The sequence below is a fragment of the Flavobacterium sp. W20_MBD1_R3 genome, from assembly GCF_052119725.1.
GTDB lineage: Bacteria > Bacteroidota > Bacteroidia > Flavobacteriales > Flavobacteriaceae > Flavobacterium.
In genome coordinates, this window is the sequence record NZ_JBGQOR010000002.1 from 576,717 (window position 1) to 634,387 (window position 57,671).

The 57,671-nt window shown below is 35.4% G+C and carries 57 protein-coding genes and 1 pseudogene (2 of these 58 cut by a window edge); 34 read left to right on the plus strand and 24 right to left on the minus strand.

All coding sequences use genetic code 11. The features are described 5' to 3' along the window. Window positions 1-1,666, minus strand: the 5' portion of a protein-coding gene (locus ACEN2F_RS05585) for a M13 family metallopeptidase (RefSeq protein ID WP_441736746.1). Its footprint begins 398 nt before the window's first position; only the first 1,666 of its 2,064 coding nucleotides appear in the window; the start codon lies at window positions 1,664-1,666; the stop codon falls past the left edge of the window. Window positions 1,667-1,804: 138 nt separating this feature from the next. Between ACEN2F_RS05585 and ACEN2F_RS05590 the strand changes: the two genes are divergently transcribed. The 5 genes from ACEN2F_RS05590 to ACEN2F_RS05610 all read left to right on the plus strand — a co-directional run bounded on the left by ACEN2F_RS05590 (window position 1,805) and on the right by ACEN2F_RS05610 (window position 7,723). After that, window positions 1,805-2,470 (plus strand): SCO family protein, encoded by a 666-nt coding sequence (locus tag ACEN2F_RS05590; RefSeq protein ID WP_441736747.1) that lies wholly within the window; start codon window positions 1,805-1,807, stop codon window positions 2,468-2,470. 155 nt (window positions 2,471-2,625) lie between these two features. Continuing rightward, window positions 2,626-2,865: a FeoA family protein gene (locus ACEN2F_RS05595; RefSeq protein WP_441736748.1), complete on the plus strand. Its 240-nt coding sequence runs from the start codon at window positions 2,626-2,628 to the stop codon at window positions 2,863-2,865. Continuing rightward, entirely contained in the window at window positions 2,865-4,964 is a 2,100-nt protein-coding gene (gene feoB / locus ACEN2F_RS05600) for a ferrous iron transport protein B (protein WP_441736749.1), read from the plus strand. Before ACEN2F_RS05595 ends, feoB begins: the two co-directional genes overlap by 1 nt. A 335-nt stretch (window positions 4,965-5,299) precedes the next feature. Continuing rightward, on the plus strand, window positions 5,300-7,528 hold the full coding sequence (locus ACEN2F_RS05605) for a TonB-dependent receptor family protein (protein WP_441736750.1): 2,229 nt from the start codon (window positions 5,300-5,302) through the stop codon (window positions 7,526-7,528). A gap of 66 nt (window positions 7,529-7,594) precedes the next feature. Continuing rightward, complete coding sequence (locus ACEN2F_RS05610) at window positions 7,595-7,723, plus strand: FeoB-associated Cys-rich membrane protein (protein ID WP_441736751.1); 129 nt, start codon at window positions 7,595-7,597, stop codon at window positions 7,721-7,723. A gap of 2 nt (window positions 7,724-7,725) precedes the next feature. On the opposite strand, the gene ACEN2F_RS05615 is transcribed toward ACEN2F_RS05610, so the two are convergent. The 4 genes from ACEN2F_RS05615 to ACEN2F_RS05630 form a co-directional block, all read right to left on the minus strand. Beyond that, a complete protein-coding gene (locus tag ACEN2F_RS05615; protein ID WP_441736752.1) occupies window positions 7,726-8,142 on the minus strand; it encodes a hypothetical protein in 417 nt (138 codons plus the stop codon). Between the two features lie 307 nt (window positions 8,143-8,449). Next, window positions 8,450-9,268: a ZIP family metal transporter gene (locus ACEN2F_RS05620; protein ID WP_441736753.1), complete on the minus strand. Its 819-nt coding sequence runs from the start codon at window positions 9,266-9,268 to the stop codon at window positions 8,450-8,452. Window positions 9,269-9,270: 2 nt separating this feature from the next. Further along, entirely contained in the window at window positions 9,271-9,918 is a 648-nt protein-coding gene (locus ACEN2F_RS05625; protein WP_441736754.1) for a metal-dependent transcriptional regulator, read from the minus strand. Between the two features lie 138 nt (window positions 9,919-10,056). Next, on the minus strand, window positions 10,057-10,440 hold the full coding sequence (locus ACEN2F_RS05630) for a Fur family transcriptional regulator (protein ID WP_441736755.1): 384 nt from the start codon (window positions 10,438-10,440) through the stop codon (window positions 10,057-10,059). 89 nt (window positions 10,441-10,529) lie between these two features. Between ACEN2F_RS05630 and ACEN2F_RS05635 the strand changes: the two genes are divergently transcribed. The 6 genes from ACEN2F_RS05635 (at window position 10,530) to ACEN2F_RS05660 (ending at window position 16,809) form a co-directional block, all read left to right on the plus strand. Continuing rightward, window positions 10,530-10,883, plus strand: a complete 354-nt coding sequence (locus ACEN2F_RS05635; protein ID WP_441736756.1) for a MerC family mercury resistance protein — start codon at window positions 10,530-10,532, stop codon at window positions 10,881-10,883. Then, window positions 10,880-12,121: a GTP-binding protein gene (locus ACEN2F_RS05640; RefSeq protein ID WP_441736757.1), complete on the plus strand. Its 1,242-nt coding sequence runs from the start codon at window positions 10,880-10,882 to the stop codon at window positions 12,119-12,121. The genes ACEN2F_RS05635 and ACEN2F_RS05640 overlap by 4 nt, the downstream gene beginning before the upstream one ends. Window positions 12,122-12,378: 257 nt before the next feature. Continuing rightward, on the plus strand, window positions 12,379-14,655 hold the full coding sequence (locus ACEN2F_RS05645; protein ID WP_441736758.1) for a TonB-dependent receptor: 2,277 nt from the start codon (window positions 12,379-12,381) through the stop codon (window positions 14,653-14,655). Then, the gene (locus ACEN2F_RS05650; RefSeq protein ID WP_441736759.1) at window positions 14,655-15,122 is read left to right on the plus strand and encodes a thioredoxin family protein; all 468 of its coding nucleotides are present in this window, start codon (window positions 14,655-14,657) and stop codon (window positions 15,120-15,122) included. The genes ACEN2F_RS05645 and ACEN2F_RS05650 overlap by 1 nt, the downstream gene beginning before the upstream one ends. Window positions 15,123-15,143: 21 nt before the next feature. Continuing rightward, entirely contained in the window at window positions 15,144-16,313 is a 1,170-nt protein-coding gene (locus tag ACEN2F_RS05655; protein WP_441736760.1) for a lycopene cyclase family protein, read from the plus strand. Window positions 16,314-16,398: 85 nt separating this feature from the next. Beyond that, window positions 16,399-16,809 (plus strand): BrxA/BrxB family bacilliredoxin, encoded by a 411-nt coding sequence (locus ACEN2F_RS05660; RefSeq protein ID WP_441736761.1) that lies wholly within the window; start codon window positions 16,399-16,401, stop codon window positions 16,807-16,809. A gap of 81 nt (window positions 16,810-16,890) precedes the next feature. Here ACEN2F_RS05660 and ACEN2F_RS05665 read toward each other — a convergent pair whose 3' ends face one another. After that, window positions 16,891-17,502: a beta-class carbonic anhydrase gene (locus ACEN2F_RS05665; protein ID WP_441736762.1), complete on the minus strand. Its 612-nt coding sequence runs from the start codon at window positions 17,500-17,502 to the stop codon at window positions 16,891-16,893. Window positions 17,503-17,884: 382 nt separating this feature from the next. Here ACEN2F_RS05665 and ACEN2F_RS05670 point away from each other — a divergent pair, with 382 nt between their 5' ends. The 10 genes from ACEN2F_RS05670 (at window position 17,885) to ACEN2F_RS05715 (ending at window position 27,938) form a co-directional block, all read left to right on the plus strand. Then, complete coding sequence (locus tag ACEN2F_RS05670; protein ID WP_441736763.1) at window positions 17,885-18,352, plus strand: DUF1905 domain-containing protein; 468 nt, start codon at window positions 17,885-17,887, stop codon at window positions 18,350-18,352. Further along, window positions 18,345-19,022 carry a DUF2461 domain-containing protein gene (locus tag ACEN2F_RS05675; protein ID WP_441736764.1) on the plus strand — a complete coding sequence of 226 codons (678 nt, stop codon included), beginning with the start codon at window positions 18,345-18,347 and terminating at the stop codon, window positions 19,020-19,022. The genes ACEN2F_RS05670 and ACEN2F_RS05675 overlap by 8 nt, the downstream gene beginning before the upstream one ends. Before the next feature lie 274 nt (window positions 19,023-19,296). Then, on the plus strand, window positions 19,297-20,682 hold the full coding sequence (gene trhO, locus ACEN2F_RS05680) for an oxygen-dependent tRNA uridine(34) hydroxylase TrhO (RefSeq protein ID WP_441736765.1): 1,386 nt from the start codon (window positions 19,297-19,299) through the stop codon (window positions 20,680-20,682). 6 nt (window positions 20,683-20,688) lie between these two features. Next, on the plus strand, window positions 20,689-21,930 hold the full coding sequence (locus ACEN2F_RS05685) for a peptidase U32 family protein (RefSeq protein WP_441736766.1): 1,242 nt from the start codon (window positions 20,689-20,691) through the stop codon (window positions 21,928-21,930). Beyond that, complete coding sequence (locus ACEN2F_RS05690; RefSeq protein ID WP_441736767.1) at window positions 21,930-22,160, plus strand: ferredoxin; 231 nt, start codon at window positions 21,930-21,932, stop codon at window positions 22,158-22,160. The genes ACEN2F_RS05685 and ACEN2F_RS05690 overlap by 1 nt, the downstream gene beginning before the upstream one ends. A 185-nt stretch (window positions 22,161-22,345) precedes the next feature. Continuing rightward, window positions 22,346-23,602 carry a PSP1 domain-containing protein gene (locus tag ACEN2F_RS05695; protein ID WP_441736768.1) on the plus strand — a complete coding sequence of 419 codons (1,257 nt, stop codon included), beginning with the start codon at window positions 22,346-22,348 and terminating at the stop codon, window positions 23,600-23,602. Next, on the plus strand, window positions 23,586-24,065 hold the full coding sequence (locus ACEN2F_RS05700; protein ID WP_441736769.1) for a gliding motility lipoprotein GldH: 480 nt from the start codon (window positions 23,586-23,588) through the stop codon (window positions 24,063-24,065). Before ACEN2F_RS05695 ends, ACEN2F_RS05700 begins: the two co-directional genes overlap by 17 nt. Before the next feature lie 9 nt (window positions 24,066-24,074). Further along, window positions 24,075-26,384, plus strand: a complete 2,310-nt coding sequence (locus ACEN2F_RS05705) for a penicillin-binding protein 1A (protein ID WP_441736770.1) — start codon at window positions 24,075-24,077, stop codon at window positions 26,382-26,384. A gap of 190 nt (window positions 26,385-26,574) precedes the next feature. Beyond that, entirely contained in the window at window positions 26,575-27,276 is a 702-nt protein-coding gene (locus ACEN2F_RS05710) for a CoA transferase subunit A (protein WP_441736771.1), read from the plus strand. Between the two features lie 2 nt (window positions 27,277-27,278). Next, a complete protein-coding gene (locus ACEN2F_RS05715) occupies window positions 27,279-27,938 on the plus strand; it encodes a CoA transferase subunit B (protein ID WP_441736772.1) in 660 nt (219 codons plus the stop codon). A 93-nt stretch (window positions 27,939-28,031) separates the two neighbouring features. Here ACEN2F_RS05715 and ACEN2F_RS05720 read toward each other — a convergent pair whose 3' ends face one another. Beyond that, complete coding sequence (locus tag ACEN2F_RS05720) at window positions 28,032-28,853, minus strand: DUF5694 domain-containing protein (RefSeq protein WP_441736773.1); 822 nt, start codon at window positions 28,851-28,853, stop codon at window positions 28,032-28,034. A 167-nt stretch (window positions 28,854-29,020) separates the two neighbouring features. On the opposite strand from ACEN2F_RS05720, the gene ACEN2F_RS05725 reads away from it, so the two are divergent. The 3 genes and pseudogenes from ACEN2F_RS05725 to ACEN2F_RS05735 form a co-directional block, all read left to right on the plus strand. Beyond that, complete coding sequence (locus tag ACEN2F_RS05725; RefSeq protein WP_441736774.1) at window positions 29,021-30,034, plus strand: sensor histidine kinase; 1,014 nt, start codon at window positions 29,021-29,023, stop codon at window positions 30,032-30,034. Next, complete coding sequence (locus ACEN2F_RS05730; protein WP_441736775.1) at window positions 30,031-30,747, plus strand: LytR/AlgR family response regulator transcription factor; 717 nt, start codon at window positions 30,031-30,033, stop codon at window positions 30,745-30,747. Before ACEN2F_RS05725 ends, ACEN2F_RS05730 begins: the two co-directional genes overlap by 4 nt. Further along, window positions 30,744-30,911 (plus strand): annotated as a pseudogene (locus tag ACEN2F_RS05735) (succinyl-CoA--3-ketoacid-CoA transferase); the annotation flags it as partial. The gene ACEN2F_RS05730 and the pseudogene ACEN2F_RS05735, both read left to right, overlap by 4 nt. Before the next feature lie 80 nt (window positions 30,912-30,991). Here ACEN2F_RS05735 and ACEN2F_RS05740 read toward each other — a convergent pair. The 10 genes from ACEN2F_RS05740 to hemA form a co-directional block, all read right to left on the minus strand. After that, window positions 30,992-32,677: an ABC transporter ATP-binding protein gene (locus ACEN2F_RS05740; protein ID WP_441736776.1), complete on the minus strand. Its 1,686-nt coding sequence runs from the start codon at window positions 32,675-32,677 to the stop codon at window positions 30,992-30,994. A 70-nt stretch (window positions 32,678-32,747) separates the two neighbouring features. Next, window positions 32,748-33,461: a 3'-5' exonuclease gene (locus ACEN2F_RS05745; RefSeq protein WP_441736777.1), complete on the minus strand. Its 714-nt coding sequence runs from the start codon at window positions 33,459-33,461 to the stop codon at window positions 32,748-32,750. Window positions 33,462-33,591: 130 nt separating this feature from the next. Beyond that, on the minus strand, window positions 33,592-34,062 hold the full coding sequence (locus tag ACEN2F_RS05750; protein WP_441736778.1) for a methylated-DNA--[protein]-cysteine S-methyltransferase: 471 nt from the start codon (window positions 34,060-34,062) through the stop codon (window positions 33,592-33,594). Between the two features lie 219 nt (window positions 34,063-34,281). Then, window positions 34,282-34,680, minus strand: a complete 399-nt coding sequence (locus tag ACEN2F_RS05755) for a c-type cytochrome (protein ID WP_441736779.1) — start codon at window positions 34,678-34,680, stop codon at window positions 34,282-34,284. 89 nt (window positions 34,681-34,769) lie between these two features. Continuing rightward, complete coding sequence (gene hemB, locus ACEN2F_RS05760) at window positions 34,770-35,762, minus strand: porphobilinogen synthase (protein WP_441736780.1); 993 nt, start codon at window positions 35,760-35,762, stop codon at window positions 34,770-34,772. Window positions 35,763-35,880: 118 nt separating this feature from the next. Next, window positions 35,881-36,789: an oxygen-dependent coproporphyrinogen oxidase gene (gene hemF / locus ACEN2F_RS05765; RefSeq protein ID WP_441736781.1), complete on the minus strand. Its 909-nt coding sequence runs from the start codon at window positions 36,787-36,789 to the stop codon at window positions 35,881-35,883. A 68-nt stretch (window positions 36,790-36,857) separates the two neighbouring features. After that, the gene (gene hemE / locus ACEN2F_RS05770) at window positions 36,858-37,919 is read right to left on the minus strand and encodes a uroporphyrinogen decarboxylase (RefSeq protein WP_441736782.1); all 1,062 of its coding nucleotides are present in this window, start codon (window positions 37,917-37,919) and stop codon (window positions 36,858-36,860) included. A gap of 84 nt (window positions 37,920-38,003) precedes the next feature. Continuing rightward, window positions 38,004-38,681: a uroporphyrinogen-III synthase gene (locus tag ACEN2F_RS05775; protein WP_441736783.1), complete on the minus strand. Its 678-nt coding sequence runs from the start codon at window positions 38,679-38,681 to the stop codon at window positions 38,004-38,006. Beyond that, window positions 38,681-39,601 carry a hydroxymethylbilane synthase gene (hemC, locus tag ACEN2F_RS05780; RefSeq protein ID WP_441736784.1) on the minus strand — a complete coding sequence of 307 codons (921 nt, stop codon included), beginning with the start codon at window positions 39,599-39,601 and terminating at the stop codon, window positions 38,681-38,683. Before hemC ends, ACEN2F_RS05775 begins: the two co-directional genes overlap by 1 nt. A 160-nt stretch (window positions 39,602-39,761) precedes the next feature. Continuing rightward, the gene (gene hemA, locus ACEN2F_RS05785; RefSeq protein WP_441736785.1) at window positions 39,762-41,018 is read right to left on the minus strand and encodes a glutamyl-tRNA reductase; all 1,257 of its coding nucleotides are present in this window, start codon (window positions 41,016-41,018) and stop codon (window positions 39,762-39,764) included. Window positions 41,019-41,246: 228 nt separating this feature from the next. Between hemA and ACEN2F_RS05790 the strand changes: the two genes are divergently transcribed. The 7 genes from ACEN2F_RS05790 (at window position 41,247) to ACEN2F_RS05820 (ending at window position 47,983) form a co-directional block, all read left to right on the plus strand. Next, complete coding sequence (locus ACEN2F_RS05790; protein WP_441736786.1) at window positions 41,247-42,122, plus strand: helix-turn-helix transcriptional regulator; 876 nt, start codon at window positions 41,247-41,249, stop codon at window positions 42,120-42,122. A 160-nt stretch (window positions 42,123-42,282) separates the two neighbouring features. Next, window positions 42,283-43,344, plus strand: a complete 1,062-nt coding sequence (gene hemH / locus ACEN2F_RS05795; protein ID WP_441736787.1) for a ferrochelatase — start codon at window positions 42,283-42,285, stop codon at window positions 43,342-43,344. After that, window positions 43,345-44,700 (plus strand): MATE family efflux transporter, encoded by a 1,356-nt coding sequence (locus tag ACEN2F_RS05800; RefSeq protein ID WP_441736788.1) that lies wholly within the window; start codon window positions 43,345-43,347, stop codon window positions 44,698-44,700. Beyond that, window positions 44,687-45,241 (plus strand): CopD family protein, encoded by a 555-nt coding sequence (locus tag ACEN2F_RS05805; RefSeq protein ID WP_441736789.1) that lies wholly within the window; start codon window positions 44,687-44,689, stop codon window positions 45,239-45,241. Before ACEN2F_RS05800 ends, ACEN2F_RS05805 begins: the two co-directional genes overlap by 14 nt. A 59-nt stretch (window positions 45,242-45,300) precedes the next feature. After that, a complete protein-coding gene (locus ACEN2F_RS05810) occupies window positions 45,301-46,716 on the plus strand; it encodes a sensor histidine kinase (protein WP_441736851.1) in 1,416 nt (471 codons plus the stop codon). Window positions 46,717-46,727: 11 nt separating this feature from the next. After that, window positions 46,728-47,510 carry an enoyl-CoA hydratase/isomerase family protein gene (locus tag ACEN2F_RS05815; protein WP_441736790.1) on the plus strand — a complete coding sequence of 261 codons (783 nt, stop codon included), beginning with the start codon at window positions 46,728-46,730 and terminating at the stop codon, window positions 47,508-47,510. A 74-nt stretch (window positions 47,511-47,584) separates the two neighbouring features. Beyond that, the gene (locus ACEN2F_RS05820) at window positions 47,585-47,983 is read left to right on the plus strand and encodes a hypothetical protein (protein WP_441736791.1); all 399 of its coding nucleotides are present in this window, start codon (window positions 47,585-47,587) and stop codon (window positions 47,981-47,983) included. Between the two features lie 131 nt (window positions 47,984-48,114). Here ACEN2F_RS05820 and ACEN2F_RS05825 read toward each other — a convergent pair whose 3' ends face one another. From ACEN2F_RS05825 to ACEN2F_RS05835, 3 genes are all read right to left on the minus strand, one after another. Next, window positions 48,115-48,768, minus strand: a complete 654-nt coding sequence (locus tag ACEN2F_RS05825) for an HD domain-containing protein (protein WP_441736792.1) — start codon at window positions 48,766-48,768, stop codon at window positions 48,115-48,117. An 86-nt stretch (window positions 48,769-48,854) separates the two neighbouring features. Continuing rightward, the gene (locus tag ACEN2F_RS05830) at window positions 48,855-49,844 is read right to left on the minus strand and encodes an acyl-ACP desaturase (protein WP_441736793.1); all 990 of its coding nucleotides are present in this window, start codon (window positions 49,842-49,844) and stop codon (window positions 48,855-48,857) included. Between the two features lie 10 nt (window positions 49,845-49,854). Then, window positions 49,855-50,589, minus strand: a complete 735-nt coding sequence (locus ACEN2F_RS05835; protein WP_441736794.1) for a lysophospholipid acyltransferase family protein — start codon at window positions 50,587-50,589, stop codon at window positions 49,855-49,857. Between the two features lie 127 nt (window positions 50,590-50,716). On the opposite strand from ACEN2F_RS05835, the gene rnpA reads away from it, so the two are divergent. The 3 genes from rnpA (at window position 50,717) to ACEN2F_RS05850 (ending at window position 53,680) form a co-directional block, all read left to right on the plus strand. Further along, on the plus strand, window positions 50,717-51,127 hold the full coding sequence (gene rnpA / locus ACEN2F_RS05840; protein ID WP_441736796.1) for a ribonuclease P protein component: 411 nt from the start codon (window positions 50,717-50,719) through the stop codon (window positions 51,125-51,127). 109 nt (window positions 51,128-51,236) lie between these two features. Continuing rightward, window positions 51,237-52,871 (plus strand): S41 family peptidase, encoded by a 1,635-nt coding sequence (locus ACEN2F_RS05845; protein WP_441736798.1) that lies wholly within the window; start codon window positions 51,237-51,239, stop codon window positions 52,869-52,871. Beyond that, entirely contained in the window at window positions 52,871-53,680 is an 810-nt protein-coding gene (locus tag ACEN2F_RS05850) for an OmpA family protein (RefSeq protein WP_441736800.1), read from the plus strand. Before ACEN2F_RS05845 ends, ACEN2F_RS05850 begins: the two co-directional genes overlap by 1 nt. Here ACEN2F_RS05850 and ACEN2F_RS05855 read toward each other — a convergent pair. The 4 genes from ACEN2F_RS05855 to ACEN2F_RS05870 all read right to left on the minus strand — a co-directional run. After that, a complete protein-coding gene (locus tag ACEN2F_RS05855) occupies window positions 53,663-54,124 on the minus strand; it encodes a GNAT family N-acetyltransferase (RefSeq protein ID WP_441736802.1) in 462 nt (153 codons plus the stop codon). The genes ACEN2F_RS05850 and ACEN2F_RS05855 overlap by 18 nt on opposite strands. Before the next feature lie 45 nt (window positions 54,125-54,169). Further along, a complete protein-coding gene (locus ACEN2F_RS05860; RefSeq protein ID WP_441736804.1) occupies window positions 54,170-55,150 on the minus strand; it encodes a DUF4837 family protein in 981 nt (326 codons plus the stop codon). Window positions 55,151-55,198: 48 nt separating this feature from the next. Beyond that, a complete protein-coding gene (locus ACEN2F_RS05865) occupies window positions 55,199-57,220 on the minus strand; it encodes a LysM peptidoglycan-binding domain-containing protein (protein ID WP_441736806.1) in 2,022 nt (673 codons plus the stop codon). 297 nt (window positions 57,221-57,517) lie between these two features. Continuing rightward, on the minus strand, window positions 57,518-57,671 hold the 3' portion of the coding sequence (locus tag ACEN2F_RS05870; RefSeq protein ID WP_441736808.1) for a phosphoglycerate kinase. Its footprint extends 1,034 nt past the window's final position; the window shows 154 of its 1,188 coding nt (coding positions 1,035-1,188); its start codon lies off the right edge, out of view; its stop codon occupies window positions 57,518-57,520.

The following is a 57,671-nucleotide window of genomic DNA, read 5'->3' on the forward strand; positions in this document are numbered from 1 at the left end:
CGGAAAATTGTTTTAAATCTTCTGCGGTCCACCAGTCTACTAAATTTCCATCAGCATTATAACGTGATCCAGAATCATCAAAACCATGTGAAATTTCATGTCCGATAACAGCTCCAATTCCACCATAATTTACGGCTTCATCAGCTTGATAATTGTAAAAAGGCGGTTGCAAAATAGCCGCTGGAAATACAATTTCGTTATTAGATGGATTAAAATAGGCGTTGACTGTTTGCGGTGACATACCCCATTTCTCTTTATCGACAGGCTTGTTCAACTCAGCTATGTTTTCTTCAAAACGCCATTTTGCCAAGTTTTTAACATTTTCAAAATATGTTCCGCCTTCTTTAGGACTTTTAATAGTCAAGGCTGAGTAATCCTTCCATGTATCAGGATATCCAATTTTTATTCTTGATTTATGTAATTTAGCGACCGCACTTACTTTAGTTTCTGCAGACATCCAAGGCAAATCATTGATTCGGTTTTCGAAAGCAAGAAATATATTCTTGATCATCTTCTCCGCTTTAGCTTTGGCCTCAGCCGGAAACATTTTCTCTACATATAATTTTCCTAATGCTTCTCCCACGGTTCCATTTATAGTTTGAAGAGCTCTTTCGTCACGCGGTCTTTGACTTACAGCACCCGTCAGCGTTTTTCCGTAAAACTCCCAGTTAGCATTTTCAATAGTAGTTGACAATTGGCTAGAAGCTCTGTTTAACAAAGTCCAACGCATGTATGCTTTCCAGTCCTCTACTTTATTTTCTTTGAAAATAGTTTCTAAAGCCGTCATGTATTTAGGCTGCGACACGATCAAGGAATCCACTTTAGGCAATCCTATTTTTGTGAAATAATTATCCCAGTTAATTGTAGGTGTCAATTTTTGCAAATCACCTACCGTCATTGGATTGTATGATTTGCGACGGTCTCTTCTTTCTACTCGGTCCAATCTTGGTTTAGACATAGCAATTTCTAGGGCCAAAATTCTCTCGGCATTTGTTTTAGCTACTGCTGGTGTGTCCCCTAAATACTGTAACATTTTAGCAACATGAAGCACATATTTAGCTCGTTTCTCTTTAGAATCAGCATCCTCAGAAACATAATAATCTCTGTCTGGCAAACCTACGCTGCCCAAACCTACATTGATCACATTTCGATTGCTGTTTTTGGCATCGGTCCCTACACCGGCACCAATAAATCCAATACCGCCTATTGGCTCCATTTCAATTAACAAAGCCTCTAAATCTTTCGTGTTTTTGACTGCGTTTATTTTTGTTAAATACGGTTTCAAAGGCGCTATTCCTGCTTTATTTCTACCTACAGTATCTAGTATTGATTGATATAAATTAACGGCTTTCCCTTGATCTGTATTTGATTTGTAACTAGGATTTGTGGTAGCATCCTTCAAAATTGCCAAAGCATCTGCATCTGTCTTTTGACGCAATTCATCAAAACTTCCCCAACGAGTTCTATCGCTTGGTATAGCTGTATTATCCAACCAAGTTCCATTCACATAGCGAAAAAAATCATTATTGGGTTTTACACTTTTATCCATGTGATTAACATTGATTCCCGGTTCTTTTGCAACGCTAGTATTCTGGGCTTGACTAATCGTAAAACCCAAGATTGCAGGAATCACAAAAAGCAACTGCTTATTAATGTTCTTTTTCATTTTTAATATTTGTTTAGTTAGTTTCACAAAGCTATCGATAAAATTTTTAAATTCTTGCTAAATTTCGTCCGAATAAGATTGTGTTAATTTGAATTAAAAATAAATCTCATTTTTGTATTTTTGCATGAAAATAATATCATGTTACACATTTTAAAAAAATACCGAATCTTTTTTGGGGTCTTGATCGTTTTTTCAGCTATCGTTTTACCTTTATTCTATTCGGCTTTAAAGCCACAAAAAACACTTCCTATTTATAATCCTGCTGACGTAAATCCAGAATTAGTAGATAGTACTGTTCAATACAAAAGCAAATACCACACGATTGCTGACTTTTCCTTTACTAATCAAAACGGAAAAACCATTACCCAAAAAGACTACGAAGGAAAAATATATGTAGCTGATTTTTTCTTCACCACCTGCGGCACTATTTGTCCAAAGATGACCACTAATTTATCCGGTATCCAGCAAGCTTTTGCCAATGATCCAAAGGTGAAATTATTATCTTTTACTGTTTTTCCGGAAACCGACAGCGTTCCTGTTTTGAAGGCTTACGCCAAAAAATATAAGGTTGACGACTCAAAATGGAATTTAGTCACCGGTGATAAAAAAGAAATTTATACCATGGCCAGAAAATCGTATTTAGCCGTCAAACTGGGAGAACCAAGCCAATTATATGACATGGTTCATACAGAAAATTTTGTCTTAGTCGATGCTAAAAAAAGAGTTCGTGGTTTTTATGATGGCACCAATAAAGAAGATGTGAAACGATTAATCGATGATATTACTTTTTTGAGTAACGAGTAAAAGCTGTATTCAAAAAATTTCGAGTCTTTTTCTAATAAATGCGAATACCATTTGTACAACTGTTTTGCTTTAGTAACAGTACAAAAGTGACATTTATCATTTTTATTTATTTTAAAATGCGTATTTTTGCAATCTTAATTCAATCTAAATAAGGTTTGCAAACAACGATAAATTCTCTCAAAAAAGGCGAAAAGGCCATGATAAAAGACTTTGACATTGATACCGTACCATTAAAATTATTAGAAATGGGTTGCTTGCCGGGCAATCTGGTAGAATTGCTTCAAATTGCTCCTTTTGGTGATCCTTTATATTTAAACATCAATGGTTCGCACGTCGCTATCCGAGTGGAAACAGCGCGTGAAATTGAAGTTGAAATACTAAAAAACATTTTATAATGATCAATCAAAATATCAACGTTGCTTTAATTGGAAATCCTAATACAGGGAAAACCTCTGTTTTTAATCAGTTAACTGGTTTAAATCAACAGGTAGGAAATTATCCTGGAATTACCGTTGAAAAAAAGATAGGTTTTTGCAAATTACCCAATAATATAAAAGCTAATATTCTAGATCTACCCGGAACTTATAGCCTTAACGCAAGTTCGATTGATGAAAATGTAGTCATTGAATTATTATTAAACAAAAATGACAAATTATATCCTGACGTAGTGCTTGTGGTGGCAGATGTCGAGAATTTAAAAAGAAATTTACTTCTTTTTACCCAAATAAAAGACTTAGAAATTCCAACCATATTAGTTATCAATATGGCGGACAGAATGAAATTTAAGGGAATTACGTTAGATATTCCACTTCTTGAAAAAGAATTAAAAACCAGAATTGCACTGATTAGTTCAAGAAAAGGTTTGGGTATTGATGAACTAAAAAAACTCATTATCACCTACAAATCTCTTTCAACTGAACCATGCTTGAACGCATCGAGCATTGATCCAGATTATTTTAATACCTTAAGAAAAACATTCCCAAGTCAACTTTTGTATAAATTATGGCTGGTCATCACTCAAGATGTCAATTTCCTGAATTTAGACCGTAATGAAATCCCAAATTCATTGACTAAATCCCATTCGGATTTAAAGCGTTTACAACAAAAAGAAACCATAAAGCGCTATCAGTTTATCAATGACGTTTTAAAATCAGGGCTAAAAGTTGATGAAACACTAGCCAGAGATTTTCGCAGCAAACTGGATCGTGTCCTGACCCATAAAATTTGGGGATATGTGATTTTCTTCATGATTTTATTTGTCATTTTTCAATCCATTTTCGAATGGTCTAAAATCCCAATGGATTTCATTGACGGCACATTTGCTTCTTTGAGTGCTTTTGCTGCCGAAGAATTGCCAGCAGGAGTCCTGACTAACCTTATTTCGCAAGGAATCATTCCTGGAATTGGAGGAATCTTGATATTCATCCCTCAAATTGCCTTTCTATTTATGTTTATATCCATTCTCGAAGAAAGCGGTTATATGAGTCGCGTTGTTTTCCTAATGGATAAAATCATGCGTAAATTTGGGTTATCAGGAAAAAGTGTGGTTCCGCTTATTTCTGGTACTGCCTGTGCGATTCCTGCGATAATGGCAACACGAAATATCGAAAACTGGAAAGAAAGATTAATCACCATCCTAGTCACACCTTTTACAACTTGCTCCGCCAGACTACCTGTTTACGCAATAATTATTGCTCTTGTAATTCCAGATACTCGTGTTTTTGGATTTTTAAATATGCAAGGAATGACGTTAATGCTATTGTACCTTTTGGGTTTTGGAATGGCTATTCTTTCTGCTTATATTTTGAATAAAATCCTTAAAATAAATGGAAAAACATACTTCGTTGTAGAAATGCCTAACTATAAACTACCTCTTTTTAAGAACGTAGGTATTAATGTTATCGAAAAAACAAAAGCTTTTGTTTTTGGAGCCGGAAAAATAATTCTGGCTATTTCTATTGTTCTATGGTTTTTGGCATCATATGGACCTGGAGAAAAATTCAATAACGCACAAGCGATCGTGACCGAAAAAACTAAGAACAATCCGTTACCGGAAGCCGAATTTGATAATGCTGTGGCCTCCCAAAAACTGGAAAATTCTTATATAGGCATTATGGGAAAAACAATTGAACCCGCTATTTCCCCTTTGGGCTACGACTGGAAAATAGGAATTGCTATTATCAGTTCCTTTGCTGCGAGAGAAGTATTTGTAGGAACATTAGCTACTATTTACAGTGTTGGCGGTAGTGATAATGAAGTGACGATCAAGAATAAAATGGCCGCCGAAATCAATCCGGTTACGGGAAAGAAAATCTTTAATTTTGCATCTGGAATATCACTATTGCTGTTTTATGCTTTTGCACTGCAGTGCGTAAGTACCCTAGCAGTTACTAAAAAAGAAACCAATTCCTGGAAATGGCCCGCTGGACAATTAATATTTATGTCGGGATTTGCATATATTGTAGCGTTGCTTGCCTACCAAATTTTAAAGTAGTCCCAGCATCATGAATTTATAATCCATCGTTTGGGTTTAAGTTACTGGAGGCTAAAATTGAAAGATCGATTTTTGTCTTTTCCCCTCCAATTTGATTACTTATTATTAGCTATAAACTGGATCAAAAATTTGTGAACTAGCGGTAAAGATAGATTGAGAAGCTCCAGCAAAACAGGATAAATCACTTGGTTTTATCACCTTCTCAGACTAAAAAATTCAATCCCTTTATGACCGCCCTTCGTCCAAAACTGTTAAAATATAAATTTTATTATTTTTAATTTGTCTAAATAAGATTTAGAGTATACATTTGCAGTGTAGAATCAATTTAAATTAAAATGAGGAATATTATAATTACCGGCACTCTATTAATGACGTCTGTTTTATTTTCACAAGAAAAAGAACTTACAAAAACGCAACAAGATAGTATTGAAAGTTTAAACGAGGTTATTATTACCACCGATGCAATCGTAGGAAGTAAATTTAAAGCCAAAAACAAAGCCGGATCTACTTATTTTATTTCTCCAAAAGAACTAAAAACATTTAATTACGATGATGTTTCCCGAATTTTAAGAACCGTTCCCGGAATCAATATTCAGGAAGAAGAAGGCTTTGGACTCCGACCAAATATAGGTATGAGAGGAACCAGCCCGGATCGTTCCAGTAAAATAACACTTATGGAAGATGGTGTTCTAATTGCTCCCGCTCCTTATGCCGCTCCTGCTGCTTATTATTTCCCCACGGTAAATAGAATGCAGTCATTTGAAATCCTAAAAGGCGGAAGTCAAATACAATACGGACCTTATACTACCGGCGGTGCCATTAACATGGTTTCTACTCAAATCCCAAATCGTTTTACAGCTCGCGTTGTAGCTAGCATCGGAAGCTTTAATACTAAAAAGACTTATGTAAATATAGGAGACGACCGCGAGAATTTTGGTTACGTTTTAGAATATAATAATAGAAATTCAGATGGATTTAAAAAAATAGACAACAGCTCAAAAAACACTGGTTTCCAAGGCAATGATTATGTTGCTAAATTTAGAATTAATACGGATCTTGATGCCAAAGTATTTCAATCCTTGACCGCAAAAATCCAGTTTAGTGAAGATTTTGCTAATGAAACCTACCTTGGTTTAACAGAAGACGATTATAACAACAGTCCATACAGAAGATATGCTGGTTCGAATGAAGACTATATTGATTCGGAACACAAACAAATTATGTTGACTCATTTTATTCAACCGTCTAAAAATTTCAACATCACCACAAAAGCTTACAAAAATGATTTTGCCAGAAACTGGTACAAACTTGATGCATTAAAATTGGGAACTACAAAAGTGGGAATCAATTCTATATTAATTGACCCAACACGATATAATGCAGAATATTTAGCTTTAACAGGAGCTGACGACACCGCTGATAATGCTTTATTAGTTAAAGCAAATAATCGAATGTATGAAGCCAAAGGAATTCAATCCGTAGCAAACTATAATTTTGGAAATGGAGCCATAAAGCACGATCTTGATTTTGGTTTTCGTTACCACGAAGATTTTGAAGATCGATTCCAATGGGTTGACGGCTACGCCATGCAGAATGGTGTTATGAATAGAACTTCAAACGGAACGCCAGGCACAGATGCAAATAGAATTACAAAAGCAGAAGCAATTGCCGCTCATGTTCTATACACTATGACCTACGATAAATTTACGTTCTCACCTGGAATCCGATATGAAAATATAAATCTAGCGTCAGTGAATTACGGGAGCAACGATACCTCAAGAGCAGGAACCAGTGTAGTTAAAGTCAATAACAGATCTGACGTTTGGATTCCAGGAATGGGAATTCTGTATAAAATAAACGATGATTACAATGTGTTTACAAGTGTTCACAAAGGATTTTCACCTCCGGGAGCTCAGGTAGGCGAAGATGCAGAAAATAGTATCAACTCAGAATTGGGCTTTCGCTTTCGCAAAAATGCCTTTTATGGAGAGTTAATAGGATATTATAATGATTTTTCTAATTTACAAGGTTCAGATAACATGTCAGGCGGCGGAACTGGAACTGGAGATTTATTTAATGCCGGTGCAGCAATTGTCAAAGGAATTGAATTTTCGGCTACCTATGAAATCTTGAATAATTCAGAAAAAAAATATAAAATGCCACTTACTTTTATATACACATTAACTGACACCAAATTAAATAGTGACTTTAACAGTCCAATCTGGGGTACTGTGACACGTGGTGATGAGATTCCATACATTGCAAAAAATCAATTTGCTTTGACCGCTGCTTTCGAAACTGAAAAATTCAATGTTGCCATCAGCGGAAAATATGTAGACGCTTTTAGAACATTGGCTGGCACAGGAACAATTCCGGCGCTAAATAAAGTAAACAGTAATTTTATTGTTGATCTATCAGCTAAATATCACCTCAGCAAAAACGTGAGCCTGATGTCGAATATTATTAATTTAATGGATAAAAAGTATGCTGTATCAAGAGTTCCTGCTGGATTAAGACCCGGAATGCCTTTTAGCATCAACGTTGGAATTATGGCACAACTATAATAAATTTTGTCATTAGTTTAACTCAAAAAAGCAACCATTTAGGTTGCTTTTTCTTATTTTTACAGTATGGATATTCAAGAAATTTTAGCTTTTGTCGCACTCGGAATGGCCTTGTTTTTTTTGATAAAAAAATTTTTTTTCAAAAAGAAAAAATCTGATAAAGATTGCGGTGGTGGGGATTGCGGTTGCGGTTAATCTTATTTCAAATACCCTATTTTCAAGTAATACTCTTCACTACTGATGCGGCTTCCCTCTTTTGGATACGGAAAAACACGAATACTGATTATTTTCTTTTGCTTCTCAGGTAAATAAGCCGCAAACCATTTTTTATTATCTTCTTCCTTTTCTTTCGAAAACACCAAAGTGGCATCTTCAATTAGTTTAGAATCTTTGTAAACCGATACTACAGCGGTAACATCTCCGGCCCAAACACAAGTTACACCTTCAGGACACCGGGAATCCGCAGCAATCGCTTTCAAAACTAACTGAAATCCTTTTTGATTGGAACACACTTTTTGTTTTATTGTTATGAATTTGACTTTTTCAGACTTTGTGCTTTGCGCCAAAGCTAAACTGCAAATCATCATAAAAAGGAATGTTACTGATTTTTTCATAAGATCTACTTAAATAGAAAGCTGTTTTATATTTTATGACTATTCGTTACTAATACCATTGCGATTTATTTTGTCATTTCAACAAAGGAGAAATCACTTTAGTGGCCCTCGCTGTGTGATTTCTTTCGATGGTCGAAAGGACAAAAAAGCTAAATTTCATTCGTAAGATGTAGTTTGGCACAAGTAAAGAACACCCGTATACATTTATGCCTTATATGTTTAAAACATCCTTCCTTTTTAAACCATTTTAGAAACTTAAACTTAAAACTTATATGACCTTCAATGCCTTGTTTAAAACAAGAACTTCTTATCCCAAAGCCACATCCAGAACCATCATCACAATAAACCCTCCTACAAATCCAAGTGTGGCAATATCCGTATTTTTATCTTGTTGTGTTTCCGGAATCACTTCCTCAACCACTACAAAAATCATTGCGCCTGCGGCAAAAGCTAAAGCGTAAGGCAAAATTGGAGTGAAAAATGTCACAGCAAAAGCACCTAAAACAGCGGCAACTGGCTCTACTAATGCCGAAGATTGTCCGTACATAAAGCTTTTCCAGCGGCTCATTCCCATACGTCGCAATGGCATGGCAACGGCAATTCCTTCCGGGAAATTCTGAATTCCAATACCAACAGCTAATGTAACTGCTCCCGCAATTGAAGCTTCTGGTATTCCAGCAGCAACACCTCCAAAAAGAACTCCAACGGCCAATCCTTCCGGAATATTATGCAACGTAATGGCCGAAACAAGTAATGTAGTGCGTTGCCAAGGTGATTTAATTCCTTCAGTAACTTTAAAATTAATGTGCAAGTGCGGCAATACTTTGTCGATTCCAAAGATAAACAAAGCTCCAAGGAAGAAACCAAAAGCAGCAGGAATCACTTTTGCAAAACCTTCACCACCAGTCATTTCTATTGCTGGCGCTAAGAGACTCCAGAAACTGGCCGCAACCATAATTCCTCCCGTAAAACCAAGCATTCCGTCAAGAACCGTTCGATTCATTGTTTTGAACATAAAAACAAATGAAGCGCCCAAAGCGGTCAGAAACCACGTGAACAAACTAGCATACAAAGCGGCTAATATTGGGTCAATGCTCGTGAAATAATCTACTATAGATTGAAACATAATTATTTGATGTATAAATTACTGGCTATTTTATTTGAAATGGTTAATTCTTTGGTTCCAACACGGATTTTAAAAGAGGAATCGAAACTTTCCTTTTCGATAATTTCTATTTGAGAACCCAACGCAATTTCTTGTTTGTCTAAATATTTTAAAAAATCCGACGAAGTATCTTTGACACCAACACAAATGCCAACTTGGTTTTTCTCGAATTCAGAAAGCAATTGTTTTTCTACTTTTACAATTCTGCCGTTGGCATCAGGAATAGCATCTCCGTGTGGATCTTCAGTAGGATTACCTAAAAAATCATCCAATTTATTAATTAATTTTTCGGATTTGATGTGTTCTAATTGTTCCGCAAGATCATGTACTTCATCCCAAGAAAAATCTAATTTTTCAACTAAAAAAGTCTCCCAAAGCCGATGTTTTCTTACGATCATCTTCGCCGCTAATTGTCCTTTATCCGTAAGGGAAACTCCTTGGTACTTTATATAATTCACCAAATCCTTTTCGGCAAGTTTCTTGAGCATATCCGTCACAGATGATGCTTTTGTTTCTATTTTTTCAGCAATGGCATTGGTACTGATATCCGCATCTGATACTGCTGTGAGATGGTAAATAGTCTTGAGATAATTTTCTTCTGAAAAGGTCATGTTTTGTTTTTTTGAATGTTTTTTCCACATAACCTATCATGCAGAAAAAAATAATTGAAAACCAATTACAACAACAAATATAAGCAAAAAAGAATACCAAAAATAAATTTTTAGCCAAGTCTAAAATAAATCAGCAATTTATAAACAGTTCGGACACACACCAGACAGCGTAAAATTGACTTCTTTTACCAAATAGTTCGGCGGCAGTTTAAAGCTAGGCTCCACATTTTCCAGGCAAGTTACCAAGTGGCACTTCTCACAACTAAAATGAATGTGATTGTGGGAATACGCAGCAGTATCATGAAGGTGATGGCAACTCGCATATTTGATGGTTCCGTCTAAATTTACAATTTTATGAATCACATCTTCGGTTACCAAGCGGTCCAAAACCCTGTAAATCGTAACTCGGTCACAAATATTGTTACTTAACGCCTGAATTTCAGTGTGCGATAAAGCGACTTCAGAATTTTTTATAATTTCTAAAATAGTTGTTTTGGCCGTTGTGTTCCGAGTTGTTTTCATAATTCTATAAAAATTTAATGCAACAATGTTGCATTAATAAATATAATTCTATATTTGCAACAGAATTGCATTAAGCAAATATACAAGAAATGAAGAAAACAACACCATTTAGTATCGACATTTTAGGGATTACAAGTGCCGGCTTGTGCCTGATCCATTGTTTAGTTTTTCCATTACTAACAATCCTCCCTCTAGGATTATCACACAATCCCTATGTCGATTCATTCTTTGGACTAATAGGATTATTTGCAGTATTAAAAATCATAAAGAGTACCAATTTCGCAGTAGCGCTACTATTACTGGTCTCTGTAACACTGATTATAATAAGTGTATTGGTTGAAATATTTCTGGACTATCATTCTAATTTGTTATTTATTGGCGGCATAGGAATGATTATAGGGCATGTTCTAAATTATAAAACCCATAAAAATAAACACCTATGAGAAAATTACCCGTAACTGTACTATCAGGTTTCCTTGGAGCCGGAAAAACCACTTTGCTCAACCATATCCTGCACAATAAAGAAGGTTTGAAAGTAGCCGTAATCGTCAATGACATGAGTGAGGTCAATGTTGATGCGCAATTAGTAAAAAATGAAAATACGCTTTCCCGTACCCAAGAGCGATTAGTCGAAATGAGCAACGGCTGCATTTGTTGTACGCTGCGTGAAGATTTAATGGTGGAAGTGGAGAAATTAGCCAAAGAAAATCGTTTTGATTATCTGCTGATTGAAAGCTCCGGAATCAGTGAACCCATTCCTGTAGCACAGACTTTCTCATTTGTAAATGAAGAAGAAAACATTGATTTGTCCCGATTTAGTTATATTGATACAATGGTCACCGTGGTCGACGCCTTTAATTTCTTTAAAGATTTTGGCTCAGCCCAAACCCTTCAGGATCGAAAAGCATCAGATATCGAAAACGATAATCGGACAATTGTAAACCTGCTGGTCGATCAAGTAGAGTTTGCCAACGTTATTATTCTGAACAAAACCGATTTGGTTACCCAAAAAGAACTGGAAATTCTAAAAGCTTCCATTCAGAAACTGAATCCTGTGGCTAAAATAATCCCGTCGATTCTTGGAAAAGTAAATCTGAATGCAATCTTAAACACCGGATTATTCAACTACGAAGAAGCAGAATCCTCCGCCGGATGGATCCAGGAACTCGAAGGAATACATACGCCTGAAACCGAAGAATACGGAATCTCTTCCTTTGTTTTCAGAGATGAACGCCCGCTGCACCCACATCGTTTTTGGCAATTCATCACAAAGGATTTTCCGCAGAATATCATTAGAAGCAAAGGATTATGCTGGATTGCTTCTCGACCGGAACAAGCCATAAACTGGAGTCAGGCCGGCGGATCCATGAAAGCAGAAGGCGCTGGTGTCTGGTGGGCCAGCATGCCACTGGGTGAACGAATGACTTTTAGCAATTTTGTCGAATACCAAGACACTATTGAAGAACGATGGACGGCCAATTTTGGTGATCGCCTGAACGAAATCGTATTTATAGGCATTGCCTTAAATGAAATAGAAGTACGAAAGCAACTCGAGAAATGCCTTTGCAATGCCGATGAAATGATGGACCTACAAGATGGTTATTTCTCCAGCAAAGATCCTTTTCCTATTCCAAGGGCATATCACAACGATAAAGCTACAGCCGTCTTAAATGAAATATAATATTATAAATCCTGATCGTTTTGGTTAATTATTGGGTAATAAAACGATTCATCATCACTATGAGTCGTTTTTTTTTGTTTTTAAATTTGACTATCTAAAATTAATTTCCAGGTATTTGATTGTTTCATTTCGACAAAGCAGCACGATTATTTTATGAGATGAGGCTGAAAGCAACTAACGGATTACTAAATAAAATAAAATTATTTTCCATAAGTAAAATATAATTTTTAGCTTTGTCTAAATATTATTTAAGCACAATGAAAATATTACATACGTTTTTTATTCTTATACTGTTTCATTTTGGCTACAGCCAAGAAAAAACAAGTCTTTCTGGATTTATTTCATCAGAAAAAAAAGGAGTTATGCAGGCTCGTGTTTTTTTAATTGGAACAAAATATACCACTCAAACAGATAGTTTAGGCCAATATCAAATCAATGCAGTTCCAAAAGGAAATTATAAAATTCAGATTATTGCTGCTGGTTATCAAAGCATCAATAGAAATATCAACATCAGTCATAACGAGCACACCACTTTTGATTTTGAACTTTATACTACAGATAATTTACTCAACGAAGTCGTGATTTCAGGAACTTTAAAACCAGTAAAAAGACTGGAAAGCCCCGTTCCTGTAGAAGTATATTCTCCTACTTTTTTCAAAAAAAACCCAACTGCAAGTATTTATGAAGCTTTACAAAATGTAAATGGCGTACGACCACAACTCAATTGTGGTGTTTGCAACACAGGCGATATTCACATCAATGGACTAGAAGGTCCGTATACTTTAGTTTTAATTGACGGAATGCCCATTGTGAGCAGTTTATCTACGGTGTACGGATTATCCGGAATTCCAAACTCACTGGTAGAACGAATCGAAATAGTAAAAGGTCCCGCTTCCTCACTTTACGGCAGTGAAGCTGTGGGTGGTTTAATCAATATCATCACTAAGAATCCAACAAATGCTCCCCTATTCTCCGCTGATCTGTTTACTACTTCTTGGTTGGAAACCAATGTTGATTTAGGAGTAAAACTTAATGTTGGCAAGAAAGCCACAGCCTTATTGGGACTGAATTATTTTACCTTCAATCAAAAAATCGACAACGACAATGATAATTTTACCGATGTCACTCTTTCGAACCGAATTTCTCTTTTTCAAAAATGGACCTTTGACAGAAACGAAAATCGATTGTTTACCATTGCGGCGCGAGGGGTTTATGAAGACCGTTTTGGTGGGGATGTGCGTTGGGAGAAAAAACACCGTGGCGGTGACGAAATCTATGGCGAAAGTATTTATACCAAGCGAGCAGAATTGATTGGCAGTTACCAATTGCCTTTTCAGGAAAAACTGATGTTGTCCTTTTCAGGAAATGTGCATTTTCAAGACAGCCGATATGGAACTACAAGTTATATTGCGAATCAGAAAATTGGATTTCTCCAATTGACTTGGGACAAAAAAATAGGGAAAAATGATTTGCTTACCGGAATTGCCAGCCGTTATAATTATTACGATGACAACACGCCGGCAACTTTGAAACTAGGAAATAACAACCCGGAAAAAACGTGGCTTCCTGGGATTTTTGTTCAAGACGAAATCACCTTCACTGAAAAACACAAGCTATTGCTGGGAATGCGTTACGATTACAACTCGATTCACGGAAGTATTGTAACGCCTAGAATCGCTTATAAATGGAAATTAAACGACAATAATATCATTCGTTTGAATGCCGGAACCGGTTTTAGAGTCGTAAATCTATTTACCGAAGATCACGCTGCTTTGACTGGCGCCCGTGAAGTTATAATCGCAAGTAATCTGAAACCGGAACAATCCATAAATACCAATTTGAATTATATAAAGAAAATAAATTTCGACAACGGAACCTTTATTGGTATTGAAACTTCCTTATTTCATACCCGATTCAGCAATAAAATTGTTTCCGATTATGATACCAATCCCAACCAAATCATCTATGACAACATCAACGGCTACGCGATAAGTCAAGGAATAAGCACTAATATTGATTTCAATTTTCCAAATGGATTAAAGGTTATTGCTGGAGCTTCAATACTAGACAATAAAAACGTAGAAAATGGTCGAAAAGAAACACCAATCTTAACAGAAAAATTCACAGCAACTTGGAGCATTTCTTATAAAATTAGAACTATCGATTTGAATATTGATTACACTGGAAATCTATACAGCCCGATGCGACTTCCTCTTTTAAGCGATTTAGATCCTCGTGCTCCAGAATCTCCTTGGTACAGTTTGCAAAACATTCAATTCACGTATTCTGGTTTGCAACACTTTGAATTTTATGCCGGAATTAAAAACCTGATGAACTTTTTGCCCAAACAAAACAATCCGTTTTTGATTGCAAGAACCGATGATCCTTTTGATAAAAATGTCACCTACGATACAAACGGTCAAGTGCTGACAACACCTGAAAATCCTTACGGATTAACGTTTGACACTTCCTATGTGTATGGGCCTAACCAAGGAATCAGAAGCTTTTTCGGACTGCGCTATACCTTAAGATAATGAAGAAAAATATTTATTTACTGTTGTTTTTATGCTGTGCGATTCCTTCTGGATTTGCACAGTTGCATTCCCTTACATTCGAAGAAATTGACAGTTTACAAAGCCTTGAAAAGAGAAAAACGATAGTTTTCATTCAAACCGATTGGTGTCAATTTTGTCATGCAATGAAAAACACCACTTTCAAAAACGAGGAAATCATCAAGGAGCTTAACACTGGTTTCTATTTTGTTGATTTCAATGCCGAGGAAAAGCGAACGGTAATTTTCAACCAAACCACTTTTCAATTCAAACCCACAGGAAATAACTCCGGAACACATGAACTGACCATCGCACTCGGAACAATAAATAAGCAATTGAACTTTCCTGTTTTGTGTGTTTTAAATAGTGAAAATGAGATCATCTTTCAACACAGCGGCTACTTAAAACCAAAAGAATTAAAGCTGATTTTAGCCAAACTAAAAGAATAAAATTGTCTATTTTTGGAGGAAATGTCAAATTCCCAAATGAAACACTACGATTATATTTTTACCGGCGCAGGATTATCGGCTTTGATGACCGTATATAAAATGGTACAATCCGGTACATTTAAGGACAAGAGTATTTTATTATTGGACGAAAACACTAAAAAAACCAACGACAGAACCTGGTGTTTTTGGAAAACAAACGACTCACTTTGGGAACAATCTATTTCCAAGAAATGGGATTCGGCTTTGTTTGCCAATCAAGATTTTCGCAGGGATTTAAACTTAAAACCGTATCACTACAATATGGTGAAAGGGCTGGATTTTTATACGCAGGTATTTGAGTTGCTTTCAAAACAAGAAAACATCAAGTTCATCAACCAGAAAGTACTGGAAATCGAAGAATCTGAAACCATAATTCTGGTACAAACCGAAAATGAATCTTTTTCGTGTTCCAAATTATTCAACAGCATTTACAACAAACAAAAAGCAGCAAGTCAGACAATATACCCAGTTTTACAACAACATTTTATTGGTTGGTTTATCAAAAGTGAAAAAGCTGTTTTCAATTCAGAACAAGCGACTTTCATGGATTTTTCAGTAGAGCAAAAAGGAAATACGCGCTTTATGTATGTGTTGCCTACATCAAAAACTGAAGCTTTACTGGAATACACTTTGTTTTCACACCAACATTTAAAAAAGGAAGAATATGAAAACGAAATCAAAAAGTACCTCAAAAACCTTGGGATTACGAACTATGAAATCGTCGAAAAAGAGCAAGGCAGCATCCCAATGACCTGTTATCCTTTTTGGAAAGAAAACACTAAAAATACAATCAACATAGGGACTTCTGGTGGTTGGACGAAAGCAAGCACGGGTTATACTTTCAAAAATTCGGATAAAAAGTCAAGCGAATTAGTTGCCTTTCTGCAAAGGGAAACCGACTTCACCAAATTTCATAAAAAAACTAAATTCTGGTTTTATGATTTGCTTTTGTTAGACATTTTAGATCGAAAAAATGAATTGGGTTCCCACATCTTTTCTTCGATGTTTAGAAAAGGGAATTCAACTTTAATTTTTAAATTTCTAGACGAAGAAACTTCTTTTATTGAAGATATAAAGGTTATTCTAAAGTGTCCAAAAATGCTATTTATAAAAGCTATTTTTCATGTGGCTTCCAAAGCAATAAAACTATAACAAAACTTTATAATTCAGCGAATGGAGTTCCTTTTAAACTTCGTAACTTTGCTTATTGAAAATTAATATATAAAAACACAAAGATATGTATCCAGAAGAAATGGTAAAACCAATGCAAACGGAACTAACCGCTGCAGGTTTTCAAGATTTACATAGCGCAGAAGCGGTAGAAAACGCAATGAAACTAGAAGGAACAACGCTTGTCATTGTAAATTCAGTTTGTGGTTGTGCTGCTAGAAATGCACGTCCGGGAGCAAAAATGAGTTTAGATGGCGCTAAAAAACCAGACCATCTAATTACTGTTTTTGCAGGAGTTGACAAAGATGCAGTTGATGCTGCAAGACAACACATGTTCCCCTTTCCTCCATCATCGCCAAGTATGGCTTTGTTCAAAAACGGAGAATTAGTGCACATGTTAGAGCGTCACCACATTGAAGGTCGCCCAGCAGAACTAATTGCTGAAAACTTAAAAGACGCTTTCAACGAGTATTGTTAAGCAACTTATTCAAATAAAAAAGCCCCGAAAAAATATTTCGGGGCTTTTTTTTACATTTTTTGGAGATCAAAATAATACAATTTAACTTGCTCTTCCAATGCTGGTTGCTTCAGGAATTTCGATTAATTTTCCGCTTTTTACATCAAAAAGATAGCCATAAACTGGAATATGTGATGGAACCAAGGCATGGTTTTTTATTCTTTTTACATCCTCAATTATGCTTTCTGCCTGATTGCTAATTGGTAAAAACGAAATATTTTTAGCTTCCTGAGAACCTCCCTCTTCAGTAATATTTCTCCATCCGTTTTCATCAACCGTAGCTGTAGAAAGACTTGTAGAAAGTAAATCTCTGATAATCTCGTCAGTAAAAGTTTCCATTCCGCAATCTGTATGATGAATTACAAACCATTCAGCAGTGCCTAATAACTTATAGGAAATAATTAAAGAACGAATAGCATCATCACTGGCTCTTCCTCCTGCATTCCTAATAACGTGTGCATCTCCTTCTGAAAGTCCGGCATATTTTGCAGGATCTAATCGAGCATCCATGCAAGTCAGAATTGCAAATTTTCTTGCTGGAGGCATTGCTAAATTAGCTTTTTCGCCAAAGCTTTCTGAATAACTTTGATTGGCAACCAGCACTTCCTGATTAATAATACTATTCTCTTTTTGTAATAAATTTTCTTTACTCATATAATTTAGTTATTGGAATTCTTATATAGAATTCAGATAAATTTTTTATTTGTTTAAAAAGCATTGGTTATTCAATACTCTACTAAACCGATAGGCAAAGATAGTTTTTTATGAATACGATAAACAATCTAATGGCTTTTATTTGCCCCACAAAGAGCATATTTACAACCGCCTACTTTCGTAATTTCTTATTTGGAGCTATTTACTTCGTCAGTTCGCTGCGCTCGTGTCCAGCATTCGTTTCAATCTTTTTCCCGCTAAAAAGTGGATAAAAAAGGATTTCCACTGCTATCTGGGCTAGGAGCCGTTTCAAGCTACGAAGATTTGTATATTTGACGACAGTAAATAGTAAGGCAAAAAAGCTAAAAAAAGAGACTATAAAATGGACTATATCATAAAAGACGAAAAACTCGAATTAATATATGAACACGGAAAAGGGGCTTGGACTTATCATTTACGTATTCCAAATTCAAAACATATTGATGGAAAATGGGGCGACATAAAAGTTTCAGGTTCAATTGATACCTACAAAATTGAAGCTAGAAACCTTGCTCCAATAAAAGGACAAGACAAAATGCTTTCTGTAAATAGTGAAATAAGAAAAGCTATCAATAAAAAAGGGGGCGATATTGTTACTGTTTCCCTTTATCTATTATCCAAGAAAGAAAAAATAACTGAAAAGCAAATTTTAGAAACCTTCAAGGAATTGGAAGTTTTAGAAGCTTTTGAAAGACTAAGCGAATTTGGAAAAAATGAAATTTTAGAAAGTATTCTTTCTCAAAAAATTGAAGAGAAACAAATCAAGATAATTATAAAACACATAGATGAATTAAGTAAACAAAATGATTAAGCAAACATCTTTCAACTTTTTGAAAGAACTTAAAAAAAACAATTCAAGAGAGTGGTTTGAACAAAACAAACTAACTTATCAAGCCTACAAGGATGATATTATTTTGTTTACAGAAAATTTATTGTTAGAATTAGCAAAATTAGACCTTTTAATAGCGAATGCAAATTTAGTTCCTAAAAAGTGCTTGACAAGAGTAAACAGAGACTTGCGGTTTTCAAAAGACAAGACACCCTATAAAAACTATGTTTTAATCGTTTTTAATAAAAATGCCCCACACGGAAACACAGCAGGATATTTTATTCACATTGAACCAGGCAATTGTATGGTTGGCGGTGGGATTTGGCAGACAACTCCTGAATTTTTAAAGAAAATTCGGCAAGAAATAAGTTATTCATACGAGGAATTTAATGGAATAATTTCAAGCAAACAATTTCAAGATATATTTCCAAGCGGTATTCAAGGTCAAAGTAAATTAAAAAAATTCACTGATTTTTATGAAGAAAGGGAACCAGTTGTTGAATTGCTTAAAATGAAAGGTTTTTGTACCAAAGAATTGATAAGTGACAAAATTTTGACAAGTCCAGACGCAATAAAAATCATTAGTAACTATTTTAAAACGACGAAACCACTGATTGACTATCTCAATAAAGCTATAGAATTTGAAGAATAAAATAACCGTCTCCCATACGAATCCTTTCGTGTGGCTTAAAACCGTAAAGACGATTTTTGAAAAACTAAACGACCTATTTACCGCAAACGCACTAGCCCAGATGGAAACGGCATCCTGTTGTGGCGGGGTTCACCACAACAGATATAGTGAACAGCTGGAATGAGCTCCTAAAAAAACAAACCATTCATAAACTTTGTGACTTCTTTACGAACTTTGCGGTTAAATTATTTACTTTTGCAAAAAATATATTTCTCAACTTAAAACTGTTTATAGCATGCAACTGTATAACACATTAAGCGCAGAGGAAAGAGCCATCATGATTGATGATGCCGGAAAGCAACGCCTTACGTTGTCTTTTTATGCTTATGCGCAAATCTCAAATCCAACACAATTTCGTAACGAATTATTTCTGGCGTGGAACTCTCTTGAAGTTCTGGGTCGAATTTATGTAGCCAGTGAGGGAATCAATGCCCAATTATCACTGCCTGCCGATAATTTCTATGCGTTCAAAGATTCGATTGAAGTCTATGATTTCATGAAAGGAATCCGATTGAATATAGCCGTAGAGCAAGACGATCACTCGTTTTTGAAACTGACGGTAAAAGTCCGTGACAAGATTGTGGCTGATGGTTTGGTCGATGAAACTTTTGATGTGACGAATATTGGAATTCATTTAAAAGCAAAGGAATTCAATGAACTTCTAGAAGATCCAAATACGATTGTGGTCGATATGCGAAATCATTACGAATCAGAAATTGGACATTTTACCAAAGCTATAAAACCTGATGTTGATACTTTTCGTGAAAGTTTACCAATCATAGAAGAACAACTTGCTGAACACAAACAAGACAAAAAAGTATTGATGTATTGCACCGGGGGAATCCGTTGCGAGAAAGCCAGTGCTTATTTCAAACACAAAGGTTTTGAAAATGTATACCAGCTTGAAGGTGGAATTATCGAATACACGCGCCAGGTAAAAGCCGAAGGATTAGAAAGTAAATTCATTGGAAAAAACTTCGTGTTTGATCACCGCTTGGGCGAAAGAATCACTGACGATATTGTTTCGCAATGCCATCAATGTGGCGCACCTTGCGATGTACATACCAATTGCGTGAACGAAGGTTGTCATTTGCTTTTTATCCAATGTGATTCTTGCAAGGAAAAAATGGAAGGCTGCTGTTCTGCTGAATGCGTGAGTGTCATTCACATGCCAGAAGAAGAGCAAAAAGCCATCCGAAGAGGGATTAAAAACGGAAATAAGATTTTCAAAAAAGGGAAATCAGATGTTTTGACTTTCAAAAATAATCACGATCCATTAGCAACAGTCCCGAATCTTAGTGATTTAGCGGCCTCAAAACTTGCTCGTAAAGTGGCTACCGTTCTCAAAAAAGAACCAAAAATTAAGAAAATCTACATTGGAAAAGGAACCCATTTTTTTCCAAAACCTAGTATTGGTCAGTTTTTAATTCAAGAAAATGAGATTAAAATTGGTGATACTATTTTAATAAAAGGTTCCACAACCGGAGAACAAAAACTAGTAATTGAAGAAATGCTGGTTAACGATTTGCCACAAGAAAAAGCAGTTTCTGGAGACACTTGCACATTTAAATTGCCGTTTCGGATTCGATTATCTGATAAATTGTATAAAGTTTTAGACTAATTTATCATGACATCGAATAACAAAATAGAACTTATGGCTCCTGCAGGGAACTTTGAGTCGCTTCAAGCCGGATTAGATAATGGTGCAGATTCTATTTATTTTGGCGTAGAGCAATTGAACATGCGCGCCAGAGCCACCGTGAATTTCACCATGGACGATTTGCAGGAAATAGCAAAACGCTGCGAAGCTAAGAATGTTAGAAGTTACTTAACCTTGAACACCATAATTTACGATCACGATTTATCTGTAGTGAAAACATTATTAAACAAAGCTAAAGAATCAAATATCACTGCGGTTATTGCTTCTGATCAAGCGGTTATCGCTATGGCGAGAGGCATTGGAATGGAAGTTCATATTTCGACACAACTGAATGTAACAAACATTGAAACCATAAAATTCTACAGTTTATTTGCAGACACGATGGTTTTAAGTCGGGAATTGAGTTTGCGCCAAGTGAAAAGCATCACCGCTCAAATCGAAAAAGAACAAATTAAGGGACCAAGCGGAAACTTAGTGGAAATTGAAATCTTTGGTCATGGTGCTTTGTGTATGGCGGTGTCAGGAAAATGCTATTTGAGTTTACATTCTAATAATTCCTCGGCAAATCGAGGTGCTTGCAAACAAAATTGTCGCAAGAAATACACAGTTATTGACCAGGAAACCGGTTTTGAAATCGAATTGGACAACGAATACATGATGTCTCCAAAGGATTTATGCACTTTAGATTTTCTGGATCAAGTCATTGATTCCGGTATTAAGGTGTTAAAAGTTGAAGGTCGTGGCCGTGCTCCTGAATATGTTGCCACCGTTATCAAAACCTACCGGGAAGCGATTGACAGTTATTATGAAGGTTCGTTTTCTAAAGAAAAAGTAGCTAATTGGATGGAAGCGTTAAACACAGTTTATAATCGTGGTTTTTGGTCCGGTTATTATCTGGGACAAGAATTGGGCGAATGGAGTGATGTTTCCGGATCAATGGCGACACAGAAAAAAGTCTATGTGGGGAAAGGAACCCATTATTTCCCCAAAGCCAATATTGGTCAATTCAAAATTGAAGCCTACGACATCAAAATTGGAGATAAAATTCTAGTAACAGGACCAAGCACCGGAGCACAAGAAATGGTTATTAACGAAATGTTTGTCAATGATGCTACGGCTGACAAAGCCACAAAAGGCGATGATTGTACTTTGAAATTACCTTTCAGAATTAGAATGTCGGACAAATTATATAAAATTGTGGAAGCTTAATGGTTATTGTTACTTTACAAAGAGATAAGTGCATTGGCTGTAATTATTGCGTTGAAATGGCGCCGGTTCAATTTCAAATGTCTAAGAAAGACGGGAAATCAGTTTTGATTCATTCGCAAGACTCCAAAGGTTTTTTTACTTTAAAATCACACGACCACACGATTGTTGAAAGTTGTGAATTGGCGGCAAAAGCCTGTCCGGTGAAAATAATTTCGGTGAAAGAAACCTAAACTTTAGTTCAAAATAGAATCATAATAAACCCAATACAGTTTTAATTGTAATGGGTTTTTTATTTAAAATTTACCTTTTATTGATGCTTTCATAGGCTATGCCGTGAAATTAAAAAATACTATCTTTACAAATTAAACGTTTTAAGAACATAAGTTGTGCTCGTCACAACACTATATATAAAATTATGGCATGTACAAGTTGTTCAACTTCTGATGGTGGATCACCTAAAGGTTGTAAAAATAATGGGACTTGCGGCACCGATAGCTGCAATAAATTAACGGTTTTCGATTGGCTTTCTAATATGAGTTTACCTAATGGTGACGCCCCTTTTGACTGTGTTGAAGTACGCTTTAAAAATGGTAGAAAAGAATTTTACCGCAATACAGAGAAATTAACGCTAAGTATGGGCGACATCGTTGCTACGGTTGCATCTCCGGGTCATGACATAGGAATTGTAACCCTTACAGGAGAATTGGTTCGCATTCAAATGAAGAAAAAAGGCGCCAATCCAACAAGTAATGAAATTCCAAAAATCTATAGAAAAGCCTCTCAAAAAGACATTGATATTTGGTCAGTAGCACGCGATAAAGAAGAACCCATGAAAGTTCGCGCACGGGAACTTGCGATTGCTCAAAAACTGGAAATGAAAATTTCGGATATTGAATTTCAAGGTGACGGATCTAAAGCTACGTTTTATTACACCGCAAATGACCGTATTGATTTTCGCGCATTAATTAAAGATTTTGCAAAAGAATTCAGCACCAGAATCGAGATGAAACAAGTGGGTTTCCGTCAGGAAGCAGCTCGTTTAGGCGGAATAGGTTCTTGTGGAAGAGAATTGTGCTGTTCTACTTGGCTGACAGATTTTAGAAGTGTAAACACCTCAGCAGCTAGGTACCAACAATTATCATTGAATCCACAAAAACTAGCTGGACAATGCGGAAAATTAAAATGCTGCCTGAACTATGAGCTGGACACCTACATGGACGCCTTGAAAGATTTTCCAGATTTCGAAACAAAATTGGTAACCGAAAAAGGAGACGCTATTTGTCAGAAACAAGATATTTTCAAAGGATTGATGTGGTTTGCCTATACCAATAATTTTGCCAATTGGCATGTATTAAAAATTGATCAAGTCCGAGAAATTATTGCCGAAAACAAACTAAAAAATAAAGTTTCTTCGCTGGAAGATTTTGCCGTAGAAATCATTGCAGAACCAGAGAAAAACTTCAATAATGCAATGGGACAAGAAAGTTTAACGCGTTTTGACCAGCCCAAGGCAAAGAAAAAACCAAATAAAAAGCGAAAACCTAGTGGTGAAAATACAATCGTTGCTAACACTAATAAACCTGCAAACAATAACCGTCAGAATCCAAATGACAAAAAACCTGCAGAGCCAAGAAAACCTATAATTATTACTAAAAATGTGGATAAAAAATAGCGCTTCACTTCTTTTGATTTTAATTTTACTCTGGTCATGTGATAAAAAAAGAGTTTTTGACGAATATAAATCTGTTGGCAGTGCATGGCATAAAGACAGTATTGTTACGTTCCATTTACCGGAATTAGACTCCACCAAACGCTATAATTTATTTGTAAATTTGAGAGCAAATAACAATTATCAATACAATAACTTGTTTTTGATTGTAGCATTAGAATTGCCAAATGGTTTCACAAAAGTGGACACGCTAGAATACCAAATGGCAAATCCTGATGGGACATTATTAGGAGATGGGTTTTCAGATATAAAAGAAAGCAAACTTTTTTACAAAGAAAATGTAAGATTTAGATCTAAATATACCGTTAACATAAAACAAGCAGTCAGAGAAAATGGAAAAGTTCCTGGCGTGACAGATTTAGATGGAATTACAGAAGTGGGTTTTAGAATAGAAAAAAAAGAATAAAATAGTATTATGGCTATCAAAAAAAATAACGGTACGACAAAAGATAATGACAAAGATATTGCTCATTATAAAAAGATTTTTTGGAAAATTTTCGCAATAGGTTTAGCAAGTATCGCCTTATTTTTCCTATTTGCGTCTTGGGGACTTTTTGGTTCCATGCCCTCTTTTGAAGATTTAGAAAATCCAGATTCAAATTTAGCTACTGAAATCATATCCGCAGACGGAGTAGTTTTAGGTAAATATTTTGAAAAAAACAGGTCTCAGTTAAAATTCACGGATTTGCCAAAAAACTTTGTGCAAGCATTAATCGCTACAGAAGATGCCCGCTTTTATGAGCATTCCGGAATTGATGCAAGAGGAACCTTAAGAGCCATTTCCAGTTTAGGAACTAGTGGTGGTGCAAGTACGTTGACCCAGCAATTTGCTAAACAATTATTCCATGGTGAAGGGTCTAAATTTCTACCGTTTAGAATCGTACAAAAAATTCAAGAATGGATAATCGCCATCCGCTTAGAAAGACAATACACCAAAAATGAAATCATTGCCATGTATTGTAATGTATATGACTTTGGGAACAATTCTGTTGGCGTAAGTTCAGCCGCTAAAACCTATTTTTCTAAAGAACCTAAAGAACTGACCATCAGTGAATCAGCAATATTAGTGGGTATGTTTAAAAACTCCGGTCTTTACAATCCTATTCGAAATCCGGAAGGAGTAACAAACCGCAGAAACGTAGTGCTTTTGCAATTAGAAAAAGGAAAAATCATTTCAAAAGAAGAAAAAGAAAGATTACAAGCTTTACCAATCAAACTAAACTTCAAATTAGAAACGCACAAAGAAGGTACTGCAACCTATTTTAGAGAATATTTAAGAGATTATCTAAAAAAATGGGCTGAGGAAAATAAAAAACCGGATGGATCAGATTATGACATCTACAAAGACGGTCTAAAAATATACACGACCATTGATTCCAGAATGCAATTACACGCTGAAACTGCAGTAACAGCACACATGGCTAATTTACAGGAAGAATTTTTTATACAATCCAAAAAAAATAAAAATGCTCCATTTGTCAATATATCTTCTGTAGAAACGCAACGTATTTTAAATCAAGCGATGAAATCTTCCAACAGATGGGCAGTATTAAAATCACTAGAAAAAACTGATGAAGAAATTATCGCTTCCTTCAGTGTAAAAACCAAAATGAGAGTGTTTTCTTGGAAAGGAGAAAAAGATACTATAATGACGCCATTGGATTCCATCCGTTATTACAAGCACTTTTTACAATCTGGGTTAATGGCCATGGAACCGCAAACGGGAAATATAAAAGCATGGGTTGGTGGTATCGATTATAAATATTTTCAATACGATCACGTAGGACAGGGTGCCAGACAAGTTGGTTCTACCTTCAAACCTTTTGTTTATGCAACGGCCATAGAACAATTAAATATGTCGCCTTGTGATTCCATTATTGATTCTCCTTTTGTGATAAGAAAAGGACGCCATAATGTTACCGAAGATTGGGAACCAAGAAACTCCAACAACAGATATAGTGGAATGGTCACCTTAAAACGCGGATTGGCAAATTCTATAAACATTGTATCTGCAAAATTAATAGACCGGGTAGGCCCAAAGGCAGTTGTTGATTTAGCCCATAAATTGGGCGTTAAGTCAGAAATTCCGCTACAACCTTCAATCGCATTAGGAGCAGTAGAGATAACCGTTGAAGATATGGTTGCCGCATACAGCACATTTGCTAATCAAGGTGTGTACATGAAACCTCAATTTATATCTCGAATCGAAGATAAAAGTGGCGTCATCATCTACGAACCTATTCCTGAATCACATGATGTTCTAAATAAAGACATTGCTTATGCCGTGGTCAAATTATTAGAAGGTGTAACCGAAGGTGGATCAGGAGATCGTTTGCGAACCACTGGTGGAGGCAACGGAGACAAACGTTGGACTGGATATCCGTATCAATTTAAGAATCCTATTGCCGGAAAAACTGGAACCACGCAAAACCAATCTGACGGTTGGTTCATGGGAATGGTTCCTAATCTAGTGACGGGAGTTTGGGTAGGTAATGAGGATCGTTCGGCCCGTTTCAATAGCATAACTTACGGACAAGGTGCCACTGCCGCACTGCCAGTTTGGGGCTATTTCATGAAACTTTGCTACGAAGATCCCGCTTTAAAAGTTTCGAAAGAATCTTTTGAAAGACCCGCAAACCTATCCATAAAAGTAGATTGCTACACCGCTGCTAAAGTAAAAGACACCACCAATATTCAACAAAATACCGATGAGTTTGAATTGTAAAATTTTCATCTGGAGCTAATCCAGCCATCCGCTATATCTTTTAGTCTCATTAAGAAATGAGACTAAAAGGATGTCGCTTCTGTCTGGGCTAGGGGTTTGGTCTTTACCATTAAATCCTTTAGTTCTTGACAATGTATACCTAATAAAGCTCTTTTTTAAATTAAAATTAGTCAACTAGCATTCAATTTTTATGATTAACAAAAAAGTAAATAACGTTCAGGAAGCCCTTCAAGGAATTGAAAATGGGATGACAGTCATGCTTGGCGGTTTCGGATTATGTGGCATTCCAGAAAACTGCATAGCCGAACTTGTAAAAAAAGAAACTACAAATTTAACCTGTATCTCAAACAATGCAGGAGTAGATGGTTTTGGCCTTGGATTGCTTTTGCAAAAGCGCCAAATCAAAAAAATGATTTCCTCTTATGTAGGAGAAAATGCCGAATTTGAACGACAGATGCTTTCTGGAGAACTTGAAGTAGATCTTATTCCTCAGGGAACTCTTGCTGAACGTTGTCGTGCAGCACAAGCAGGAATCCCCGCTTTTTTCACACCCGCCGGTTATGGAACAGAAGTTGCAGATGGGAAAGAAGCCCGCGAATTCAATGGAAAGATGCATATTATGGAACACGCTTTCAATGCAGACTTTGCTATCGTCAAAGCATGGAAAGGTGATGAGGCTGGAAACCTAATTTTCAAAGGAACTGCAAGAAATTTCAATCCTTGTATGGCCGGAGCAGCAAAAATAACCATCGCCGAAGTCGAAGAATTATTACCTGTAGGTAGTTTAGATCCAAACGAAATTCACATCCCAGGAATACTTGTAAATAGAATCTTTCAAGGAGAGAAATACGAAAAAAGAATTGAACAAAGAACCGTAAGAAAAATTTTCTAATTATGGCTTTAGATAAAAACCAAATTGCAAAGCGCATTGCAAAAGAATTAAAACACAACTACTACGTGAATCTCGGAATTGGAATTCCAACATTAGTGGCTAATTACGTCCCAGAAGGAATTGACGTTGAGTTTCAAAGCGAAAATGGAATTCTTGGTATGGGTCCATTCCCTTTTGAAGGCGATGAAGACGCTGATTTAATCAACGCTGGAAAACAAACCATAACTACCTTAGCCGGAGCCAGTTTCTTCGACTCGGCATTCAGTTTTGGAATGATACGGGGACAACATGTTGACTTGACAATCCTTGGCGCCATGGAAGTGGCCGAAAACGGCGATATTGCTAACTGGAAAATTCCGGGCAAAATGGTCAAAGGAATGGGAGGTGCAATGGATTTAGTGGCTTCTGCCGAAAACATTATTGTTGCCATGATGCACGTTAACAAAGCAGGAGAATCTAAAATACTTAAAAAATGCACCTTACCATTAACAGGCGTAGGTTGCGTTAAAAAAGTAGTCACTGAATTAGCAGTTTTAGAAGTAACTCCACAAGGATTTAAATTACTGGAACGAGCACCGGGCGTAACCGTCGATCATATCATCGCTTCTACTGAAGCTGATTTGATTATTGAAGGGGAAATTCCAGAGATGGAAATGGATTAATCACCTAGGAAAGTTAATACCAAAGGCTGTTTTAAACAGCCTTTGGTATTAACGTGATTTAATAGTAAACACTTCACAAGATGATCCCATCTCTTATTTTAAATAATCAAAAACAGAAACTAACTCATATTTAGGACTTCTTTTCATAAAATCTGCGAAATAAGAAGCGTGCAGTCCACCTGAAAGTATAAAAATACGGTCATTTTCATTCATGGGTATCCTATTTATGTTTGAATACATTCTTAAATTTCTTTTATATAATTTAGACGCCTCGTCTGCTCCTTCGAATCCTTTTTCCGTACCAACATAAGCTAGAATATCTGCATTTATATTCAAGAGAAAATCTTGATATTTTGGATTGTTAATTGTCCTCATCTTATCGATAAGTGAAAGATGATCTATTTTCTGACTCAATTCGGGTGACTCTTTTAATGGACTATTCACGTAGTTTCTATATGTTACTGAATCGATAGCATTTACAATTTCTTCTCCAATATTATAGTTGTATCCCATTTTATGGTCAATGCCATAAAGCTTTTTCACATTACTTAAACGTCCAACCTCAAATGCGACCAAACTGACCTCACTCCAATTTGTTTCTAAATCTTCTGTCGTTTTCAAATATTCTTCATAAGCCAAATTTAATCCATCTTGGTTTTCTGGTGTGATTTCAACACAAATAATGGTTGGCTTGAACTTAGCGATCATTTCATTCAGCTTTCTAATTTCAGCTTGTTCTTTTACTCCATCTTCATTAAATTCGGTTTTGGTTGCATCATTGGTTTCTCCCATGTGAAAAGTACCTACGTTCAATACTTTAATTTTCGATTTTGAATCTAAAATTTTATTCTGAGCAAAAAAAGAAATACTTGCTAAAGACAAACTTACTACTAAAATTACTGAGCTTAGTTTCATGCTTAAAAGTTTTAATGTTTATAATGCTCAAAAGTATTATAACAATTCATCAAGAAACTTCTCTTTTCGACAAACACGACTAATTATGGCATTAAACCCTCATCATCAAAATCTAGGTGTTGGTCGAAAATCTAGCACTGAGCAGAAAGTTTTCTGTATATTTGAGAATGAAAAAATCAGTACTAATTGCAATTCACTTATTTTTTTGGTTGGTATTTTGCTTCAACTATCAATACGTCTACAGCAATGACGGAATAGACTTTAATACTATTAGCACTTATTTATTTTTATCCTTTTTAGTTGTAAATCTAGTTACTTTCTACCTCCATTATTGGGTTGTTTTACCTTACTTTTTTAACCCAAAGAAGATTGAAATTGTATTTATATTAATGGGCATAAGTTTTTTATTTTTTGGATTATTTCGTTTTGCAATCGAAGAAATTATATACCCCAAATTATTGAATTTTAGAAATTATAACACAGATACATCAATCACCTATTACTTATTTGACAATCTCTATTATGGCGCTAATTCTATCTTAACAAGCTCATTAATCTGGATTTTAGACTATTCATTGAAAACAACAAATGAAGCCAACACGCTTCGATCAGAAAAAACAAATGCGGAGATTAGCTTCTTAAAATCCCAAATGAACCCACACTTCATCTTCAACACGCTAAACAATATTTATTCCTTAGTGTATTCTAAATCTAATCAATCCCTCATTGCCATTGAGAGCTTGAGTAAATTATTGCGTTATATAAATCAAACCAGTACTCAAATGAATATTGAGATTCTAAAAGAATGGGAATACATCGAAAATTATATCGAACTGGAAAGCATAAGACTAAATGAGCCATTAAACATAATCATTCACAAACGTGTAAACCACGATGCTTTAATTCAACCTATGCTGTTAATTCCATTTATTGAAAACGCGTTTAAACATGGAGAACTATTTGATAAAGAAATTCCTTTCAGCATTTTTTTTGAGGCCGATTCCAACAAAATAACATTTGCAGTTTCCAATAAAATTAGTAAACACCTAAAAGATGAGTCAACAGGGATAGGGATACAAAACATTAAAAAACGACTGCAGATGACTTACCCTAACAAATACAAATTAAACATAAAGCAAACCGAAAATCTATTTTCGATTGCAATAGAATTAGAATTATGAAAATAAAATGCGCAATAATAGATGATGAACCATTAGCTATAGAACTATTAAAAAACTACACCAATAATGTTCCCTTTTTAGAATTAGTCTTCACAAGCACAAATCCTTTGGATATCATACCTTTTTTAGAAACAAATACTATTGATGTGTTGTTTCTAGATATTCAAATGCCACAAATAAATGGCATGCAGTTATCTAGAATAATAACCGCTAAAACACGAATTATATTCACTACTGCCTATAAAGAATTTGCTTTGGCGGGATATGAGTTTAATACCGTAGATTATCTTTTAAAACCAATTACATTTGATCAATTTTACAAAGCTGCTCAAAAAATTAAATTACTTGTTAGCGATAACGTTTCGAGCAACAAAGAAATATCTCAAACAAAAGAAGAAAATTTATTTTTCTTTGTTAAAACAGATAGTCGGTGGATAAAGATTTCCTACGATGAGATAAAATACATTGAAGGCTTAAAAGATTATGTGATGCTCCACACTCAAAATGAGAAAATAATAGTTCTAGAAAACTTAAAAGAGTTAGCGGTAAATTTAGAAGAGAAAGGGTTTATGAGAGTTCATAAATCCTATATTGTTAATTTAAATAAAATAACAAGTATCGAAAGAAATCGAATTTTTATTGAAAAGGAAATAATCTCTATCGGAGATACATTTAGAGATCTTTTCTTTCAATGGTTTGCAAAAAAGAAGTAGCACTGCCTGAAAAAGTAGTCACTGAACTAGCAGTTTTAGAAGTAACTCCACAAGGATTTAAATTACTGGAACGCGCACCGGGTGTAACCGTCGATCATATCATCGCTTCTACTGAAGCTGATTTGATTATTGAAGGGGAAATTCCGGAGATGGAAATGGATTAATCACCTACACCTATAAAATACAAAAACCACAATTTCAGTACCCTTTGAAATTGTGGTTTTCCTTTATATATCCTCTGAAACTATCCCTTTGGGATAGCATTAATTAACTTCTTAGTGTACTCCTTTTGGGGATTCGCATACAATTCATCTGCATCAGCCATTTCTTCAATCTTACCTTGATTCATCACAAGAACCTGATCTGACATGTATTTTACCACCGCCAAATCGTGTGAAATAAAGATATAGGTAAAACCAAAATTCTCTTTCAATTCATTGAGTAAATTCAATACTTGCGCCTGAACAGAAATATCTAATGCTGAAACGGACTCATCACAAACAATCAACTTCGGCTGTAAGGCAATTGTCCTCGCTATACCAATACGCTGGCGCTGGCCTCCGGAAAACTCATGTGGATACCGATGAAAATACTCCTCACCTAATCCTACCCGCTCTAGAATTTCGATAGTTTTTGCTTTTCTGGCCGCATCGTTCTCATACAAACCATGCACTTTCATGGGTTCCATAATCGCTTTCCCTACAGGAATTCTGGGATTCAAAGAGGAATATGGATCCTGGAAAATAATTTGAATTTCTTTGCGCAGTATTTTAATTTCTGAAGAAGATAATTTGGTTATGTCTTGTCCGCGATATAAAATTTGTCCTGCTGTAGCTTTATCCAATTGCAAAATTGCATTGCCTAAAGTCGATTTCCCGCAACCAGACTCCCCTACTAATCCTAAAGTCTCCCCTTCATATAATTTAAAACTTACATCATCCACGGCCTTAAACCCTGTTTTTTTTCCAAAGACTCCTGCTGTAGAGAAATATTCTTTCGCTACATTTATGACTTCTAAAATTGGTTTTTGCTGGTACAATTTGCTGTGAAATTCAGCTCTGTCTGCTGGCGTAACCGTAGCTGAACTCACACGATCATTCAAAAAATCCTGAATAGTCGGCAATCGCCTTAAACGCACGTCCAGCGATGGTCGCGAAGCAATCAAGGCTTTGGTATAATTATGTTCGGGGTGATGAAAAACGTCCTGCACCGAACCTTGTTCTACAATTTCCCCTTTGTACATAACCAAAACCCGCTGCACAATTTCAGAAACCAAAGACAAATCATGTGATATAAAAATAATACTCATACCCGTTTCCTGCTGAATTTCCTTCAACAGCTGAATAATCTCTTTTTGAACGGTAACGTCAAGGGCTGTTGTGGGTTCATCGGCAATGAGCAATTGCGGTTTACAGGCAATCGCCATCGCAATCATAACCCGTTGTTTTTGCCCACCAGAAATTTCATGAGGGTACTTGTCGAATATCAATTCCGGATTAGGCAGCTTCACTTTTTCGAATAAGGAGAGAGTCTCTGTTCTTGTTTTCGCCTTAGAAAGCGTGGTGTGTTGCAACAAAATTTCCTGCACTTGAAACCCACATTTCAACGAAGGATTCAGTGAGCTCATCGGTTCCTGAAAAATCATAGCAATTTCATTTCCCCGCAGATTTTGTATTTGCTTCTGGGTCAAATGTGACACATTTGCACCGTCAAAAATAATTTCTCCTTGTGATATTTTAGAAATATGCGCCGGCAATAAACCCATAATTGCCAGTGAGGAAACAGACTTTCCAGAACCGCTTTCTCCTACGATCCCCAGTATTTCATTGGGATACAAATCGTAACTGATGTTTTTGATCACAGCATTGTAATCTCCTTCTCTTTTAAAAGAAATTTCAAGGTTTTGTATCGAAAGTAGTGGCTTATTCATAGTTGCAAAAGTAATTGTTTTTTACGAAAACCGTCTTTAGAATTTAAGAACGCGAAAGACTTCGAATTATTTAAACATGAATAATCTCCTCTTCAATCAGCAAATCTTCCCGTCTTAATCTCAAGAAAATCTGTGCTACGGCAATGGTATCCTTTTCACAATAGGTCACGATGCGGTCAATGTCTTTGTCCACATAAAAAACATGTCCTACCTGACTGCCATCGATATCACCTTTTGGCGAAGGGATTCCAAGTACTTTACACATCAATTTTAAAGAAGTATAGTGTTTATAATCCCCAAATTTCCATAATTCCAAGGTATCCAAATGTGGAATTTCCCATGGTTTTTTTCCAAATAAGTTGAGTTTGTTGGGAATGGCAATTTGGTTAATAATCATTCGTCGTGCCAAGAAAGGAATATCGAATTCCTTAGCATTGTGACCACACAAAACATGTTGCGGCTGATTGAAATGATTGTTCAGCAAGGCATTAAAATCCAATAATATTTTCTTTTCTGCTCCAAAAAAAGAAGTCACCCGAAAATTCCGAATATCGCCTTTGATAGTAAAATAACCCACGGAGATACAAACGATTTTCCCAAATTCGGCCCAGATTCCCGCACGGTCATAGAAATCCTCGGGTGAGTATTCGTCTTTACGTTGGTATAAAGTTTTGTGTTCCCAAAGATCTTTCATTTCAGAATCCAATTCATTAAAATCTTCGGCTTCCGGAACAGTTTCTATATCAAGAAACAAAATGTTGTTTAGATTGATTTTTTCTATCATTTTTTAATACAGATTGCACCAATTTGCACAGATTAACGCTCACAAAAAAGTAGTTACAAGATAAAAATAGTGATTTTTAATTACTAAAAAAACAATCCGTGTTAATCTGTGAAATTTGTGTTTGCTTTGTTCAAAATAAACTTTTCTGATTACTAGGATTTTCGTGTTCCAACAACCATTTTTTTCGCCATAATCCGCCCGCATATCCTGTTAATGAACCATCCGAACCAATGACTCTGTGACAGGGAACGACAATCCAAAGCGGGTTTTTCCCGTTAGCAGAAGCGACGGCTCGAATCGCTTTGACATCGCCAAGTTTTTTAGACAAATCCATATAACTACACGTTTTTCCAAATGGAATATCCAGTAATCCCTTCCAGACTTTTTGTTGGAATTCAGTGCCTTTTGGATTTAATTTAAAATTAAAAGTGGTTCGTTTCCCCTCAAAATATTCGTTGAGTTGTCTAACGGCTTGCTGTAAAACAGCAGGAATTGTGTTAGAAATTTCACCTTCATCAGCAACTGAAATTCCGGATATTCCGTTTTCATCACCTATTATTGCTGCAATTCCTAAAGGCGTTTTGATATAGGTTGTTTCCATATTTTAAAGATAAAAAAATTAACCACATTGTTCTTAAAGAAGTAACAAAGCGCAGAAAAAAATAAATATCAGAACGTTTTAGTCAAAAAAAAACCATTCGCAGAGACGAATGGTTCTTGTATTTTAGCCCCGATAGCAGCGGCATCCTTTATGTTTTTTCTTTAAAAACATAAAGATACAGCGTAGAGCGGGATTAGCTTCTGAAAAATATCAGGATTATTACAAGTTTGAATAAACATAAGCTTCTAAACCTTTTAATTCTTCGTCAGACATAGCTTTTGTAATAACAAAATTTGCTTTCATGATTTCATATTGGCTTGGATCAACAATTGGTTCCCCTTCACCTTTTAGAAATGCTACCATATCAGCATTTTTATCTTTGTATATTTTAGCAATATCCTGCAAGCTTGGCCCTATCACTTTTTTATCCACTTGGTGACAAGCAACACAGTTTCCTTTTCCTTGAAAAATGGATTCTCCAAGCTCTTCTGGCGATTGTACCTCGGCAGCCATTCCCTCAGAGACAACTGCTTCCTCTTGTTTTCCAAAGGACTCTTCCTCTTTACCTTTGCAAGATAAAGCTAAAAAAACCAGCCCTATAACTACTATTTTTTTCATAATATAAATATTTATTGCAACAAAGTTAAGTCAATAATAATTCTTAAATAATGACATTTATCATTTTACGGAAAGAGACTAGCCTTTTTTTATTTATTTAAAAGTATAGCGGCTTCCTTAGCAAAATAAGTTGAAATTAGACTTGCTCCAGCACGTTTGATACACATTAATTGTTCCATCATGATATTATCGTGATCAAGCCAGCCTCTTTCGGCAGCCGCTTTAATCATTGCATATTCGCCTGAAACTTGGTATACGGCTACTGGCACATTTACGGCATTTTTAACCTCACGAACGATGTCTAAATAAGCAATACCTGGTTTTACCATCACCATATCAGCGCCTTCTTCTACGTCCCATAATGCCTCTTTTATGGCTTCAATGCGATTAGCATAATCCATCTGATAGGTCTTTTTGTCTTTTGGAATATCAATGGCATCAACAGGCGCACTATCTAACGCATCACGAAAAGGCCCGTAAAATGCAGATGCATATTTAGCAGAATAACTCATAATCCCCACGTTTTGAAAACCAGCAGTATCTAATCCTTCACGCAAACGCAACACGCGTCCATCCATCATATCTGACGGAGCCACAAAATCAGCTCCTGCTTGCGCATGCGAAACGGCCATTTTTACCAAAGCATGAACGGTTGAATCATTTTCTATCTCACCATTAGAAATGATGCCGTCGTGCCCAAAAACGGAGTATGGATCTAAAGCAACATCGGGCATTACAATCATTTCTGGACATGCAGTTTTTATGGCTCTAATAGCATTTTGCATTAATCCTTTTGGATTCCAAGCTTCCAATCCGGTATTATCCTTTAAATTTTCACTGACTTTCACGTAAATATTAACTGCCCGTATACCTAACGCAAATAATTCTTTAATTTCTTCGACGGTTAAATCGATTGATCGACGGAATATTCCTGGCATCGATGTGATTTCTACTTTTACATTTTCGCCTTCAGCAATGAACATTGGGAACATAAAATCTGCTGGACTTAAACTCGTTTCACGAACTAAACTTCTGATTGATTCGTTCGTTCTTAATCTTCTACCTCTTTGTAATGGAAACATATGATTTATGATTTTAGATTAGCGATTGCTGATTTATGATTTAAAACGAATTGATGATGACAGAAAATCTGACCTGAGCGACAGCGAAATGGCGAAGCAAATCAAAAATCGCTAATCATCAATCTGCAATCCAACTTTTTGGGTTTTCTAATACGTTTACTAATTTTTCTTCTTCGCTTCCGGCTTCTGCATGATGGTCGTAAACCCATTGCACATGTGGTGGTAAACTCATGAGTATACTTTCTATTCTTCCGTTGGTTTTTAAACCAAATAAAGTGCCTTTGTCGTGTACTAAATTAAACTCGACATAGCGACCGCGACGGATTTCCTGCCAAGTTCTATTCTCTGCTGTATGTGGTAAATCTTTTCTTTTTTCTACAATTGGCACATAGGCCTCTAGGAAACTATTTCCAACTTCGGTTACAAAGTTATACCAATCTCGTATTGATATTTCTGGTGTTGCTTTACAATAATCAAAGAACAATCCACCAATTCCGCGTGCCTCATTTCTATGAGCGTTCCAAAAATAAACGTCACATTGTTCCTTAAATTTGGGATAAAACTCAGGATTATGCTTGTCACAGGCCGTTTTGCAGGTCTGATGAAAATGAACTGCATCTTCTTCAAAAAGATAATAAGGTGTTAGATCTTGTCCTCCCCCAAACCATTGCTGGATTACTTTTCCGTTTTCATCGTACATTTCGAAATAGCGCCAATTAGCATGAACGGTTGGTACCATTGGATTTTTAGGATGCAACACTAAACTCAGTCCACAGGCAAAAAAATCAGCTTCGCCTACATTGAACATTTTTTGCATAGCCTCTGGCAATTTCCCGTGTACTTCTGAAATATTAACGCCTCCTTTTTCGAAAATTTTTCCGTTCTCTATTACTCGTGTTCGTCCGCCACCACCTTCGGGACGTTCCCAAAGATCTTCCCGGAATTTGGCTTGAACTTCAACAGCTTCTAATCCTTTACAGATTTGGTCCTGAAGGTTTTGTATGTAGGTGTAAAATTGTTGTTTCATTATAAATTAGTTTTCAGTAACGATTTTCAGCTACAAAAATGGAAGCTGAAAACTGTAACTGTGACTGACTACTGATTGTATTCCTTAACTGCATCAATAAATGCTTTTGCGTGATCTACGGGAATGTTTGGTAAAATTCCGTGACCTAGATTCACTATATATTTGTCCTTTCCGAACTCGTCAATCATTTCATGTACCATTTTCTTAATTACTGGAATTGGGGATAATAATCTGGATGGATCAAAATTTCCTTGCAAAGTAATGTTTCCGCCAGACAAATACCTTGCGTTTCGTGGCGAACATGTCCAATCAACTCCTAAGGCAGAAGCTCTACTTTTTCCCATTTCGCCAAGGGCAAACCAGCATCCTTTTCCAAAAACAATTACATGAGTTTCATCTGCCAGAGCTTCAATGATTTGATTGATATATTTCCAAGAAAACTCTTGATAATCAACCGGAGATAGCATTCCGCCCCAAGAGTCAAAAATTTGAACGGCATCTACTCCCGCTTTCACTTTCTCTTTTAAATATAAAATGGTAGTATCCGTAATCTTCTGCAATAAAACATGCGCTGCTTCTGGATGTGAAAAACAAAAGCCTTTGGCCATATCAAAACTTTTAGAACCTTTTCCTTCTACTGCATAACAAAAAATAGTCCATGGAGAACCAGCAAAGCCAATCAATGGTACCTCATCATTTAGCATTTCTTTAGTCAATTTGATTGCGTCAAAAACGTAACCTAAAGTTTCATTAACATCCGGGACAATAACTTTCTCTACATCTTGAATCGTACGAATAGGATTTGGTAAAAATGGTCCAAAATTTTCTTTCATCAACACTTCAATTCCCATGGCTTGTGGCACCACTAAAATATCCGAAAACAAAATTGCCACATCAGGAGCAATACTACGAATTGGCATTACGGTAATTTCTGCAGCTAATTCTGGGGTTTGACAGCGTGTAAAAAAATCATATTTATCGCGTAAAGCACGGAATTCAGGTAAAAATCTTCCAGCTTGACGCATCATCCAAACTGGCGGGCGTTCTACTGTTTCCCCTCTTAATGCTTTTAAAAATAGGTCGTTTTTAAGCCCCTTAACTCCCGAAGGTAGAATTTGATTATCGTTCATTTTTATTTTGCTTTATGACTCTTTTGTGTCGTCTAATTTTAGGTGTATTATTATTTGTGCCAGTCCATATTTCCCCTCAAGGGCTTAAGGAGCTATATAATATTCAATAACTTCCAAAATCACCTCTTCGACAGTCGGTGTTTCGGCAATTACAATATTTTTAATTTTCTTTGTTTCTAATGCTGCTGCTGTAGTTGTACCCACACAAAAGCAAACTTCATTCTTGATTTTGTTATTGGTAAAATAACTTTCAACGGCAGATGGACTAAAAAACAAAATTCCATCAAAATTTTCTTGATCCGATATTTTGAAAGGTGCAAGAGTTGTTTGATAAACTTCGATTTCGTTAAAAATTATTCCTACATTTTTTAATGCTTCAGGCAAAGTCTCTTTACGCATATTTCCACTCAAAAAAGTATAACTTTCTTTGTTATAAATTAAAGTGATAATTTCAGCTAATTCGGAGGCGTAATCCAAATAAACATCTACTGTAAAACCATGTAATTCAAGTAATTCCTTAGTTTTGATACCAACACAAAAAACAGGTTTTGTTTTTAAAACTTCCCAACCGCTTTGTTCTATCAAACTTAAAACAGCATTTTGACTGCTAAATATTAAGTTGTTGTTGATCGTCTTCAGGTCAAAATGGTTATTTTTAATTTCGATGAAATCTTGTTCTAAAAGATCAAAATTTGCATCAAGAAATACTTGCCTTTGTTCTGCCGACAATGTTTTGGTTGATAAAATGCTTTTTTGAGTCATTATTTTTTCAAATTAATTTTAATTTCTGTCATCAATTCTGCTCCACCAGTATCTAAAATTTCTTTGGCACAGTAAAAGCCTAATTTCTTCCATTCTTGCATAGGCACCGTTCTTTCTATTTCAATTTTTTGTTTTCCATCAATAGAAAACAAAACACCTTTAAAGAATATGTCGTCTTCTACAAAAACTGCTAAAGCACCAATTGGAGCTGTACAACCTCCTTCGAGTGTTTTTAAGAATTGTCTTTCAATATGCGTACACACTTCGGTATCAATATCATTAAGATTGCTTAGCGCTTGTCTGGAAAATTCATCAGCCACCATAGCAACAACGACCATGGCACCTTGAGCAGGTGCTGGAATCATCCAGTCCAAATCAATATAATTTGATGGTTTTAAGTTGATTCTTTCTAATCCTGCTGCTGCAAAAATGGCTCCGTTCCAATCACTATTTTGCAGTTTCTGCATTCTCGTGTTAACGTTTCCGCGCAAATCTACAGCCTTATGAGTAGGATATTTATTGAGCCATTGTGCCTGACGACGCAAACTGCCTGTGGCTATGACACCTTCTACCTCAAGAAAATCGAGGTTTCCTTTGTGTACTAATATATCTAAAGTAGTGGCTCTTTCAAGAACAGCCGCTTGGACTATTCCTTTTGGCAAAGCTGTAGGAACATCTTTCATGGAATGCACGGCAATATCTACCTGACCATTGATCATGGCAATATCTAGTGTTTTTGTAAAAATCCCCGTAATTCCTAATTCGTAAAGAGGTATATCCAGAATAATATCCCCTTGAGCTTTGACTGCTATAATTTCAGTTTTGTACCCTAAATCATTTAGCTTTTTTTCGACGGTGTGGGCTTGCCAAAGTGCGAGCTCGCTATCTCGGGTTCCAATGCGTATTGTTTTATCTGCCATTTTTACTTTTTGCAAATGCCGTAAAACATTTGATTTTTAACACTGAATTATTGCTTTTTGACCTTTTTAGAAACCAAGTTCTTTAAACTTTATGTTTACCCCTCGGCTAAAATTTAAAAATACTTATTTACAAATGGTCTCAATGATTTGATTGTTGCCATTATTTTGTAGCAACTCCTATTTTGAAAACTTTTTCAATCCATTCAATACTTTCATCCACCATTGTTGTATCATCTTTCAAGTGATTGGCAAAGTGCGTTGTAATTTTTTGGATAATTCTATTGCTTATTATTTCGGCTTGTTCTTCATTGAAGTTTGAAATTTTCTTACTTTGAAAATCTAATTCGGATGTTTTTATCGCATTCAATTTTGCTTTCAAAGCGTTGATTGTGGGTGCAAACTTTCTTCCTTTGGTCCACGCCATAAATTCTTCTTTTATTTCTTCAATGATGGCTTCAGCAGCAGGAATATGTTTTTTTCTATTTTCCAGAGTTTCGTCTGTCAATTGGGACAAATAATCCATGTGAATTAGCGTAACACCATCTAATTCGGTTACATTTTCATTCACGTTTTTTGGTATTGATAAATCCAAAATCATCATTGGTTTTTTCAAATTCAAAATTGCTTTGTCAATAGTTGGATTTTGTGCACCGGTCGCCACTACAACAACATCTGCTTTTTGGAGTTCCAAATGTAGTTCTGAATAATCTTTTACAATAAGATTTAATTTTCCGGCTAATTTTTCTGCTTTTTCTTTTGTTCTATTTATTAAGGTTATGTGTTCGTTTTTAGTATGTTTTACTAAATTTTCGCAGGTGTTTCGACCAATTTTACCAGTACCAAATAATAGAATATTTTTGTTTCCAATGTCTTGCACATTGTTAATAATATAACGAACTGCAGCAAAAGAAACGGAGGTAGCACCAGAGCTAATTTCGGTATCTGTTTTGATTTTTTTACTGGCTTGTATAACAGCGTTCACCAACCGTTCCATAAAAGCATTGGCTAAACCCAACGATTTTGACTGGAAGAACGAATTTCTTATTTGTGAAATGATTTCAAAATCACCAAGAATCTGACTGTCTAATCCAGTTCCTACACGAAACATGTGACTGATAGCCTCTTGATTTTTATAGACAAAACCTACTTTTTGAAAAGCTTCAACAGACCCTTGGCTATTCTCACAAATTAATTTTATTAATTGAAACGGATGCTCTGCGTACCCGTATATTTCTGTACGGTTACAGGTAGAAGTGACTATTAAACTCTCTATTCCTTCATTCTTAGCTTGTTCTAATACTCGCGTTTTTGCAGCGGTATCTAAACTAAACTTACCCCTTATCTCAGCATCTGCTTTTTTGTAACTTAATCCAACGGAGTAAAAATAGTGATGCTTTGATGTGTTATTGTTTTCCATATTTGCACTTTTCAAGAAAGTGAAACAAAATTAGAACTATAGTATTTATAAAAGTAACGCTAGAAGTACTTTTTGTATCGCTATGTGATTTTTTGTTTTTAAAGTGTTGTTTTACTATAAAAACCCCTATTTTTGTAGAAGATAGGGGTTCTTTTACCTAGTCTATTTAGAGTGTTTCTAAATAGAACGAATTGATAATTATCATTTTTACACTAAAAAAACATCGCTATGAGTTCTCAAGAAATTATAAAAATTGAAGATGACTTTACCCTAATTCGATTTCAGAACGACGGCACTGATGTGTTTCAAGTCCAACATGAAGTAAGTAGCGGATTAATTCAATTTCATTTTGGATTAAAAGGAAATGCAAAATTTATCTTTAATCAAGGGAATTATGCTCTAGAATTAAAAGAAGAAAAGTCTTTACTATTATACAATCCACAAAAAGAATTGCCTTTAAACTTAGAATTAGCTGCAAATTCCTGGGTGATTTCAGTTATTATTTCAATCAAAAAATTCCATGCTTTGTTTTCGACAGAAGCGGACTATATTACGTTTTTGAGTGCCGATAATAAAGATAAAAAATATTATAACGAAGGAAATATCAGTCCTTCGATGGCTATTGTACTATCACAGTTATTTCACTACAGCTTGCATCCGTCAATAAAAAACTTATATTATAGGGGAAAAGGATATGAATTATTGAGTTTGTATTTCAATAGAACCGAAGACCCAAATGCAGAACAATGTCCGTTTTTGATAGATGAAGACAATGTAATCAAAATTAAAAAAGCTAAAGAAATCATCATTGCTAATATGGCTGAACCACCAGGATTACAAGAATTAGCTGATGAGATAGGTTTAAATTTAAAGAAACTAAAAATGGGTTTCAAACAAATTTATGGTGATACCGTTTATGGATTTCTATTTGACTATAAAATGGATTTTGCTCGAAAATTACTCGACAGCGGTTCTTATAATGTCAACGAAGTTGGATTAAAAATTGGGTACAGCACCGGAAGTCATTTTATTGCTGCATTCAAAAAGAAATTTGCCACCACACCAAAGAAATATTTGATGTCAATTAATCCAAATATGCAATAAAGAATTGATTTCTTATATTGAACAATAAATAAAAAATAGTTAATCGCAAGGTATAAAAAGTAAGTTTCTTTACTTTTGTAGCAAGATTCCTCATTCTTCAAACACGAGGGTTTACCCGAACTGGCGAAGCAATGACAGTAATGAAAAAAACATATAATTTATGAAAGGTGTATTATTAGTTAATTTAGGTTCTCCAGAAAGTCCAACTGCTAAAGATGTTAAGCCATATTTAGATGAATTTTTAATGGATAAATACGTTATCGACGTTCCGTTTTTGTTACGGGCATTATTAGTTCGAGGAATAATTTTGCAAACGCGACCTAAAAAATCAGCCGCTGCCTATGCAAGAATCTGGTGGGACGAAGGATCTCCGCTTGTAGTTATTTCTAAAAGAATGCACAAAAAAGTTCAAAAATTAGTTGATGTTCCAGTTTCTTTAGCAATGCGTTACGGAAACCCGTCTTTATTATCTGGTTTACAAGAACTACACGACAAAGGCGTCAATGAAGTACTTCTTTTTCCGTTGTATCCGCAACATGCAATGGCTTCCACAACGACCATTATAGAACTAGCAGAAGAACACCGTAAAAAATATTTTCCAGAAATGAAATTTACAATAGTTCCTGCTTTTTACAATAAACCAGACTATTTACAAAACCTAGCGGACTCGATCAAAGGACACTTAGAGGGATATAATTATGATCACTTATTATTTTCATACCACGGAATCCCAGAGCGTCACATTCGTAAGACTGACATCACTAAATCACATTGCAAAATTGATGGATCCTGCTGCAATACGCCTTCGCCTGCACACGAATTTTGTTACCGTCATCAATGTTATGAAACTACTAAGCAAGTAGTAAAATTACTGGGAATACCCGAAGGAAAATATAGCCAAACCTTTCAATCGCGTTTAGCGGGTGATAAGTGGCTGACGCCATATACTGACTTAGAAGTAAACAAAATGCCTAAAAAAGGAATCAAAAACCTTGCTGTTGTAACGCCTGCTTTTGTGTCAGATTGTCTGGAAACACTTGAGGAAATTGCCATGGAAGCCAGTCATGAATTCAAAGTTCACGGCGGAGAAAACTTCAAAGCGGTTCCTTGTTTAAATGATGGTGACGACTGGTGCAAAACGGTAAGTACTTGGATTTCAAATTGGTCAAATGCTGGATCATCCACAAAAAAAGAAATTAATTCCGAAAAAACAATTGCCTAAATGGCTGTATCTGCCGATGAGTTAGGAACGCAAGACATTAAAAAACTCTTGATAAAACAAGCAGTTCCATCGTCTATTGGAATTTTATTCATGTCAGTTAATATATTAATTGACACGATATTTGTTGGTCAATGGATTGGCTCCTTGGCAATTGCCGCGGTAACTATTGTATTGCCCATCACTTTTTTAATTTCCTCTTTAGGAATGGCGATTGGTGTGGGTGGAGGTTCAGTACTTTCAAGAGCACTTGGAGCCAACCACAAGGAAAAAGCGTTACAAACCTTTGGAAACCAAATCATTCTGACTTTTTTGTTAGCATCTGTTTTTGTACTATTTGGTCTTTTTTTTAGCGACGAAATGCTTCTTCTTTTTGGTGCAAAAGGAGCGATAGTTGAACCCGCAAAAGAATTTTTCTTTCCCATCATTATAAGTGTGCCCTTTTTAGCACTTTGTATGATGGGAAACAACGTGATCCGCGCCGAGGGGAAGGCAAAGTTTGCCATGGTCGCTATGATTATTCCCGCTTTTGTGAATATCGCATTGGATATTGTTTTTATAAAATATCTAGATTTGGGCATGTTTGGTGCTGCTTTGGCTACAGCCATATCCTATTTCATGTGTTTTTTATTCGTTTTTTGGTTTTTTTATTTCAAAAGCGAATTACACCTGAAAGCAAGACATTTTAGATTCAAGTTACCGCTTGTAAAAGAAATCGCTGCTTTGAGCTTTGTAACTTTTTCAAGACAAGGAGTTGTTAGTATTTTAGCCATAATCTTGAATCATACTTTGTACATGTATGGCGGGGAACATTCGGTTGCAATTTATGGAATTATAAGCCGAATGTTAATGTTTGCACTGTTTCCAATTCTGGGAATTACACAAGGATTTCTGCCAATAGCAGGTTTCAACTACGGTGCAGGAAATTACGAAAGAGTTAGAGAAACCGTATTACTTTCGATAAAATATGCAGCGTTTTTAGCTAGTGTGATTTTTGTTATTATTTTGATTTTTGCTAGGCCTATTGTAGCTATTTTTACCACCGATCCGATTGTGATTGCCCAAACACCAGAAGCATTGCGATGGGTTTTTGCAGCTTCACCCATTATAGCGGTACAACTTATTGGAGCTGCCTATTTTCAGGCAACAGGCAAAGCAAAAAAAGCATTACTATTGACCTTAAGTAAACAAGGATTTTTCCTTATTCCGTTAGTGCTGATTCTACCAAATTTTTTAGGTATTTTTGGAGTTTGGATTGCATTTCCCATTGCCGATGTACTCTCAACAACATTAACCGGTTATTTTCTAAAAAAAGAAATGAACACAAAACTGACTCAAACAAGCGATGGAATACTATAATTACCTTAAATCCCTACACCTGATTTTTGTAATCACATGGTTTGCAGGATTATTTTACATTGTACGCCTGTTCGTATACCAAATTGAGGCAGCTCAAAAACCTTCGCCAGAGAAAGAAATTTTACAAAAACAATATAAAATAATGACATATCGCTTGTGGTATATTATCACTTGGCCCTCGGCAATTTTAGCGAGTATTTTTGCTTTTTGGATGTTGTTTTTTACAGATTTAGGCCAAACATGGCTAAAAATGCCTTGGATGCACGTTAAACTTGGCTTCGTATTTGCGTTGTATTTATACCATGCAAAATGCCAGCAAATATTCAAAGAATTACAAAACGATGAAGTAAAATACAGTACAAATTTTATGCGACTATGGAACGAAGGGACAACAATCATTCTTTTTGCTGTGGTTTTTTTAGTAATTTTAAAAAATGCATTCAACTGGATTTATGGTGTAATTGGCATATTTCTATTTGGTATTGTAATTATGCTTGGCTTTAAATTTTATAAAAAAATCAGAGAAAGAAATCAATCTTAATTATGTTTAAAAGTTTAAAAATATCCATACTTTCGCTACGACTCAGGATTTTCCTTTCGATGATTGTATTGATATTAATAGCCTCTGTTTTATTAGCTTCTATCTCTATTATTCAATTTAAAAATGAAGCCAAAGAATACCACCAAGAACGCTTAGAACGCAATGAGAATTCCGTTAAGGAACATATCAATTACGTACTCTCTACCACCACATACCCCCTGAATTCCGCGAATCTTAGTTTGATTTTTAAAGACAAGATCCATGAATTAGCCCACATTCATAATGCTGAAATAAACATCTATGGTCTGGACGGAAAATTATTAAAATCCTCCAAAGAATCTTTCTCCGTTGATAAAGTGGCTCCCCCAATTCCAAAATACATTTTAAAACTAGTAAGATCTTCTATCGAAAAAAGATATGTAGACATTAAGACTATTGATGGTAAAAAGAACCGCTCCGCTTTCAGCCAAATCAAAGATAATAAATTCAAACCTCTGGGAATACTCAATTTACCCTATGTTGAAGATGATGGTTATTATGAAAATGAGTTAAAAAGCTTCCTAATTCGTCTGGGGCAAGTATATGCCTTTATGCTTATTATTGCTTTTGCATTGGCTTATTTCCTTTCGTCATATATTACAAAATCACTAAAAACAATCTCAGATAAGTTAAGTGGAACGAGTTTGAATCAAAAAAACGAAAAAATTGTTCTCGAAGCCAATAGCAAAGAAATCAATCTATTGATTAATGCATATAACGGAATGGTAGATAAATTAGAAAAAAGTGCCATAAAATTAGCCCAAAGTGAGCGAGAAGAAGCGTGGCGCGAAATGGCCAAACAGGTCGCCCATGAAATCAAAAATCCGCTTACGCCAATGCGGTTAACCGTGCAAAGCTTTCAACGGAAATTTGATCCCACTGATCCCGCTGTAAAGCAAAAAATGAATGATTACTCCGAAACTTTAATCCAACAAATTGATACGATGAGTGCGGTGGCATCGGCTTTTTCTAACTTTGCATCCATGCCAGCACAACAAAACGAAACCTTAAACGTGGTGGAAGTAGTAGAACTTGCAATGGATATTTTCAATGAAGAATACATTGAATTTCAAAGTGATTCCCCTGAGATTATTTCAAAAATTGATAGAACACAACTGATAAGAATCATTACGAATCTGGCTAAAAATGCCATTCAATCCATTCCTGAGCAACAAGAAAAAAAATCTGTAATCGTCCGCATCCATAAAGCCTCAAACAACGTATTAATTACTGTTACAGATAATGGAATTGGTATTCAAAGCAAAGATATTGATTGCATATTTGAACCCAAATTTACCACTAAAAGCAGTGGAATGGGCCTTGGTCTTGGAATTATAAAAAACATCATCGAAAATTATAAAGGAACGATTACCTTTGAAACTGAATATGGAAAAGGGACCACTTTTACGGTTTCACTGCCTATTATTAACACCTAAAAATTATAATTATGACGTACACAAATATTTTAATTACCACTGAAAACAATATGGCAACGATTACCATTAATCGTCCTACGAAACTCAATGCGTTGAATGTTACCACTATTTCTGAACTACACGAAGCATTCAAAATAGCAGAAAAAGATACAGCTATTCGTGTAATTATTTTAACCGGAAGCGGTGAAAAAGCATTTGTAGCAGGAGCAGATATCTCTGAATTTGCTAGTTTTTCGATTGAAGAAGGAACACAACTGGCAGCAGAAGGACAAGAAAAATTATTTGATTTTATAGAGAATTTAAAAACTCCGGTAATTGCAGCAGTCAATGGGTTTGCATTGGGTGGCGGATTAGAATTAGCGATGGCTTGTCATTTCAGAGTGGCTTCAGAAAACGCAAAAATGGGATTGCCTGAAGTTTCGCTGGGCCTCATTCCGGGTTATGGAGGAACGCAGCGTTTGCCACAATTGATAGGAAAAGGGCGCGCCATGGAGATGATTATGACAGCAGGAATGGTAACAGCACAAGATGCTTACAGAACTGGATTAGTAAATCATGTAGTTCCAGAAGCCGAACTTTTAGACTACTGTGTCAGTGTTGCCCATAAAATAATAAAAAATTCTCCTTACGCTATTGGCAAAGCCATAAAAGCGGTCAATGCTAATTTTAAAGAAGGTGAAAACGGCTATAAAACAGAAATAAAAGCCTTTGGAAAATGTTTTGGAACCGAAGATTTTAAAGAAGGAACAACAGCATTTTTAGAAAAAAGAAAAGCAGTTTTTACTGGAAAATAGCACATCGTGTTATGCTACAATTAATCTGCATCGCAGACTTTTAAAATATTTAATACAATATCTAAAATATAATTATGTCCTTCCAACCTATATTTATTCAATTTTGGGAAAAAGTAAAAGAAAGCATTCAAAATGGCACTTACGCCAAATTAACTCTTGCTAAAACCATTGGCGATACGGAACTGAAAAACATCTACGTTCGTCCGGTTTTATCAGAAAGTGATGTATTCAGTCTTTCCGTTACGGCGCGTTACAAAACCGAAGAAATAGAAAGTTTTCATACTCTTGACGAAACTTTTATGGTATTAGCTCCGTTTATGAACAATCCATTTTTAACTGCCTTACTGTTTACAACGGAGAATGACATCACTTTTAAACTCAACAAAAAAAGAGTAGGAACCATTATTGAGCAGGCACCCACTTTTAAAAATGCTTCGGATGTGATTTTAGAAATGAAAGCGAAAGGAATTTAAAATTAGTGGTCAGTTTTTAGTGATCAGCTCATGGTTTATGTGTAAAACAAGACTGAAATCGATTTTTTTGGAGTACAGCAGTTCTATTTAAACTTCAATAAACTGAATACTAAAAACTGAACACTGCTAACTTACTTCTCCCCTTCCCATTCTGCATAAAACTGCGCCAAGAACCCTTCCATGTAACGGTGTCTTTCATGTGCAATTTGCTCTCCTGTCGCGGTATTCATTTTGTCTTTTAAAAGCAATAATTTTTCGTAAAAATGATTGAGCGTTGGAGAATCATTCTTCTTGTATTCTTCCTTGGTCATACTGGAATTTGGAGCAATTTTAGGGTCGTAGAGCGCTCTATTTTTAAATCCGCCATAGTTAAATGTTCTGGCAATTCCAATGGCGCCAATCGCATCTAGTCGATCTGCATCTTGTACCACATCTAATTCTATGGAAGAGAATTTCTTTTCGAAATTACCCCCTTTGTAGGAGATGTTTTCAATGATATTAACCACATGCGTAATGACTTCTTCGGCAACATTTTCTGATTCCAAAAACACTCTCGCTATTCTTGGCCCTACGGTTTCGTCACCGTCATAAAACTTACTATCAGCAATATCATGAAGCAAAGCACCCAGTTGAACCACCGTAGTATCACACCGTTCATTTTTTGAAATCAGAACAGCATTTTTACATACTCTTTCGATATGAAACCAGTCGTGTCCGCCTTCGGCATTTTTTAGCTTTTCTTTTACAAAAAGGATTGTTTTATTTATTAAATCGGTGTTAACCATTTTTTATAATATTTTAAAAAAAAGTTGAACTTCAAAGTTTTTCACTTCAAAATTCAACTTTTATAATTTGTATACGATTCAATTCTCTATCTTATTATTGCAGGTTCTACCCATTTAAAGATATGTGATTCTTGAGGAATTACCAATCTATCTGAAATTCGAGCCATTCTTCCTGGCAATTTCATCAAATAATCACGGGCTTTTTCTGCTTCATCAGTTAGGCCTGTAATTTTATCTATTTCCCATTTGTCAATTAATTTTTGCATGATGTCTACATAATCTGCTGCGGTGTATACACCAATTCGTTGTGCAGAATCCGAAAACTGCTCAAAAGCGGTACTGATTTTTTCACCGGATTCTCTTAAAAAATGAGCTGGCATAACGATTTTTGCTTTCATCATATATTGAAATGCAATCATCATTTCACTGGGATCGACCTGAAAAATACGGTTTACAAATTCACTGTACGCATGATGATGGCGCATCTCGTCACCAGCAATCATTTTACACATTTTAGATAATTTGTTATCCCCATATTTTTTTGCCATTTGCGCTACTCTGTTGTGAGAAACATAGGTTGCTAATTCCTGAAAACTAGTATACACAAAATTTTTGTATGGATCTCTTCCCGTTCCTATATCAAAACCATCGTTAATAAGATGTTGCGTGGTCATCTCTACTTCGCGCATGTTCACGCGACCTGATAAATACAAATATTTACTCAGCATGTCACCATGACGATTTTCTTCTCCGGTCCATTGTCTAATCCATTTAGACCAACCGTTTCGCTCTACGTTATCAATTCCTTCTACATCCATTAACCAAGATTCATAGGTAGGCAAAGCTTCTTCAGTAATGGTATCCCCTACTAAAGTTACCCAAAAATCATAAGGCAAATCTTTTGCAATTTCTCGCAACTCCTTGACCTCATCAAAAAAAGTATCACTTTGAGAATTTGGCAAAAAATCTGTTGGCTGCCATATTTTTTCTACTGGTATCAGATACTGATCGACAAAGCTATCTACGTTTTTTTCCAAAAACTGCATTACTTCTAATCGAATGTTTTTTATTGACATTTTCTATAAATTAAATTTTTATTCCTTGAACTACTGCTGCTTCCGTTTTCTCCATCAATTCCGCAAAATCATATTCATTTACTGCTAATGGCTTATGGACTACAAAGGTAAGGTGATTTCCTAAACCTAAAGGGAAAAAACCATATTTAACAATTTTCCAAGAATTGTTTATACTTATGGGAACCACGTATGCAGACGGCGCATATTTGCATAAAATTTTAAACCCGCTTTGGGCAAATTCCTTCGGTTGACCTGTTTTACTTCGCGTTCCTTCCGGAAAAATAACTGCTGAACGATTGTGTTTTTCAATATATTCTGCTAAATCCTTAATGGCCGGAATGGCTTGCTTGGGATCTTTACGATCAATTAATGCCGAGCCACCATGCCGTAAATTAAACGAAACGCTGGGAATACCGCTTCCCAATTCTTTCTTACTTACAAATTTACAATGAAAACGGCGAAAAAACCAAATCATAGCAATAATATCGTACATACTTTGATGATTGGACACAAAAATTAATGGTGTATTTTTAGGAATATTTTCTATGTTTTCAAATTGATACGAAGTTCCTAGCAGTCTGGTACATAAAACTAAAAAAAAGTTCAAATAATCAACACTTATTTTATGGGCTTGATAGCCAAAAACATGAAAGCAAACCCATTGAATTGGATGAAAAACAACCAAAGTAAGACCGAAACATAGATAATATATTACAGAAATTGGATACGAAATTAATTTTTCCATACTTTAAAAATTAGCGACAAAAATAGGAAATATATTTTTAGCCCAATTTTAAATACCAAACAATATAAGGACTCAACCTTTAATTGTAACTTTGCATGCCAAAACTCACATCCTTTTTTTTACTAGAATGAACTTCACTTACCCAAAAAACGAAAAGCTAAAAAGCAAAACCACTATTGGATTATTATTTACTGACGGAAAATCGGTATCTAAATATCCGTTGCGATTGGTATACAGAAAGGGTTCTTTTAACGAAAGTGAAAAAATAAAAATGGGCGTTTCCGTTTCCAAAAAAAATTTTAAGAAAGCCGTAGATCGTAATTATTTTAAAAGAGTGCTGCGCGAAACCTATCGCCTAAACAAGCATCTTTTGATTGACCACCTAGATCAGTCGTATTCGTTTATGTTTTTTTACCAAACAAAAGACCGTTTGACCTACGAGGAAATTAATATCAAAACTATTCAATTGTTTGAGAAATTTATTGCTCAAAATTGTAAAAAACCAGCATCAGAAAACGATTCTATTTCTGAAATTTAAATATTTTATCTACTCTAATTGGAACTACAACATCTTTAGATGTTCTACCGTATAATTAATTGGCTATTTATTGTTATTTTAGTGGTCTCAAATCTAGTTATTTAAACCTATGAACTTGTTCAAAAAAAAATTCATAATTCCCGTTATCGCTTCGGCATTTCTGTTTATTGGAAGCAGTTTCAAGGACGATTTTTTCGAAATAGCTAAGCAAATCGAGATATTCACCACGCTTTTTAAGGAATTAAATCGGAATTATGTTGATGAAACAAACCCTGGAGACTTAATGGATAAAGCAATCAAGGGAATGCTGGCTAATTTAGATCCGTACACCGTGTATTTTAACGAGCAAGATGTGGTGCGATTCAAGATAAACAATACTGGCGAGTATACTGGAATAGGCGCTTTATTGACTCGAAAAGAAGACAAGTTAATCGTCAAGGAACCGTATAAAGATTTTCCAGCCGATAAAGCGGGTTTAAAAGCCGGTGATGAAATCATTCAGGTGGGCGATGTACTTTTATCTGATTTTAAAGATGAGGCAACCCAGCTATTTAAGGGCACTAAAAATACGAAAATTGAGGTCAAATACATCCGTCAAGGAAAAGTAAATACAACACAGATTATTCTGGACGAAGTCGAAATTAGATCGGTCCCCTTTTTTGCAAAAATAGACGACAAAACGGGTTATATTGTATTATCCCATTTTAATAAAAAAGCATCATTAGAAACCAAAGAAGCTTTAGAACAACTCAAAAAAGACGGTGCTGAACGCATTATTCTGGATGTTAGAGATAATCCGGGTGGTCTCTTGAATGAAGCCGTAAATATTTGTAATTTATTTGTTCAAAAAAATGAAATTATTGTTACTACAAAATCAAAAATAGACAAACACAACAGCACGTATAAAACGACTAAAGATCCCGTAGATATTGAAATTCCTTTGATTATTCTTGTTAACGGCCGCAGCGCATCAGCATCAGAAATTGTGGCTGGCGCACTTCAGGATTTAGATCGCGCTGTAGTGATAGGCAGCCGCAGTTTTGGAAAAGGATTGGTACAAAGACCCGTAGATTTAACCTATGGAACACAACTTAAAGTAACTATTTCCCGCTATTATACACCTTCCGGAAGATGCATTCAAGCATTAGATTATTCTAGAAAAGACAAAAATGGTATGGCTATTAAAACTGAGGAAAAGAACTTCAACGCTTTTAAAACTCGAAAAGGCAGAACCGTTTATGACGGTGGAGGCATTCAACCAGACGTAGAACTGGAAGAAACTAAATCAAGTGCTATAACAAATGCTTTGCTTCGCAACGACGGTATTTTTAATTATGTCACCGCATATTATTATAAAAATCCGAACTTGGGAAACCAGATTCCGGTTATTTCTGATGCGGATTATTTAGAATTCAAACAATTCCTAAAAGCACAGAAATTCTCGTTTGACACGGAAACAGAATTGGCTTTGAAAAATACTTTGGCTGTAGCCAAAAAAGAAAAACTAGACGAATCGATTTTGGTGGAATACCAACAATTACTATCCGCCCTTCAGAAAAGCGAAAATGCCTTATTGGATAAAAACCAAAAAGAAATCAAAAATCTGATGGTTGATGAAATCATTAAACGCTACCAATATCAAGAAGGATTGTATCAGTATTACATCAAAAATAATTTAGAAATTAAGAAAGCAGCGACACTTTTAAATAACAATACAACGTACAAATCTATTTTGAAAATGTAATGAAAAAACTGTTTACCTCTATAGCGCTACTTCTTATTTCGAGCTTTTTAACAGCTCAGAAGTTACCTGTAGAAACGGTTTATTTTGAATTCGACAAATTCATCCTGCATGAAGATCAAATACAAGCTATAATTGCTTTTATAAAAAATACGGACACCACAGAAGTAGAATCGATACAAATTTATGGATATTGTGACGATCGAGGCGCCAACGATTATAATTATGAACTATCCAGAAACCGAGTAATTACTGTTCAAAACATACTTACGGCAAATGGTTTACATAAAAACAAAATTATTATTATTGAAGGAAAGGGTCGTGTAATTGTGCAAAAAGATACGGTGGAAAATCTTTCTGAAACCCGATCTAAAAACAGGCGTGTCGACTTGTTTCTTGTCAAGAAGAACAGTTTTGGAAAAGGTGTTTATAATTCATTTCAGGACAAGCATAAAGTAGGGGATCGTATTTATCTGGAAAATATCCTATTTGCGCTTGGTAGTAGCAAATTATCACAGAATTCCAGAAAAGAATTAGACATGATCGCACTGCTTTTGCAACAGCAAAAAACAATGGAATTTGAAATTATAGGCCACGTTTGCTGCACTCCACGTTATTACCAGGATGCCATAGATAAGGATACCCGAGAGCGCAAACTTTCTTTAAACCGGGCTAAAAACGTGTACAAATACTTGATTAATAAAGGCATAAACAGCCTTAGAATGCGTTACACCGGCAGTGGAAATAAGTTTCCTTTAGGTCAGGGAGAAGCATTAGATCGTAGAGTTGAGTTTTTAATTGTGAAGATCTAATTCTCCTTTTTTCATCTCAATGTGTGGGATGTCATCCTCGAGATACATTTCGCTAGTTTGTACAAATCCGTGGCTTTCATAGAATTTTTTTAGGTACAATTGTGCTCCAATAGTGATTTTGCTTTCGCCAAAATGATGCGCAATTCCAGCAATTGATTCCCGTATTAAATCATGTCCCCATTTCCTATCTCGGTACTTTACAGCAACAGCAACTCTGCCAATAGAGGCGTTATCAAAACTGATTCCCGGTTTAAACAACCTAGAATGCGCCACAATTTTACCCTCAAATTCCCCAATAAGATGCAGTGCTAGTTTGTCTTTACCATCTAGATCTAAATACACACAGTTTTGTTCTACCACAAAAACTTCGCTTCTTAATTGCAGCAAATCATATAACTCATCGACGGAAAGGTCTTTGAAAGCCTTTATATTCCATTTCAACATCTTTATTCTTTTAATTTTATTAGACTACAAATAAAGGAAATAAAACTATTTTTTCAAAACCACAACTGATTTTATAATCGCTTCTAATTCATGCATCAAGTCTCTTTTTTCTTTGGATGGTGCATAAGAAAATCCTTCTAGAACTAAGGCTCTGTCGTTCTCGTAGTCCAAAATGACATAATTGATAAAAGGACCCGACATAAAATCATTTTTTAATACCCACGTACCTTTTGTTTCATACGTTTCCTTGCCGTCCAGTTTGATCTTAAAGAAATAGGGCGAATAACTTTCTCCGGTAATCATCGCAGTATTATTTTCTTTTCCGCTAATATAAAGATTGCCAATAGAATCTCGCATTTTAATAATATTGGGGATCAGCTCCATGTTTTTGTTTGTGATAACGTTCAGAGGAACCTGATAAATCAACAAACTCGTACTGCCGCTTATGATTTCTTTTTTTAGCCAAATAAAGTGGGGTTTATGAAGAACGTATTGGTATGAAGAAGGAATATCAATCGAAATTTGGAATTTATTCTTGATAATTTTAGGATTAAGAACAGACTGTTTTATAATCCGTTGATTCTCGTAAATTTCAGTTTCTTTAATAATTTCGATTATTTTTGGTGTATTACGTTCTATTATTTCTAGAATATCCGCACTAGTTTTACCGGAAATATGAAATACATTTTGCGGTGATGCGTATTGATTTTTTTTGATTTCAAAATTGTTTTGAGCTTCTTTTTTGACTACTATGATCGTGCGGCTGTCCGTCATAAACCCTTCTAAAATTTTAGTAGGATATTGATTTATAGTAAAAAGTGGTTCTTCCTCGGGCAATCCTATTACAGCGTAGGCAAATTTATTTCGAATGCTGTCGCCAATCTCACCATTCCACAACTGATCGTCTATTATGACTGAAATAGTATTTATTTTTCCTGTTGTAGCACGGGGTTGAGGATCTTTTTTCTCGTTGCAAGAACCCAGCAATACGGTAATAGAAAGCAATAAAAAAAGGGCTTTATTCATTATATTTCAATTATAAAATAAAACCCAAATTTAGAGAAGAATATTCTATTATCCGTTAATTTTAAGTTTCATTCCTGGTTTGATTTCTTCTCCGCGAATACCGTTCCATTTTTTCAAATCAGAAATAGTTACGCCAGGATATTTTTTTGAAATACTATACAAAGAGTCCCCTTTTTTTACATAATAATCAATAGTTTCTTTCGCAGAAAATCCGGGCTCATTCGTTTTTTTCTTAAAGTAACTAATGTCCTCTTTATTTGTTTTTATCGCAGGTTCATCCTTAGCAACAATCAAAGAACGTCCTAAAACGACTGTTTGCCCAGAGATTTTATTCCATTGTTTTAAATCTGCTAAAGAGGTTCCAAATTTCTTAGCAATACTCCCTAAATTGTCTCCTTTTTGGACTTCATATTCAATGTTTTTTAGTTTTGGAGAAACTGTCAAAACATTTTTAAGTACCGCTTTACTTTCTATTTTTAAGGTTGTTCCTGATGCCACTAATGCGGTATTGGTAAGGTTGTTCCATTCCAAAATTTCAGCAACGGTGACATTATTTTTTTTGGCAATAGCTATTAAATTTTCTCCTTTTTGAACTACATAATCGGTTTTAGCTGTCGTGGCTGATAGCGCAGTATTTGCCGTTATTGAAGCGGCAACTTGTTTCTCAGAAAGGGCTTGTATTGGATCCGTATTCTTAGTAACTTGCGCTATAACAGTGTTTTCTATATTATTAATTTTAAGGTTCTTACCATAAGCGATAGTATTGCTTTTTAGATTATTCCACTTTTTTAAATCTGCGACACTAACATTGTAATTGTCAGCAATGACGCCTAGATTATCTCCCCGTTTTACTTTGTAATACTTGGTTGTTTTCGTTTGTACAATTCTTTGATTAGCAGGACTCACATCTGCTTTTTGAACCTTATTTTTTATAGCAAAATATGGTTTCTCCCGCTTGCCGGATTCGTATTCTGTGTAGGCATAAATCTGATCTTCATTAGAAGCAAAAACAGAAATTTTTTCTCGTGGCAATCTCAAATAATGAGGTTGATCATGGTAAAAAGGAATAATATCAAGCTTGTAGGACGGATTTAAAACCTGCAATTGAACCACTGGAACATCTAGTAAATCTGATATTTGCTTAAAAGTAATTTGCTTCTTGACCATTATCGTATCTGTACTGAAATGCTTTATGGTTGCACGTTGGGGTACAATTCCATGTTCCCTGTGGTATTCATACAGATACATTGTTGCTAAAAATGCCGGAACATAACCCTGAGTTTCTTTAGGAAGATTTTTTCTAATGTTCCAATAATTTTGTTGACCACCAGACCGTCTGATGGCTTTAGAAACATTTCCAGGACCTGAATTATAGGACGCCAAAACCAAATCCCAATCTCCAAATATTTTGTGCATGTTAGACATATATTGCGCTGCGGCTTCACTGGCTTTCAATGGATCGCTGCGTTCATCTACATAAGAATCAATCTTCAGACCATATTGTTTTCCGGTTTGATACATAAATTGCCATAAACCCGTTGCCCCCATTCGTGAAACTGCTTTTGGGTTTAAAGCTGATTCTACAACAGCTAAATATTTTATTTCTAACGGAACATTTTTCTTGGCTAAAGCCTCTTCAAACATAGGAAAATAATATTCTGAAGTGGCCATCAAACGTTCAAAAGATTTTTTTCTGTATTTTAGAAATGATTTAATTATGTTTTCCAATCCCTGATTGTACTCAATATTAAAAGGTGATTTTGCATTCATTGCCGACAATCTTTCTTTTAAAAGAGCGGTTGGCAACTCAAATTCTACATTCTCATCAATATTAATATTTTCAATGTCTTCTGTAAGATTATTATATAGATCTAGGTTGGTCATTTCGTTCATCCATAAACTGTCTAAACAAGAGGCCAAATCATCCTCAATGAAGGAATTTTTAATAGAATCTAAATAAGATAATTTTGTGTTTGTTTGTTCAAGCACTTTATTTTCAGTCGCTTCCTGCGAAAATAAATGAACTGATAACAATAGAAAAAGCGATAATGTAGTATTTTTTATATTCATATTTTTAAGATCAAAGACCTATATTCCAAATGATTACAAGTCTATTTTTCGCAAACTTAAGGGGTTAAAACTGAAATTTTCTTTAAAAATTGTTAAAAATAAAATTTTTCAGTTCTCAGTATTGACTTTACAATCGTTTGTGTACAATTATTTAAAGAATTTAGTTGTGAAAATTAAAAAAAACCTCAGCGATACAATAAGTATCTCTGAGGTTATTATACGTGTGTAAAAATAGCTGCTGGATTTGAATTCTATTGGAATATCAAGCAGCTTTTATTATAATTTTTACGGTATTTGTTAGTCAAGAATTGCTGCAATTCCCGGCAATACTCTTCCTTCGAGCATTTCCAGCATTGCTCCTCCCCCTGTTGAAACGTAGCTTACTTTATCTTCCAGTCCAAATTGTTTCACCGCTGCCACTGAATCACCACCACCTACAAGTGAGAAAGCT

What these genes read in the sequence shown, in the direction of transcription:
- ACEN2F_RS05590 (WP_441736747.1), top strand. Translation starts at nt 1,805, where the DNA reads ATGTTACACATTTTAAAAAAATACCGAATCTTTTTTGGGGTCTTGATC.
- feoB (WP_441736749.1), top strand. Translation starts at nt 2,865, where the DNA reads ATGATCAATCAAAATATCAACGTTGCTTTAATTGGAAATCCTAATACA.
- ACEN2F_RS05605 (WP_441736750.1), top strand. Translation starts at nt 5,300, where the DNA reads ATGAGGAATATTATAATTACCGGCACTCTATTAATGACGTCTGTTTTA.
- ACEN2F_RS05610 (WP_441736751.1), top strand. Translation starts at nt 7,595, where the DNA reads ATGGATATTCAAGAAATTTTAGCTTTTGTCGCACTCGGAATGGCCTTG.
- ACEN2F_RS05615 (WP_441736752.1), bottom strand. Translation starts at nt 8,142, where the DNA reads ATGAAAAAATCAGTAACATTCCTTTTTATGATGATTTGCAGTTTAGCT.
- ACEN2F_RS05620 (WP_441736753.1), bottom strand. Translation starts at nt 9,268, where the DNA reads ATGTTTCAATCTATAGTAGATTATTTCACGAGCATTGACCCAATATTA.
- ACEN2F_RS05625 (WP_441736754.1), bottom strand. Translation starts at nt 9,918, where the DNA reads ATGACCTTTTCAGAAGAAAATTATCTCAAGACTATTTACCATCTCACA.
- ACEN2F_RS05630 (WP_441736755.1), bottom strand. Translation starts at nt 10,440, where the DNA reads ATGAAAACAACTCGGAACACAACGGCCAAAACAACTATTTTAGAAATT.
- ACEN2F_RS05635 (WP_441736756.1), top strand. Translation starts at nt 10,530, where the DNA reads ATGAAGAAAACAACACCATTTAGTATCGACATTTTAGGGATTACAAGT.
- ACEN2F_RS05640 (WP_441736757.1), top strand. Translation starts at nt 10,880, where the DNA reads ATGAGAAAATTACCCGTAACTGTACTATCAGGTTTCCTTGGAGCCGGA.
- ACEN2F_RS05645 (WP_441736758.1), top strand. Translation starts at nt 12,379, where the DNA reads ATGAAAATATTACATACGTTTTTTATTCTTATACTGTTTCATTTTGGC.
- ACEN2F_RS05650 (WP_441736759.1), top strand. Translation starts at nt 14,655, where the DNA reads ATGAAGAAAAATATTTATTTACTGTTGTTTTTATGCTGTGCGATTCCT.
- ACEN2F_RS05655 (WP_441736760.1), top strand. Translation starts at nt 15,144, where the DNA reads ATGTCAAATTCCCAAATGAAACACTACGATTATATTTTTACCGGCGCA.
- ACEN2F_RS05660 (WP_441736761.1), top strand. Translation starts at nt 16,399, where the DNA reads ATGTATCCAGAAGAAATGGTAAAACCAATGCAAACGGAACTAACCGCT.
- ACEN2F_RS05665 (WP_441736762.1), bottom strand. Translation starts at nt 17,502, where the DNA reads ATGAGTAAAGAAAATTTATTACAAAAAGAGAATAGTATTATTAATCAG.
- ACEN2F_RS05670 (WP_441736763.1), top strand. Translation starts at nt 17,885, where the DNA reads ATGGACTATATCATAAAAGACGAAAAACTCGAATTAATATATGAACAC.
- ACEN2F_RS05675 (WP_441736764.1), top strand. Translation starts at nt 18,345, where the DNA reads ATGATTAAGCAAACATCTTTCAACTTTTTGAAAGAACTTAAAAAAAAC.
- trhO (WP_441736765.1), top strand. Translation starts at nt 19,297, where the DNA reads ATGCAACTGTATAACACATTAAGCGCAGAGGAAAGAGCCATCATGATT.
- ACEN2F_RS05685 (WP_441736766.1), top strand. Translation starts at nt 20,689, where the DNA reads ATGACATCGAATAACAAAATAGAACTTATGGCTCCTGCAGGGAACTTT.
- ACEN2F_RS05690 (WP_441736767.1), top strand. Translation starts at nt 21,930, where the DNA reads ATGGTTATTGTTACTTTACAAAGAGATAAGTGCATTGGCTGTAATTAT.
- ACEN2F_RS05695 (WP_441736768.1), top strand. Translation starts at nt 22,346, where the DNA reads ATGGCATGTACAAGTTGTTCAACTTCTGATGGTGGATCACCTAAAGGT.
- ACEN2F_RS05700 (WP_441736769.1), top strand. Translation starts at nt 23,586, where the DNA reads ATGTGGATAAAAAATAGCGCTTCACTTCTTTTGATTTTAATTTTACTC.
- ACEN2F_RS05705 (WP_441736770.1), top strand. Translation starts at nt 24,075, where the DNA reads ATGGCTATCAAAAAAAATAACGGTACGACAAAAGATAATGACAAAGAT.
- ACEN2F_RS05710 (WP_441736771.1), top strand. Translation starts at nt 26,575, where the DNA reads ATGATTAACAAAAAAGTAAATAACGTTCAGGAAGCCCTTCAAGGAATT.
- ACEN2F_RS05715 (WP_441736772.1), top strand. Translation starts at nt 27,279, where the DNA reads ATGGCTTTAGATAAAAACCAAATTGCAAAGCGCATTGCAAAAGAATTA.
- ACEN2F_RS05720 (WP_441736773.1), bottom strand. Translation starts at nt 28,853, where the DNA reads ATGAAACTAAGCTCAGTAATTTTAGTAGTAAGTTTGTCTTTAGCAAGT.
- ACEN2F_RS05725 (WP_441736774.1), top strand. Translation starts at nt 29,021, where the DNA reads ATGAAAAAATCAGTACTAATTGCAATTCACTTATTTTTTTGGTTGGTA.
- ACEN2F_RS05730 (WP_441736775.1), top strand. Translation starts at nt 30,031, where the DNA reads ATGAAAATAAAATGCGCAATAATAGATGATGAACCATTAGCTATAGAA.
- ACEN2F_RS05740 (WP_441736776.1), bottom strand. Translation starts at nt 32,677, where the DNA reads ATGAATAAGCCACTACTTTCGATACAAAACCTTGAAATTTCTTTTAAA.
- ACEN2F_RS05745 (WP_441736777.1), bottom strand. Translation starts at nt 33,461, where the DNA reads ATGATAGAAAAAATCAATCTAAACAACATTTTGTTTCTTGATATAGAA.
- ACEN2F_RS05750 (WP_441736778.1), bottom strand. Translation starts at nt 34,062, where the DNA reads ATGGAAACAACCTATATCAAAACGCCTTTAGGAATTGCAGCAATAATA.
- ACEN2F_RS05755 (WP_441736779.1), bottom strand. Translation starts at nt 34,680, where the DNA reads ATGAAAAAAATAGTAGTTATAGGGCTGGTTTTTTTAGCTTTATCTTGC.
- hemB (WP_441736780.1), bottom strand. Translation starts at nt 35,762, where the DNA reads ATGTTTCCATTACAAAGAGGTAGAAGATTAAGAACGAACGAATCAATC.
- hemF (WP_441736781.1), bottom strand. Translation starts at nt 36,789, where the DNA reads ATGAAACAACAATTTTACACCTACATACAAAACCTTCAGGACCAAATC.
- hemE (WP_441736782.1), bottom strand. Translation starts at nt 37,919, where the DNA reads ATGAACGATAATCAAATTCTACCTTCGGGAGTTAAGGGGCTTAAAAAC.
- ACEN2F_RS05775 (WP_441736783.1), bottom strand. Translation starts at nt 38,681, where the DNA reads ATGACTCAAAAAAGCATTTTATCAACCAAAACATTGTCGGCAGAACAA.
- hemC (WP_441736784.1), bottom strand. Translation starts at nt 39,601, where the DNA reads ATGGCAGATAAAACAATACGCATTGGAACCCGAGATAGCGAGCTCGCA.
- hemA (WP_441736785.1), bottom strand. Translation starts at nt 41,018, where the DNA reads ATGGAAAACAATAACACATCAAAGCATCACTATTTTTACTCCGTTGGA.
- ACEN2F_RS05790 (WP_441736786.1), top strand. Translation starts at nt 41,247, where the DNA reads ATGAGTTCTCAAGAAATTATAAAAATTGAAGATGACTTTACCCTAATT.
- hemH (WP_441736787.1), top strand. Translation starts at nt 42,283, where the DNA reads ATGAAAGGTGTATTATTAGTTAATTTAGGTTCTCCAGAAAGTCCAACT.
- ACEN2F_RS05800 (WP_441736788.1), top strand. Translation starts at nt 43,345, where the DNA reads ATGGCTGTATCTGCCGATGAGTTAGGAACGCAAGACATTAAAAAACTC.
- ACEN2F_RS05805 (WP_441736789.1), top strand. Translation starts at nt 44,687, where the DNA reads ATGGAATACTATAATTACCTTAAATCCCTACACCTGATTTTTGTAATC.
- ACEN2F_RS05810 (WP_441736851.1), top strand. Translation starts at nt 45,301, where the DNA reads ATGATTGTATTGATATTAATAGCCTCTGTTTTATTAGCTTCTATCTCT.
- ACEN2F_RS05815 (WP_441736790.1), top strand. Translation starts at nt 46,728, where the DNA reads ATGACGTACACAAATATTTTAATTACCACTGAAAACAATATGGCAACG.
- ACEN2F_RS05820 (WP_441736791.1), top strand. Translation starts at nt 47,585, where the DNA reads ATGTCCTTCCAACCTATATTTATTCAATTTTGGGAAAAAGTAAAAGAA.
- ACEN2F_RS05825 (WP_441736792.1), bottom strand. Translation starts at nt 48,768, where the DNA reads ATGGTTAACACCGATTTAATAAATAAAACAATCCTTTTTGTAAAAGAA.
- ACEN2F_RS05830 (WP_441736793.1), bottom strand. Translation starts at nt 49,844, where the DNA reads ATGTCAATAAAAAACATTCGATTAGAAGTAATGCAGTTTTTGGAAAAA.
- ACEN2F_RS05835 (WP_441736794.1), bottom strand. Translation starts at nt 50,589, where the DNA reads ATGGAAAAATTAATTTCGTATCCAATTTCTGTAATATATTATCTATGT.
- rnpA (WP_441736796.1), top strand. Translation starts at nt 50,717, where the DNA reads ATGAACTTCACTTACCCAAAAAACGAAAAGCTAAAAAGCAAAACCACT.
- ACEN2F_RS05845 (WP_441736798.1), top strand. Translation starts at nt 51,237, where the DNA reads ATGAACTTGTTCAAAAAAAAATTCATAATTCCCGTTATCGCTTCGGCA.
- ACEN2F_RS05850 (WP_441736800.1), top strand. Translation starts at nt 52,871, where the DNA reads ATGAAAAAACTGTTTACCTCTATAGCGCTACTTCTTATTTCGAGCTTT.
- ACEN2F_RS05855 (WP_441736802.1), bottom strand. Translation starts at nt 54,124, where the DNA reads ATGTTGAAATGGAATATAAAGGCTTTCAAAGACCTTTCCGTCGATGAG.
- ACEN2F_RS05860 (WP_441736804.1), bottom strand. Translation starts at nt 55,150, where the DNA reads ATGAATAAAGCCCTTTTTTTATTGCTTTCTATTACCGTATTGCTGGGT.
- ACEN2F_RS05865 (WP_441736806.1), bottom strand. Translation starts at nt 57,220, where the DNA reads ATGAATATAAAAAATACTACATTATCGCTTTTTCTATTGTTATCAGTT.